Source organism: Nocardioides sp. zg-1230, assembly GCF_013155335.1.
Taxonomy (GTDB): Bacteria; Actinomycetota; Actinomycetes; order Propionibacteriales; family Nocardioidaceae; genus Nocardioides.
Map to the genome: position 1 here is coordinate 1 of NZ_JABJQZ010000003.1, position 54,887 is coordinate 54,887.

Below are 54,887 nucleotides of genomic sequence, written 5' to 3' on the forward strand. Positions count from 1 at the left end.
CCCCCCCGCCACCCCCCCGTCCGTTGACACCGCCCCGCCCACGCCACCCTCCGGGGCCCCCGCCGCGCCCCACCACCGAGAGGAACACGACCACGTGACGACGAAGATCCGGGCGACGCTCGCCCAGCTGGTGTGGCTCGCGTGCGCGTTCGCCGCACTGCTGCTCGCGGTGGGGGCGCTGCTGATCGCGCTGGACGCCAACAAGTCCAACGAGCTGGTCCAGGCGATCCTCAGGGGCGCCTCGTGGGCCGACCTGGGGATCTTCTCCCGCCAGGACGGCATCAAGCAGTTCCGCGGCGACGGTGCCGAGGTCAAGAACGCCCTCTTCAACTGGGGCCTCGCGGCGATCGCGTGGCTGGTGGTGGGACGGGTCCTCGAGCGCATCATCAAGCCCTGACGGCGCCCGGAGCGGGCGGGGTCGCGGACCGACCGTGACAGTGTCACTGTGAGCGACTGCACCCCGATCGCCATTCCGGTCGTCGTTGACCGACCAGTAACCTCATAGCCACATCCGAGTGCACAGGAGGGGCCGCGAGGCCACACCACCATGAACATTGTTGTCTGTGTGAAGTACGTGCCGGACGCCACGGCCGACCGCAAGTTCGAGGACGACAACACCGTCGACCGCGTTGGCGTCGACGGCCTGCTGTCCGAGCTCGATGAGTACGCCGTGGAGCAGGCGCTGCAGTTCCGGGAGAAGCGCGAGGGTGAGGAGATCACCGTCACCGCGCTGACCGTCGGCCCCGAGAAGGCCGTCGACGCGGTGCGCAAGGCGCTCCAGATGGGTGCCGACTCCGGCGTCCACGTCGTCGACGACGCCATCGCCGGCTCCGACTACCTCGGCACCTCCCTGGTGCTCGCCAAGGCGATCGAGAAGGTCAAGGCCGACTCCGGCGCCGACCTCGTGGTCTGCGGCATGGCCTCCACCGACGCCTCCGGCTCGGTCGTCCCGGCGATGCTCGCCGAGCGCCTCGGCATGCCGCAGGTGACGCTCGCGTCGGTCGTGGAGTCGCAGGGCGACCAGGTCCGCATCAAGCGCGACAACGAGGGCTCGACCGAGGTCATCGGCGCGACCCTCCCGATCGTGCTGAGCGTGACCGACCAGTCGGGCGAGGCCCGCTACCCGTCGTTCAAGGGCATCATGGCGGCGAAGAAGAAGCCGCTCGAGACGTGGTCGCTGACCGACCTCGGCCTCGACGCCGACCAGGTCGGCCTGTCCGTGGCCTACACGCAGGTCGAGGACACCACCGCCCGCCCGCCGCGCACCGCCGGCGAGATCGTCACCGACGAGGACGGCTCGGGCGCCGGCGCGCTGGTCGACTTCCTCGCGTCCAAGAAGTTCATCTGAGGAGCAGCCAGAGATGTCTGAGGTTCTTGTTGTCATCGACCACGCCGACGGCGAGGTCAAGAAGCCGACCTACGAGCTGCTCACCATCGCGCGTCGCCTCGGCGAGCCCGTCGCGGTGTTCTTCGGCTCGCCCGACCAGGGCGACGCCGTGGCCGAGAAGGTGAAGAAGTACGGCGCCGCGAAGGTGTACGTCGTCGACGACGCGCAGATCAAGGGCTACCTCGTCGCGCCGAAGGCCGAGGCCCTGCAGCAGCTGGCGGAGAAGACCAGCCCGGCCGCGATCCTGCTGCCCTCGACGTTCGAGAACAAGGAGGTCGCCGGTCGCCTGGCGATCAAGCTGGGCTCGGGCCTGATCACCGACGCCGTCGACGTCGCCGACGACGGCACGACGACCCAGTCGGTGTTCGCCGGCAACTACACGGTCCAGGCGAAGGTCACCACCGGCACGCCGATCATCACGGTCAAGCCCAACTCCGCTGCCCCCGAGGAGGCGGAAGGTGCCGCCGCGGTCGAGGCGTTCGCCGCGACCATCAGCGACGTCGCGAAGACCGCCCAGGTGGTCGCCACCCAGCCGCGCCAGTCCACCGGTCGCCCGGAGCTGACCGAGGCCGCGATCGTGGTCTCCGGCGGTCGTGGCACCGGCGGCAACTTCGAGCCGGTCGAGGGCTTCGCCGACAGCCTCGGTGCGGCCGTGGGTGCCTCGCGCGCCGCGGTCGACTCGGGCTGGATGCCGCACGCCTTCCAGGTCGGCCAGACCGGCAAGACGGTCTCGCCGCAGCTCTACGTCGCCAACGGCATCTCGGGCGCGATCCAGCACCGCGCCGGCATGCAGACCTCGAAGACCATCGTCGCGGTCAACAAGGACCCCGAGGCGCCGATCTTCGAGCTCGTCGACTTCGGCGTCGTGGGCGACCTCCACACCGTCCTGCCCGCCGCCACGGAGAAGATCACCGCGCGCAAGGGCTGACCCGCAACGCATCACGCGCACGACCCGGCAGGGTGACCCTGCCGGGTCGTCGTGCGTCCGGGCTCAACGCCGGGTGCGCCGGACCGCCCACTCGCCGTCGTCCTCCACGAGCCGCACGGTGTAGCCCGTCCACCTCGCGAAGAGGTCGAAGCGGTAGGGCAGCTCGAAGTTGGACGAGCGGGCCCCGAGGCAGTCCGTCGGGAAGGTCGGCAGCCGGGTGCGCGACAGCGTCCGCCACCCGTCCGCCGTGGACGCCTTCAGCACGGTGGGCCACCCCCGGTGCCGGCCGGCCGAGGTGAGCAGGACCGCGGCCTCCGGGCCGTCGGGCACCACCACGTCGCACCGACCACCCACCCCGCCCGGCAGGGTCACCACACCGCGCTCGGGGGAGATGACGTGGGTCCGGGTGCGACCGGGGACGGCGACGTAGCGGCCGTCGGGCGACAGGCCGTAGGGGTGCCGGCCCATGCGCAGCGCCTGCCACGGGGTGCCGTCGCGGACGGTGAGGACGACATGGCGACCGCCGCACTTCAGGGCGGCCATCAGGACGCCCGGCGGCTCGGCCCACCAGTTGTCGCCCCACGCGCAGCGCCTGCGGCCGGCGTCGTACGCGATCGTCGGGGCGCCCCAGGTCTGGCTGGCACGGTCGTAGGCCTGGGCCCGCACCACGCGACGCCCCGCCGAGCCGACGGCGTACAGGCCCTGCCCCGGGGCCGTGAAGAAGCGCGTGGAGAGCCGGCCGTCGGCAGCGTCGAGCCCCGGAGCAGCGGCCGGAGCGATCGCGGTGACGGCCCAGGGCGAGACCGCGTCGGCTCGTGAGATGACGGTCACCCGGCCGGGGTCGCTGAAGTCGCCGAACCAGGCGGTGTCGGAGTCGACGTTGGCGAAGCTGGCGTCCTGGCAGGCATCGTCGAGCGAAACCTCCTGCCGAGCGGGCGCCACGTCCCCGGTGCGGGTGAGCACGAGCAGGCGGCAGCGGCGCGGGGCGACGTCGGCCCCGTAGAGGTAGGAGACCTGGGCGGCGTCGGTGATGGTGGCGGTCGCGGTGTACTCCCGGCCCGGAGTCCTGAGCGCGTGGCGGGTGAAGCCCTCCGGTCCCCAGGTGACGTAGCCGCGGAGCTCCGGCCACACCGCTCTGCTCCCGTCGGGGGAGATGCCGGGCTCGTCGTAGGCCTCGCCCTCGAGCTCGTACGACGACCAGGTGACCGTGTCGGCCGACCACAGGGCGTGGGAGCCGGTCGGGGCCTGGTCCTCGGCGTAGGTCCTCGCGGAGCTGCACGCCGCCATGACCGCCACGGCGCCGTTGCTCGTGCGGGCCTCGACGCTGCCGCAGGCGAGATCCTTCTCCCGCAGCACCACCCGGCGCCCGCTCCAGACACCCGTCGTGGCGTCGAGGCGCTTGCTCCACACCGCGCGCTGGCCCCGGCCCACCCACACGCGGAAGAGGTCGCCGTCGGCCAGCGTCAGCTCGACCCCGCCCTCGATCTCCCGCGGCAGGTCGTCCACCCCCGGGACGTCAGCCGGCGCGGGTGGCGAGGCGCCCACGGTCGAGCCGGTCAGGACAGCCGCTGCGGTCGCCAGCGCGACCATCACCCCCGTGATGCGAGACATGGCGCCACCCTAGGCCCGCCGGGCCTACGCTGGAGAGCATGAGCAGCGAGGCGGCAGTGCACGAGGTGGCGCGAAGGGCCCGGACCGCCAGCCATGAGCTCGCCACGGCGACGAGGGCGACCAAGGACGCCGCCCTGCACGCCATGGCCGACGCCCTCGTCGGGTCCTCCGCGGACATCCTGGCCGCCAACGCCGAGGACGTCGCGCGCGCCGAGGTGGGCGGCACGCCCGCCAACATCGTCGACCGGCTCCGCCTCGACGACTCCCGGCTCGAGGCGATGGCGCAGGGCCTGCGCGACGTCGCCGCCCTGCCCGACCCCGTCGGCGAGGTGCTGCGCGGCAGCACGCTGGCCAACGGGCTCGAGCTGCGCCAGGTGCGGGTGCCGTTCGGCGTGGTCGGGATGATCTACGAGGCCCGCCCCAACGTCACCGCCGACGCTGCCGGGATCTGCCTCAAGGCCGGCAACGCGGTGCTCCTGCGCGGCTCGTCGAGCGCCCGGTCGAGCAACGCTGCGATCGTCGCCGCGATGCGCGGCGCGCTGGCGGGCAGCGGCCTGCCGGAGGACGTCGTACAGCTGGTGCCGGGGGAGACCCACGACAGCGTCAAGGCGCTCATGCGGGCCCGCGGGCTCGTCGACGTGCTCATCCCGCGCGGCGGGGCCGGCCTGATCCGCAGCGTGGTGGAGGAGTCGACGGTGCCGGTCATCGAGACCGGGGTCGGCAACTGCCACGTCTACGTCGACGCCTCGGCCGACCTCGAGCAGGCCCTCGCGATCGTGCTCAACTCCAAGACCCACCGCACCAGCGTCTGCAACGCCGCCGAGTCGCTGCTCGTGCACGAGGACGTCGCTGACGAGTTCCTGCCGCTCGTCGTGGAGGCGCTCCAGGACGCCGGGGTGCTGATCCACGGCGACCCCGCCTTCGCGGAGTACGACGACGTGGTGCCCGTGACCGACGAGGACCACGCGGCGGAGTTCCTGGCGCTGGAGATCTCCGCGGCCGTCGTGGCTGACGTGGAGGGAGCCATCGAGCACATCCGCCGCTGGTCGTCGGGTCACACCGAGGCGATCCTCGCCCGCGACCAGGCCACGATCCGGCGCTTCGTCGCCGCGGTCGACTCGGCCGCGGTGATGGTCAACGCCTCCACCCGCTTCACCGACGGCGGGGAGTTCGGCTTCGGCGCCGAGATCGGCATCTCCACGCAGAAGCTGCATGCCCGCGGCCCGATGGGGCTGCCGGAGATGACGTCGAGCAAGTACGTCGTGGTCGGCGAGGGCCACGTCAGGTGACGCACCGGTGGTGCCGGTAGGGTGACGCCATGCTGAGCACCGTCATCACGCTGGCCGCCGAGGCCGAGAGCGAGCCTGCCGTCCACCCCTACGTCGTGGGTGCCATCGCCCTGGCGCTGCTGCTCGTCCTGCTGCTGGCCGTGGTCTCCTTCGGTGGCGGTCGCGAGCACAGCTGATCCGGTGACCGGTCCCGTGGGGCAGCGCCGCGTCGGGGTGATGGGCGGCACCTTCGACCCCATCCACCACGGCCACCTCGTGGCCGCGTCCGAGGTGCAGGCGTGGTTCGACCTCGACGAGGTCGTCTTCGTGCCCACCGGCGACCCGTGGCAGAAGAGCGACCGCGTCGTCACCGGCGCCGAGGACCGCTACCTGATGACGGTGGTCGCCACCGCCGCCAACCCGCGCTTCTACGTCTCGCGCGTCGACATCGACCGGGCCGGGAAGACCTACACGATCGACACGCTGCGCGACCTCAAGGCCGAGATGCCCGACGCGGAGCTGTTCTTCATCACCGGCGCCGACGCCCTCGCCGACATCTTCACCTGGCGCGACGTCGAGGAGCTCTTCGAGCTCGCCAACTTCGTCGGCTGCACGCGCCCCGGCTACGAGATGGACCCCCAGGCGCTCGCCAAGATCCCCGCCGATCGCGTCACCATGGTCGAGATCCCCGCCCTGGCGATCTCCTCGACCGACTGCCGCGAGCGCAAGCGGCGCGGCGAGCCCGTCTGGTACCTCGTCCCCGACGGCGTCGTCCAGTACATCGCCAAGCACCACCTCTACACCGCCAGCACGACCACGAGCACCACCACGAGCACGAAGACCAGCAAGGACACTGCATGACTGCCACCGACCACGCCATCGAGCTCGTCGAGATCGCGGCCCAGGCCGCGCACGACAAGAAGGCCGAGCAGGTGCTCGCCTTCGACGTGAGTGAGCAGCTCGCGATCACCGACGCCTTCGTGCTGGCCAGCGCGACCAACGAGCCGGCCGTCAAGGCCATCGTTGACGAGGTCGAGGACAAGCTGCGCGAGGCCGGCGCCAAGCCGATCCGCCGCGAGGGCCACAAGGAGGGGCGCTGGGTGCTCCTCGACTACGGCGAGATCGTGGTCCACGTGCAGCACGAGGAGGAGCGGTCCTTCTACGCCCTCGAGCGACTCTGGAGCGACTGCCCGCTCATCCCGCTGACCCTCGCGTGAGGCGCCTGGTCCTGCTCCGCCACGGCCGTACGGCGTGGAACGACACGGGTCGCGCGCAGGGCCACGCCGACGTACCCCTCGACGAGGTCGGTGAGGCGCAGGCCAAGGCCGTCGCGCCCGTCCTGGCGGCCCTGTCCCCGGTCGCGGTGTGGTCCTCCGACCTCGCCCGCGCCGCCGGCACCGCCGCCGTCGTCGCGGCCGAGGCGGGGCTCGAGCCGGTGCTCGACGCCCGGCTGCGCGAGTTCGACATCGGCCCGCACCGCGTCGGGCTGACCGACGAGCAGTACGCCGCCGCCCACCCCGAGGAGCACGCCGCCCTGGTGGCCGGCGACGTCGAGGCGATCCCCGGGCGGGAGACCCCCGACGACGTGCTGGCGCGCTTCCTGCCGGCCCTGGCGTCGTACGCCGACGCGCTCGGCGACGGCGAGACCGGCCTCGTCGTGTCCCACGGCGCAGCCCTGCGGGTCGCGGTGCCCGCCTTCCTCGAGTGGCACGACGAGGTGGGTGAGTCCCTCGGGGTGCTCGCCAACTGCGGCTGGATCGTGCTCGAGCACTCCGCCTCGACCTGGACCGGAGGGGTCGTGCGGTGGCGCCTGACCGCCTGGAACCGGGTCGCGGGTGAGTGACCGCGCCCGCGAGGTCGACCTCGCCCTGAGCCGGCAGCTCGCCAAGGTCATGGACGACGCCGTGACGGTGCCCGGCACCCGGATCGGGCTGGGCCTCGATGCGGTGATCGGGCTGGTGCCCGGCATCGGCGACGTCGTCGGAAGCGCCCTGTCCGGGATGATCGTCCGCGACGCGATCCGGGCGCGCGTGCCCATGCCGGTGCTGGCGTGGATGGGGCTCAACCTCGTCGTCGACGCGCTGCTGGGCCTGGTCCCGGGCGTCGGCGACCTCCTCGACGTCGCCCACCGGGCCAACCGCAAGAACCTCCGCCTGCTGCTCCGCGAGGTCGAGCGCCAGCCGCTCCGCGAGCCGCCGAGCACGGCGTACGTCGTCGGTGCGGTGGCGCTGATGCTGGTCCCGGTGCTCGCCGGCCTGGCCGTCACGGTGCTCGGGATCTGGCTGCTCTGGCGCCTCGTCACGGGGTAGGGGACCCCGATTTCACCTGCCGGTCGGGTGTCGGCTAATGTTCTGCGCTGTTGGGGCTGTGGCGCAGCTGGTAGCGCATCTGCATGGCATGCAGAGGGTCAGGGGTTCGAGTCCCCTCAGCTCCACAAGAAGGAATCGGCGGTCTACCTGCAGAAACGCGGGGAGGCCGCCGATTCTCATTTGGTCGAGATGAGCGGGAGACCACGGCGCAGACCACGGGTCGGGCTTGGTCGGCCGCTTCACATGCCCGTGACCCGCCCCAACCTCATGTCATGCCGCTGGTGTTGCCGCGAGCCGATGTCCGGTGGCGTTGGGGAGCTGCCCGAACGCCCGCGTGTCGGTAGTGGTGGGCACGCCACCCGTCGGCGTTCTGGTGACGGGAGGGGGCCGGAGTCGGAGTCGGGAGTCGGAGTCGGGAGTCGGGTGCGGGTGATGACGGCGACGAGTCCACGAGAAATCTTCTGAGGGAGTTTCCGCAGGTGGTCGCCGAAGTCGTGCCCTGATCGCCTCTGCCCCCTCCCGAGGGCGTCTGAACTTCTCGTGCGATCTTCTGCAGCCTGCTCTCACCGGAGGCCCAGAGCGGGTCTCCACGAGAGGCCAGGAGGCCACCATGAGCGCCACGACCACCCGCAAGTCCGCGACCCGCAAGCCCGCCGCGAAGGCTGCTCCGAAAGAGCAGAAGCCCGAGCCGGTCGAGATCAAGGCGACCGCGAAGAAGGAGTCCGAGCCGCAGCCTGAGCCCAAGACCCTGATCGAAGCGCTCACGACTGGGCAGGCCGCGCTGATCAAGGTCCGCGCCAACAAGACGACCCGCTCGCTTCCCTACCTCGCCGTGGGGACGGAGGAGCGGAAGCAGGCCGAGGCTGTCGCGAAGATGCGGGAGGGTGGCGCGACCGTGGACAGCATTGCCGAGTCGTTGAAGGTGTCCACTGCGACCGCCCGACGTTTCCTGACGAACCTCGCCCTCGCCCACGCGGTGGAGGCTGGTGACCACGACAAGGCGTGGACTAAGGGCGCCCGCGAGGTCATCGTCCACACCGTGGAGGCGAAGAAGGCGTGAGCCGCCGTCACAACTGAAAGCACGACTCCGAGAGGGGCTGGCCTACGGGCTGGCCTCTCTTTGACGACGTAATTCCCTGCACTCAGGAATGATGGACGGATGACTGATCTCAAGGTGTCGCTAGACGAGGTTGTCCTCATCACGGCGCGCAACAACAAAGAAATCCGGGTCACGCAGAACATGTACGACGCGCTAGCAAAGTTGCGCCCAGTCCTCGTCGATGCCGCTCGCCGAGGAACAACGGTCACGTATAAGGATGCAGCGGTCGCGACCGACAACGCATACCTGCCGCAGGGGCTCGGCCCGGCGCTGGACGTGCTCAGCGAGGACTGCTTCCGACGCGATGAGCCGTCGCTCGCGTCGCTGGTCGTTCGCAGTGATGTTGGGGAGGTCGGCGACGCGTTCGTCGGAGACGCCGAAGATGAGCGCGAGGCCTGCTGGCAGCACTGGCAGCGATAGCCGCTGCGCCGACTCTGGCGCGTGAAGAGCGGTGTGTCGGCCCCTCGGGCCACCCGACCCCTGCTCCTCGGTCTAGTGGCCGAAAGGGGCCGTGTCGGCTGACGTGGCGCAGTTAGCCCACCGGCAAGATGCCCAAAACGTCCCAGCGATCCTTCCATTTGGTCAATCGCTTGCTCGTGATCGCGTGGTGTTGACTGGTGCCACCGCGTGCTCGCTGACCGCCGTGGCGAGCGAGATAGGCCGCGTGGTGCTCGTGAATGTCGTTCTCCACCCACCAAGCGGGCGCGATGTAGAAGTCGGGATGCTCCGGACCGAGGTCGACGAAGATCCAGAACTTCTCTTCTGTCGGGTCCTCTTGCCGGGGATGCGCGTCGCGCGCCACGTTGGCGTGCCAACTGCCCGCCGTCTTGGTCTTTACCTGAATCGCGATCTTGCGGAGATGCTCCGCATCGCTGGCGAGCAGGTCGATCCCTTTCATGTTGCCGCTGAAGGTGACGGCATAGCCGCCGCGCCGGTGAATCTCTGCCGCGACGAAGTGTTCGCCTGCCGGACCGACCTGACCCGTGTGGAGCTTCATGCTTGGCATTGAACACGAGGCTCGGGGCCTTGGGTCAGGTCACCCGGCCAGCGGGTGCGGGTGGGCCCGATAGAAGTCGCGGAGCGACTTGATGGTGATGCAGCCGCGCTCGTCGGTCGCGAGCTTGCCGTCCGCGATCTGGCTGCGGACGAAGTCGGGCGAGCGTTCCCACTCGCGGGCGAGCTGTCCGATGGTCAGGCCGTCTCGGTAGGCGGCGGTCGGTGCCTTGGGCATGGCGGTCTCCTTCGTTGGTCCTGCGGACCAGTACACAGATGATTGGCGCGGTTCTGGGCTCACGAACGATGTCGGAGCTGGCAACTACCTTGCTCCTCATGGATGTGACGAAGTGGGGCGCAGCAGAGTGGGCTGCATTCGGCGCGGTCGGAGCGGTCGTTGTCTACATTGTTCTCGGGGTGATCGCGCTCCGGCAGTTGGGCGAATCTCGTCGGCTCCGAGAGTTGGAGCACCGGCCCTACGTGCTAGTGGATTGGTACTTCAAGGGCTTCTTCGTTGCGCTGGAGGTCCGCAACATTGGTCGGACCCCGGCTCGTGACGTTCGGGTGACCTTTGACAAGCCCCTGCAAGCCACCGTCAAAGCGCGCGTGCCGGACTTCAGCATCTTCGAATCTCCGATTCCCCTGATGGCTCCTGGCCGAGTCATCAGGCTCCCTATGGGCACAGGGCCAGAGTTCTTCAAGGACGGCGCTGACGTCCCGCTCTCATATTCGGCTCACGTCAAGTACACCGACATGACCGGGAAGCAGGAGTACGACGACCCGCCGTTGCTCCTTGACCTTGAGCCCTACAAGCACACGACTGCACCAAGGGACAACGCTGCCGAACTAGTGGATGCCGTCCGCAACGTGCGGGACACGCTCAACAAGTGGAACTCGCACAACGGCCTGAAGGTCGTCTCGACGGACCGGCTGAGGTATGACCGCCGTGAGGAGCGGTGGGATCACTTCTACGAGGCCCGACGGATGATCCGCGAGGGTGGCGTCAAGCGACTCTGGCAGTTCGAGACAGAGCGGTTGAAGCGGCGCTTTGGCTAGCCGCCGTGGTCGCAGCCGTGGTCGACGCTGGGTCCGTCACGCTCGGGTCGAGCGTGGCGACCCTCGGCTGGCGTAGGCGATGTGCCTAGAATCCGCGGATGGCTTTGAACTTCGGTGGGCAGCGAATTCGGATTACTGGCGTCGGTCCGTGGTCGATCCAGTGGGAATATCTGCCCACGAATCGCGAGATCGTTCGTCGGGTGCTAGCCGACATAGAGATCCGTGAGGTGTTCTACGGAGCGGTGGCGCAGGAAGACCCGGAGTTCTGTCGCGTCTCGATGATGGAAGTGCGCGACATCATGACTGGAGAGTTGGCACGTGTAGAGCAGGGTGATGCCCTCGATTACGACCTGCGCATCATTCGAAACGCCGCCAAGGAGTTCAACACCGAGGCGGGCGGGAGTGCTCGGAACTTTCTCCGTGATCCAGAGCTCTTTGCACGGGCGCTCGACACCATGCGCAACGCGGTCGCACCACCGATCCGCCGTATGGCCGTTGCGTACAACGTGTTGATTGATCACCGCCTCGACGCCGGACTACCTCCCAGCGTTTACAAGGTCGTCCCCTGAGGCCGTCCATTGTCCGGTAGGGGCGCGATGCTGACCACGTCGTCTCTACCCCCGCCGTAAAGCCGCTCAACGATTGCGTCCATGCTCGGGTCGTCCTGATAGACCTTCGTGTAGACGTCCATCGTGGTCTTGATCGACGTGTGGCCCATCCAGTCCTTCAAGACGTGGGGAGGGACGCCCTCTTGGGCTCGCAGGCTCGCGAAGGAGTGCCGGAGGTCATACACACGAGGCGCGTTCTCGTCGGTGAAGCCAGCGGCCTTGACTGCCCGCTTCCACTGCCTGCGGGCGAACATCTTGTAGACGAAGAACTCGCCCTGATCCGCGAACACGAAGTCGTCAGCGCCAAGCCGGCGATCCTCGACGTAGGACCAGAACTCAGTCATGACTGCCTTAGGCACCGGCACGACCCGACCCTTGGACTTGACCGTCTTCGTTCGCCCCACGCTGAGCACGCCGTTGAGGTCCTGGATGGTGTCCTCGACCTGCACGCGGCACCGCAACTGGTCGACGTTGCGGACTCGGAGACCCGCCAGTTCGCCCGGTCGAAAGCCCGTCCAGAACGCCAGTAGCGCGAAGAGCCGGTAGCGACCCTCCGGCAGGTGGCCGATGATCGCCTCGGCTTGGTGCCTCGTCAGCGGGCGAGCTTCGAAGTCCTTCCCACTGATCTTGCGTAGCCGCTTCTGGAAGTGCTCCGTCGGAGCCTCGTTGATGTACCGCTCCTCCACTGCGTAGGCGAATACTGACCGCGCGACGCTGAAGATCTTGTGCTCAGTCTCCTGGCTCAATCCGTTGGGCTTGCCCTTCGCGAGCACCTTGCCCGTGGGGGAGAGGCGGGCGGGGCGAGGCTTGCGGATGTTCTCGATCAGCCGGCGAACGTCCTCGCGGCTGATGTCGGAGATGGCGACGTTGTCCCATTGGCTGAGGTGGCGACTCAGAAGGTGGCGATAGCCCGAGACGGTCCGCGGTCGGAGAGTTTCGCCGAACGCGTCGAGCCACTCGTTGCTCACCGTCGCCCACGTGACCGCGCCTCGATCCGGACTGATGTAGGTCCGATTGCTGATCGCCTGCGCCGTGCTGATCTGGAATGCCTTCGCTTCCTTCAAGGTGCGGAAGGTCCTACCTCGGACCATCGCCTCGCCGTTGCTGGAGATGGTGTTCGGATCGCGGTATCGCACTTCATATCCGCGCAGCGTGAACGGGTCGTCCTTCCTGTGCCGGTAGCGGATGCCCTTCTCTCCCGGGACTGGGCCGACGTACTGCTTCTTAGGTGCCATGTGAATCTCCTATCGGTGAATGACCCTCTGCTGTCGAGGGCCGACAAGGCGTACAGAACGAAGGGCAGGGATCGAAAGGACCTCTGCTGCTCCATCTCCGTGTGGAGTGAGGGGAGGGCGACCCTCTGCTGCGCTGGCAGAACCGCACTCGTCGTCTGACCAGCGGAGTCCGCGCTTCAGCGCGTCAGGAGACCAACGAGGAGACCACGGGAGCAGTCGGGAAGCGGCGTTCGCCAGCGGGAGGCCGAGGTATCGGCAAAGATCGTTGTCATGCGTTCCTTGACTGCGACGGTGCTGGTTGTCTGTCTGTCTGCCCTATCGGCATGCGGTGGCGAGGGGGACTCAAAGGAGGCGAATGCAGACACAAGCGCCACCACTACCCCGTCTGCCGAGCCCTCCGACACCGAGACGACGGAGCCAGCCCCGCCACCTCCGGACAAGGACGGTGACGGCGTGCCAGACGATCAGGACGTCTACCCGAACAACCCGCTGGCCGACGTTCCGGAGTCGATCGAGGTTGTCTGCGACGTCAAGGGCGGCAGGACTCGGTTTCTCATCGACCGGGTCAAGCCGAACTGGAAGGAAGTTTGGAACACGCCTCTACCGCAGAAGCGGGGAGCGTTCGGGCCGACGGTGTACTGCGAGTCGTACGGAGGTCGCCTGGAGCCCGTGTCTGGAATCGAGCAGGCGCTCAACGACGCCGACAAGAAGCCAGACAAGTACACACTCCGAATTCCGTACGAGCAGTGTGTGGAGCACGGCACCAACTGGACGATGAACGAGTGGCCCGTGGGAGATGGACAGGTCAAGGAAGCGCAGCAAGCCCTTTTGCTCTGCCCCAACCATCCCGATGCTGCCGCGATCAGGTCACGTATCGCTGACGTCGGTGTTCTACAGACGGCGATCAAGGAAGGCCGCGCCTTCGGCGACGGCAATTATCGCGTCGGAACGGGTGTCCAGCCCGGAACATACTTCACCGAGAACGTCGAGAATTGCTATTGGGAGCGTCTTGACTCCGCAGGCAACATCATCGACAACAACTTCATCTCCAGCGGCCTTCGGGTAGAGGCCACCATCTCGGCGTCGGACTTCTCGTTCCATGCCGAGGGCTGTGGGATGTGGCGGCAGGTCGCATAGCGACAGCCGATCTGCGGGGTGAGCGAATGCGGGTCGGCCTCGGTGCCCACATCGGGGCTGGTCCCACGTTCTAAGGCCGAATGCGCCGATGCTCGTCGGTGACTAGCGCAGCCGTGGGCCGGGTAGCGGGTGCGGTGGCCGGTCGTGGAGCAGGGAAGGCAGCCGCTCGACGTTGGATGGCGGAATAGCGCGGGTCTCCTCAACAATCTCGGCGTCCACGATGTCGTCACCGACGTCGACCAGGATTCCGTCGAGGGCCTCCTGCCACGGCTCGATCATGACCTTGACCTCGTTGCGGTTCTCATAGGTCAGCAGGAACTCAGCGACCTTGCGGCGCTCGGAGAACGGGATGCGCTTGTCGCCCATCGCCTTGACGAGCATCGATGCCGCGTCGTCCTGTGCCATGAGGATGCGCTCTTGAGCCTTGCGCCTGACCTGAGGTGCTGCTCCGCCGTGCTTGTTGCACACGACGCTGCCCTTCATCGCCCACTTGGCACACTGCTCGCCCCAGCGGTTCGTCGCCTTACATCGGACCTTCTGCGGATACGCCCCGCCACGTCGTCTCGGCTTGCTCATAGGTTCCTCTCTTCATGGGTTGAGTCGAGGCCGATCACCTCGATGCGAAGTCCTGGTCTGCCGTACCTTCCGACGTTCGCCGGCGCGAGTGAGACGAGCCCTTCGGCCTCAAGCTCGTGCAGCGCGTCTCGTAGTGCTTGCCGTGGGGAGGAGGAGAGTCGACTGATGACGCGACCCTTACCGCAGAGCCCCTTGCTCAGATCGCTGAACAGGAGCGTCGGCCGCCCGTCTGATTCGAACCAGCCCCAGACGAGGTCTCGGATCGACGCGTGCCTACTGGTGGTCATGACTACTGACTCCTGCGGTCGAGGGAAGTAAGAAGCCGATATGTGGCTGTGCGCTGGGAGGTAGCCCCTTGTTCCCTCCCCCTAAGGGGCGGAGGGGAGGGAATCAAGGGCTTCCCTCCAGCAGCCACGGAGGGGAAGGGAGGGAAGGCGGAGGGAAGGCGGGAAGGCGTCACGACTCCTCCTTCGGAGCGTGCTCTTTGAGCCACTGCCTCGTGGAAGGACCGATCTTCTTTCGAACGATGAGCCCCTCGGATTCCAAGCTCGACAGCGCTCCGCTGAGTCCGCCCTTCTTCGTGACGTTGAGTCGCTTCTCCAGATCGCCGACGATCGCGCCCTTGCCTTCGACCGTTGCTAGGGCGTTGAGAATCTCGGGCTTCCACTTGTCGATCCCGTTGGTTCGGCGGTTGCCGTCAGCCCCCGTGAGTCGACGCGTGCTGCGGTCGTACTCCAGCTTGAACTCGGGCACGTAGCCGGAGCCCGTGCGGCCTTCCATGTAGAGGAAGCGATCCTGATGTTCGTCCTTGGCAAGGATCATGCGATTGTCGGCCCAGTCATCGAGGGCTGTTGCGCCACGCGACCTCTCCTCACCGAAGCCCTGCTCGCTTCGCCCGGTGTGTACGTAGAGAAACAAGTCCTTGACTCCTGACTCCTCCTTGATCACGTCGAGCACGTCGGTGAAGGCGTTCACGTCGTCGTTGCTGTTCTCGCTACCGAAGCCCTTGAACGCTCGACGGTGCGGGTCGAGATGAAGGACCTCAACGTCCATCTCCGAGCACCACTTGATGAGCTCTTCTTGATTGCGCGTGCCGACGAGGCTGAACGGCACTCCGCGCAGGTTCAGCAGCGCGATGCGCTTGCGCTTCCGGATGCCTTGATCCTCTAGCCAGTCGAGCATGTCCGAGTCGGTCAGCTCGTAGTTGAGCAACCCGATCCGGCCGCTGGGTTTGATCACCGAGTAGCGACCGAGGAAGTCGTCCCCGTCCGCGAGGCTGCGGAGCATGTTTCCGCCGAGGGTGGTCTTTCCCGTCTTGAAACGAGCCGTGATCGTGGTGCTGTGGCCCACTTCGTGGAAGCCCTCGATGCGATGGGGCGTCTCGTCTGGTCGCGGGCGGGCAAGCGCCTCAGCCAACGTCAGCCTCGGAAGCACGATCTGGCGCTTCTCGGCTTCCTCTTCAGCCAGGATGCGCGCCGCTTCCTGCCTCACGCGAAGTCGACCCAGCTCCTTGCTGAGGAGCGTCGCGTGGGCGCTCTGAGAGTTGCCCTTATTGCTCACGACGCGACCTGTCCCGAGCCCGCTTCTCCCTGCGGCCCCCTCCTGTGCGACGGCCTCACCAGAGCCCGTAGATCGCCGACGGTGTGCCCAGCAACGAAGTAGTCATCTAGCCCCGTCTTGGCCCCGTTCTGTCCGGCAGGCAGGTCGGCCCAGAACACCCGGGCACCCAAGCGCAGCAAGAAGCCGGTGAGGCGTTGCCGAGCTTCCTGCACCTTCTGGTTAGTGACCTGATCGCTGTCGAACACGATGGTGAACGCGCGCTCCGTAGGGAAGTGACCCCACTCGTCGCACGGCACCGAGTACGAGTACGGACGGCCGCTCTCGCTACGCGGCCGATACACGAAGTTGTCCACGCCCGAGAGTCCGAGACAGACGAGCCCGCGAGACGTCGCAGCGTCAGCCTTCTTGTGGCCCTCGGTGATTAGCACTCCAACGCCCGGGTCTTTAAGCCGCTCAAGCATCGACGGGTGGACGTCGATGTAGTTCCGGGCCCGTCTCGGAGCGAGGTACTTCAACTGGCGCTGCGACTCCGGATCAACGATTGGCACGTCGGGCCGGTAGATCGCGGGTGACGGAGTCAGGGAGGGGGCAGGAGTCGGGGGATGCAGAGGGATCAGTAGACCCCTCTCGCTGCCTCGCCAGTGAACGCGAGGGCGGAACCCGTACTCGCGAAGTTCCTCCGGGTCGCGGATCGTGCGATAGCCCCGCTGCTTCACTACCTCGGGTGATATCCCGCTCTCGTCAACCAGCATTCGATAATGCCGTCGGGCGAGCTTCTTCACGTCGATTCCTTTCGCGTTATTGCCGCTAATCACGTCGGCTGGCACCAGCCTACGGAATGTGAGCCCCTTATCCGGGCTCAAAATTCATTGCCCTGCTCCAACCAATTTCAGGCGAGAGGTTTTCTCGCTGACAGACCGTGGAACAATGGGCCGTGGCGCTTCTTCCTTTCACGCCTGCGGCCTAATCAACCGCGAACTTCCGGCCTCACCGTTCTGACCCGTCCGGTGGGGCCGGATCTTCTTTATGCTGAGGGCGTCCCCTGAATGCGCGGCTGAGCCGCACCCCTGATAGGACCGAGCGGGCGGGGCTGGCGCGTTACGAAAACACCCCACCCGCTCGGAGACTCAGGCCGCGGAGCGGCGGAAGGGTCGCGGCTCGATGGTGAGGCCGCTGCGGGGGTCGTTGAGCGCGTCGAGGATCAGCGCTCGGAGGGCGAGTCGGTCGACCATCCGGCCTCGTGCTCGCAGGTGCTGGCGAGTCCGACCGCTCAGCAGATGGACGGGCATCAGGTATCCGCGACCCGAGCGAAGCCCTTGCTCTTCCTCCCACGCGGTGTAGACCTCGTGCAGCAGGCGGACCGACTTCCGTGGCTTGACCCCGGTCGGTCGGACACCGTGACTGTCCTGGATGTGGTTCAGGTCGTCCCACGTGAGTGGGGGCTCTTGGGCGTTACGCTGGCTAGGCACGCTAACCACACACCTTCCCGTGTGTTTGATGGTGCCCCGCGAGATTCGTTGGCGCGTCCTCGCGGGGTCACCGGGTTCAGTTCGGATGAGTGGCGCTCCGCCTAGCCCCGGAGCGTCCGGATGTCACATGAGGGCCGCCGCACCTCGCTTCCGCTGGTCCTCGGCGAGGTCAACGGCGAGGCTCGGCCTGCGGTCGTTGAGCGTGGGGAAGCGGGAGTAGAACTCCGTCAGGTAACCGACCGGGTCCTCGTCCATCGCCTGTCGCTTGGCCTCGACGGACTGGAGAGACTCGAGCACCTTCTCCAAGGTGATGCGCTCGTTGATCAGCCGCTTCTGGAGCTTCGCCAAGTCCTTCCACGGCACCTCGTTGCGCTCGGCCTGTTTGCGGACAGCGACCAGTCGTTCCTGTAGGCCGTCAAGGCGAGCAAGGACGTCCTTGGCCTTCTGCTGGTCGCGTGCTCGGCTGTCGCGAATCTCGCTCCGAACCCGCTGCTCGTCTGCCGCCCGAGCCCTCGCCTCCCACGTTGCGATGAAGTTGTTGTCAGCGATGCTGAGGCCGGGCACGTTCCTCATCTGGAACGCCTGTTGTGCGTAGTAGTCCATCGGTCAGCCCCTCAGGTGTGGCGGGAGCGACTGGTTGCCAGCCCGCTCCTCTGCGTAGATGTCCTCAAGTTCCTTGGTGCGTCGACGCTGAGCGAGTACCGCGTCCTCGGCCTTGAGCTGGTAGTCATACGTCCGGTCGAGCTCTTCGCGGATCTGTTCGAGTTCACGCATCGGGGACCCCTTCCATCGCTTCGTGAATGACCTCCTGGGCGCGGGCGACCGCCGTAGCGTCGTCCGCCCCCCGAGCGCCGATGGTGGACTTCGCCTCCGCGACAAGAGCTGCATCGAGCAGCGCCCGCAAGTAGTCGCTCGAAGTGATCCCGTGCATGGCCGCAACTTCGTTCAGATAGTCGCGTTGCTTGATCGACACCCGAAATGTCAGATTGATCGGAAAGTCGCTGTGACTCTTTGGCATATCTCGCATTCCTCCTTTGCCTAGTGCCTTGCGGCTTGCTGGTTACCGCATGGCATAAACCTAGGGAATACGGGCATCCATTTGGGGCTCGGAAATAAATTGCTTCATATGGCCGAGGTCAATGTTTAGTTGTCAAGAAGCAGCGCATCTGAGGGTGCTCGGAACCCCGTCTGCATCGTGGGGAGACGAGGAACCGGGCAGCCCTCAGGCGTCGCCGCCTTGGGCGAGGTAGGCCTCGACGCTCTCGGGCAGGACGAGGCGACGAGCGCCGACCTTGACGGACTGCACCTTCCCGTCGCGCACAATCCGCCACGCCGTCTTCGAACTGACGTGCAGCAGCTCGGCCAGCGACAGCGGGTGGTCGCCGTCCTTCGGTGTCGTCCTTGCGTCGACGCGAATGAGCGGTTTGGTCAGATCCATGGGGCTTCCTCTCGGAAGGCTCGCGCCAGAAAGCAAGACGCCGGACACGAGCCGGTTGGCTCTGCCCGGCGTCCGTTCTGGAGAACTCAGGACCCACACAGTCGAACAGTCACAAGGGTTCCGACTGACCTATCGCCCGTGTCGCTCCGGACTTGATCAACCAGCGCCGCACTACCTCCCAGTTATCTTCCTCGGACGTGCGACCGACCGACTGGGATACGCCGTTCTGTTCTGACAGCAGGCCGACATCGAGGCAGGCTCCGACCCGCGCGCCAAGGCTTCCGAGGCCTCCGGATCGCAGTTGGAAGCAATCTGTCCGACGCTGACCCCGGTTGACCCAACTCGACCACTTCTAGACCACGGGCCACCCCTCGTCGGCGCTCGTCTGCCGTGGTCTGCGGCTCACCTCGGACTCAGCGTTCCGAGCGTGGAATCGGCCCTGACCTGCACGAACACCAAGCGGCTCTGTCGCAATGGCATGCAGAGGGTCAGGGGTTCGAGTCCCCTCAGCTCCACCAACACAGAAGGCCCGCGGACACCCGCGGGCCTTCTGGCATTTCGGTGATCGGGGAACGTTGGCTCGCCCAGGGCGAGCCGGAAGTCCCCGATCCGCCGGCGAGGCGTGGACTCGGCGTTCGGACGGGCTCGGTGGCACCATGTGCCCATGACCGCGACCGACGTCTCCACGGGCACCACCCCCGCCCAGATCTCCGAGCGCACCGCCTCCCACATCGAGGCGACCGAGCGCTACGCAGCGCACAACTACCACCCGCTCCCCGTGGTGCTCGCCGAGGGCGACGGCGCGTGGGTCATCGACGTCGACGGCAAGCGCTACCTCGACTGCCTGGCCGGCTACTCGGCGCTCAACTTCGGCCACTCCAACGAGCGTCTCGTCGCGGTCGCGCGCGAGCAGCTGGGCCGCCTCACGCTGACCAGCCGGGCGTTCTTCAACGACAAGCTCAGCGGCTTCGCCGAGGCCCTGTGCCGGCTGACCGGCAAGGACATGATCCTGCCGATGAACTCCGGCGCCGAGGCTGTCGAGACCGCGATCAAGGTCAGCCGCAAGTGGGGTTACGAGGTCAAGGGCGTGCCCGCCGGCCAGGCCACGATCATCACGATGGAGGGCAACTTCCACGGCCGCACCACCACCATCGTCAGCTTCTCCGACGACGACGTGGCGACCTCTGGCTACGCCCCGTTCACCACCGGCTTCCGCGGCGTGAAGTACGGCGACATCGAGGCGATCGCCTCGGCCATCGACGACACCACGGTGGCCGTCCTCTTCGAGCCCATCCAGGGCGAGGGCGGCGTGGTCATGCCGCCCGAGGGCTTCCTGCGCGACCTGCGCGCGCTGTGCACCGAGCGCAACGTCCTGATGGTGGCCGACGAGATCCAGTCCGGCCTGGCCCGCTCCGGCAAGACGTTCGCGTGCGACCACGAGGACGTGGTCCCCGACATCTACATCATGGGCAAGGCGCTCGGCGGCGGCATCTACCCGGTCTCCGCGATCGCGGCCGACCGCGAGGTCATGGACGTCATCACCCCCGGCTCCCACGGCTCGACCTTCGGCGGCAACCCGCTCGCCGCGGCCATCGGCACCGAGGTCGTCGCCATGCTCGAGGAGGGCACCTTCCAGGCGCGCTCGGCCGAGATCGGCGAGCAGCTCCGGGCCGGCTTCGGCCCGCTCGTCGGCCAGGGTCTGTCCGACGTCCGCGTCCGCGGCGCCTGGGCCGGCATCGACATCGACCCGACCCTCATGTCCGGTCGCCAGATGTCGGAGGCGCTGATGGCGCGCGGCATCCTCGCCAAGGACACCCACGGCTCGACCGTCCGCTTCGCCCCGCCGCTGGTCGCCAGCGACGAGGACATCGCCGGGCTGATCGCCGCCGTCGCCGAGATCCTCGCCGCCGCCCGTTCCTGACCCGTTCCGAGGAGATGGCCGCCCGCTTCGACCACCTCGTCGTCGCCGTCGAGGACCTCGACGACGCGGCCGCCCGCTGGCGCGCGGCCGGGCTGTCCGCGGAGCGCGGGGGAGCGCACCCGGTCGGCACGGAGAACGTGCTCGTGCGCGGTCCCGGCGCGGCGTACGTCGAGCTGATCGCGGCCGGCCGCGACGAGTCGAACCCGTGGCTCGACCGCATCCGCTCGGCGCGCGGGCCGATCTCGTGGGCCGTGGCGGTCGACGACCTCGACGAGGCCCGTACGTCGCTGCTGGCAGCCGGCTTCGAGCCCGGCCCGCCGGTGCCCGGCTCGCGCCGCACGCCCGACGGCGAGCTGCTCGAGTGGCGGGTCTGCGACGTCGGCCCGGGGCCGTACGACGGCTCGCTGCCGTTCCTGATCGAGTGGATGACCCCGATGGGTGCGGGTCCGCCCGACGGTCCGGTCGTGGAGTCGCTGGTGCTGACGCCTCCCGACCCCGGTCGCGTCAGCGACCTGCTGGTCGCCCTCGGGCTCGACCCGGTCCGGCACGGTGAGGGCCTGGGTCTCCAGGTCGGCGAGCCTCGTGACGACGGCTCGGCGCGCTGGTCGATGGTGTGGGACGACGACGGCTCCGTGCCGGCAGTGACGCTGGAGCTCACGGTTGCGGGGACGGACGGCGGACCGGCCGTGGTCCTCGACGGGGTCGCCCTCGTCAGGTGGCCGGCGCGGCGCGGCTGAGCCGGGCGACGACTCTCTCGAGCCCGGCGGTCCGGGCCGCCTCCAGTGGCGTCATCGCCTCGAGCGGGGAGACCAGCGTCGGGGAGGCGCCGTGGTCGAGGAGCAGCAGCGCCACCTCGGCACGACCCTCCTCGATGGCGGCGACGAGCGCGGTTGACTGGAGCTCCGGATGGACGAAGTCGACGTCCACCCCGGCGTCGAGGTGGTGGCGGACGAGCTCGACGTCGCCGGCGCAGGCCGCCGCGAAGAACGCCTTGTAGTCCCCGTGGGACATCAGCCCCCCCTTCAGGCGATCGTGAGCCCGCCGTCGACCGGGATCGTCTGCCCGGTGACGTAGCCCGCGGCGTCGGAGGCCAGCCACACTGCGGTTGCGGCCAGCTCGTGCGGGTCGCCCTTGCGGCCGGCCGGCACGCGGGTCATCACGCTGTCGAGGTAGCCCTCGGGGTAGGTGTCGGTCATCTCGGAGGAGAAGAAGCCCGGCGCGAGAGCGTTGACCCGGATGCCCTTGCGGCCCATCCACTGCTGGGCCAGGTCGCGGGTGAGGCCGCCGAGGCCCGCCTTCGAGGCGGAGTACGCCGCCTGCGGCAGGCCGCCGGTGGTGAGGCCGAGGATCGAGGAGATGTTGACGATGCTCGACCCGGGTTGCATGACGCGGCCACACGCCTGGGCCATCCAGTAGCAGCCGTTGAGGTTGACGTCGATGACGGAGCGGAACTCCTCGGGCGTCTCGCGGGTGGCAGGAACGGCCGTGCCGACGCCGGCGTTGTTGACGAGCACGTCCACCCGGCCGAACTTCGCCATCGCCTCGTCCACGAGCCGCTGGCACTGCTCGGGGTCAGCCACGTCGGTCGCAACCGTGAGCACCCGCCGGCCGGTCGAGCGGACGGAGTCCGCGACCCGCTCGAGCTTGTCGACGCGGCGGGCTCCGAGCACGACGTCGGCGCCTGCCTCGGCGAAGCAGTGCGCGAACGCGACACCCAGCCCGCTCGATGCGCCGGTGACGATGACGACCTTGCCGTCGAGGCGGAAGAGATCCATGACGCTCATGCCCCCGGACCTTAGGACGTGCCGCTCGTCACCCTCGTCACGGGGGTCATCGGCGCCCGCGGGAGGTCGCGCACGGAGCGGGAGCAGAGCACGAGGGCGACCACGGCGACGTACGCGACCGCCGAGGCGACCAGGACCGGCGTGAAGCCGAAGGCGAGTGCGAGCGGGCCGTAGGCGAGCTGGCCGACCGGTATCGCCACGAACGAGCCGAGGGCGTCGTAGGAGTAGGCGCGCGAGAGCATGCCGTCCTCGATGTTCTCCTGCATCGCCAGGTTCCAGCCCATGCCGAAGACCTCGATCCCGGCCCCGGCCAGGAAGGCCGTGGTGACGAGGCCGACAAGGGTGGGGGAGACGCCGAGCAGGAGCATCGGCGGCGCCATCATCGCCACGCCGAGCATGCCGAGCAGCAGCGGTCGCTCGAGGCGTACGCGCAGCAGGACGATCGTGGTGAGGAGCAGGCCGACGGCCTCAGCCGACAGCACGATGCCCCAGGCCTGGCGACCGATGGTGTCGTCGGCGACCGCCGGCCCCAACGTGGACCAGGCGCCCGCGTGGATCGCGTTGAGCACGCTGAAGCCGACGACCACGATCCACAGCCAAGGGGTCGCCCAGAAGAAGGACCAGCCCTCCCGCAGCTCGCGCAGCGTGTCGGGCACCTCGGCCCGGGGCGGCCTGGCGGGCAGGCGCACCGGCATGAGGAGCAGTGCGGCGAGCAACCAGGTGGTGGCATCGACGGCGAGGGCCCAGCCCGAGCCGACCGTGACGACCAGCAGGGCGCCGATCGTGGGTCCGAGCACCATCATGCCGTTGCGCGTCAGGGAGACCAGGGCGTTGGCCGGCTGGAGCTCCGAGCGCTCGACCAGCTGTGGCAGCACGCTGGCCATCGCGGGGAACCCGATGCCGGACACGATCCCGTGGACGATGGAGAGCGCGACCAGCATCCAGATGTCGGCCTCACCCGCCAGCACGAGCAGGGCTATGGCGCCCTGGCTGAACGCGGAGGCGAGGTTGGAGAACTGCAGCACCAGGGTCCGCGGGAACCGGTCCGCGATCACGCCGCCGTAGAGCAGCAGCGCGATCATCGGGATCGTGTGGGCGGCCAGCACCTGGCCGAGGGCAGCAGGGGAGTCGGTGATGTCCAGCACGGCGAACGCGAGCGCGATGCTGGCCATCATGTTGCCGAGCGTGTTGACGAGGCGTGAGGCGAAGTACCACGCGAAGTTGCGGTTGCGCAGGGGCGCGATCGCGGAGGCCCAGGTCATCGGTCGGTCTCCCGTCCCGGCGCCCAGCGGGCCTCGTCGCCCTCGAGGCCGCCGGACATCGTGAAGGCGTTGGTGGTGAGGCTGATGTGCACGGTGTCGGGGGTACCGGCCGGCCGGGCCTCGGCGTGGAGCAGGTGGGACGCCTCGTGGAGTAGGTCGAGGGCGCGCCGCCATGCCTCGAGCGGCACCCAGGCCTCGAGGTCGCTCGACGAGCCCGACCCGCGCCCTGCGTCCCGCAGCCGCCGCTCGACCTCGACGCTGCTGGCGCGCGCGTAGGCGATCCGGTCGTCGATCGCGCTCGAGCGGTCCGCGACCTCCCGCGCGGCGTCGTACCGGTAGCGCTTGGCGACGCCGCCGCGGATCTTCTCCTCGCTCTCCACCACGAGCTCGCCGACGTCGTGCAGCTGGCGCAGGTGGTAGGACGCGTTGGCGTGGGTCAGGTCGAGCGCGCGGGCGACCTCGGCGGCGCTCATCGCCTCGGCCGTGAGCAGCGACATGATGCGCAGCCGCACCGGGTGCGCCGTCGCGCGCAGCCGCGCCACTGCCTCGGAGTCGGCCTCGTCCATCTCACCCTCCACGAGTCGTTGGGGAGCGAGTGTGGGCGACGGAGTGGCCGACTGTCAAACACTTCTTGGACGGTTGGGGCGGGCGGGCCGCGCAGCGCGGGGTAGTCCAGTGGGCTGTGGTCGGTCTTGGAGGCGTACGACGACCATCCCTCGCTGGACTACCCCGGCCCGGCAGCCAGTCCTCACTGGACTACCCCGGGCCGCCGCGGGTCTGTCCGAGGAGGGTCCCGCGGTCGCCCCTGAGGCCACCCTGACTCGACCCCGGAAGGGGATGATTCCGGCCCACCGGCGTGCTTGGCTTGTCATCGACAAGGGAGCGGGCACCCGGCCCGCCCGAGGAGTGAGTGAGATGTCCGACCAGTACCCCACCGACCCGCAGGCGGGCGACCCGACGCGTGCCTACGGCCAGCAGCCGGAGAGCGCATACCGCGCCGTCCCGACGACGATGTCCCCGCAGGACGAGCGCACCTGGGGCGCGATCAGCCACGCCGGCGCCGTGGTCGCGATGATCTGCTCCGCCGGCTTCCTCGGGTTCCTGGCCTCGATCGCGGTCTACGTCATCTACAAGGACCGTGGCCCCTTCGTCCGCGCGCACGCGGCGAACTCGATCAACGTCCAGATCTCCATGTTCATCTGGCTCGTCGTCGCCACGGTGCTCTACGTCGTCCTCGGCCTCGTCACCCTCGGCATCGGCTTCGTCGTCTTCCTGCCGGTCTTCCTCGTGCCCCCGGTCGTGGCCGGCATCATGCACGTCATCGGTGCGGTGAAGGCCTACAACGGCGAGTGGTGGAACCCGCCGTTCACCCCGCAGTTCGTCCGCTGACCTCACTGGTCAGCTCGCGCAGCAGCTCGTCCTGCCAGGCGAACGCCGCCCGGGCCCGGTCCGACAGACCGGGTCCGGGCAGCAGCGCCTCCACCTGCTCGGCCGTGCCTGCGGGCAGGTCGGTGCGCAGGTAGCGCAGCCCGAAGTCGTGGCGTGCCGGGCAGTGCCGGACCCGCAGCAGCCGCACCAGGGGCTCGACGGCGAAGCGCAGGTGGAGGCCCGTCGCCTCGGCCAGGTCGCCCCGCGCGATCGCCCGCTCCACCAGCCACGCCCCGGTCTGCCGGCGTGCGGTCGCCTGGTCGACGACCTGCGCACGCTGCGCCTGCATCTCCGCCTCGTCGTCGTCCTCGAGCAGCAGGAGACCGTCGGGGTCGTGCAGGACCATCGGTACGCCGTGTCGGCGGGTGTCCATCGTGAGCCGCTCCGGCGTGGTCTGGATGACGACGTCGAGCAGGCGCGTCGGGCGGGACAGGTCGGCGGCGTCGGGCTGGAGGTGGATGAAGCACTGCCGGCCGGTGGGCCACGTGGCCTCTGGCAGCTCCCACACGTGGTCGACGTCGAGCTCGCGCCGCACAAGGGCGAGCACGGCGTCGTACGTCGTCGCGGCGTCGCCGCTGCACCAGGCCTCGACGTCGAGGTCGGAGTGCTCGTCCCAGCCGCCGGTCACCGCGGATCCGTTGACCACGACCACCTGCAGGGCGGGCACGTGGCGGGGGAGCTCGGTGAGGAGCCGCAGGCAGTCGTCGTACCTGCTCAGGTCAGCGCTCATGCCGTGCAGTATCCCGGGGAGGTATGCTGGTGCCGTGCACGAGCAGCTCCTTCTTCGACAGCCGCGCTGATCGGGATCTCCCACCCGCGGAGACCGACGCGCGGCCACCCCTCCATGTGAGGGGTTTTTTCATGCCCGACCCAGCCTGACTTCCAGCACCACCCGCACCTGCAGAGGACACGCCATGAGCAGCCCAGACACCGGAGCCCACGACGCCGAGCGCGCGACGTACGACATCGCCGCCACCGAGACGAAGTGGCAGCGGGTCTGGGAGGAGCTCCAGCCCTTCCGGGCCGACGACGACAGCCCGCGCGAGAAGCGCTACGCGCTGACGATGTTCCCCTACCCGAGCGGCGACCTGCACATGGGCCACGCCGAGGTGTTCGCGCTGCACGACGTGGTGGCGCGCTACTGGTGGCAGCGCGGCTACGAGGTGCTGAACCCGATGGGCTTCGACTCCTTCGGCCTGCCCGCGGAGAACGCCGCGATCCGCAACGACGAGCACCCTGACACCTACACGCGCGCCAACATCGCGCGCTCGATCGAGTCGTGCAAACGGTACGCCGCGTCGTTCGACTGGACGCGCACCTTCAACACCTCCGACCCCGGCTACTACCGCTGGACGCAGTGGTTGTTCCTGGAGCTCTACGAGCGCGGCCTGGCCTACCGCAAGAACAGCCCGGTCAACTGGTGCCCGCAGGACCAGACGGTCCTGGCCAACGAGCAGGTCGTCGGCGGCATGTGCGAGCGCTGCGGGGCGGAGGTGACGAAGAAGGAGCTGACCCAGTGGTACTTCAAGATCACCGACTACGCCCAGGAGCTGCTGGACGGCCTGGACGAGCTGGAGAAGACCTGGCCCGACCGCGTCGTCACGGCCCAGCGCAACTGGATCGGTCGCTCCGAGGGTGCCCACGTCGACTTCGTCGTGGAGGGTCGTGACGAGCCGGTCACCGTCTACACGACGCGGCCCGACACGCTGTTCGGCGCGACCTTCATGGTGGTGGCGGCCGACGCTGCCCTGGCCTCCGAGCTGGTCACCGACGAGCAGCGCCCGGCGCTCGACGCCTACCTGGTCGAGGTCCGCAAGGAGACCGAGATCAACCGGCTGGCCACCGACCGCGCCAAGACCGGTGTCTTCCTGGGCGTCCACGCGACCAACCCGCTGACCGGCACCCGGATCCCGGTGTACGCCGCCGACTACGTGCTGGCCGACTACGGCACCGGCGCGATCATGGCGGTCCCCGGCCAGGACCAGCGCGACTGGGAGTTCGCCGAGGCGTTCGACCTGCCGGTCGTCCGCACGGTCCAGCCGCCCGAGGGCTGGGAGGGCGAGGCCTTCACCGGCGACGGTCCGGCGATCAACTCCGCCAACGACGAGATCGACCTGTCCGGGATGGGCGTCGCGGAGGCCAAGACCACGACGATCGCCTACCTGGAGCGCCAGGGGCTGGGTCGCGGCACGGTCAACTTCCGACTGCGCGACTGGCTGGTGAGCCGCCAGCGCTTCTGGGGCCCGCCGATCCCGATCATCCACTGCCCCGTCGACGGCGAGGTCCCGGTCCCCGCGGACCAGCTGCCCGTCACCCTGCCCGACCTGCGCGGCGCCGACCTGAAGCCCAAGGGCACCTCGCCCCTGGGCGGGGCGACCGACTGGGTCCAGGTCGAGTGCCCGACCTGCGGCGGCCCCGCGACGCGCGACACCGACACCATGGACACCTTCGTCGACTCGTCCTGGTACATGTTCCGCTACTGCTCGCCGCACGACGACACCCAGGCGTTCGACAGCGCGAAGGTCAACGCGTGGATGCCGTGCAATCTCTACGTCGGTGGCGTCGAGCACGCCGTGCTGCACCTGCTCTACGGCCGCTTCATGACCAAGGTCCTGAACGACATGGGCCTGGTCGACTTCCGCGAGCCGTGGGCGGCCCAGCTCAACCAGGGCTTCGTGATCAACCAGGGCAAGAAGATGAGCAAGTCCCTGGGCAACGGCGTCAACCTGGGCGAGCAGCTGGCGGCGTTCGGCGTGGACTCGGTGCGCCTCACGCTGGTCTTCGCCGGCCCGCCCGAGGACGACATCGACTGGGCCAACATGTCGCCGGACGGGTCGCTGCGCTTCCTGCAGCGGGCCTGGCGGCTGTCGGGCGACGTCACCTCGGCCCCGGGCGTCGACGTCACGACCGGCGACATCGCGCTGCGGCGTACGACCGCGCGCACCGTGCACGACGCGGCCGAGCTGGTCGAGACCTACCGCTTCAACGTGATGGTCGCCCGGGTGATGGAGCTGGTCAACGCGACCCGCAAGGCCATCGACTCCGGCTGCGGGCCGGCCGACCCGGCGGTGCGCGAGGCGACCGAGGCGGTGGCCATCCTGCTGTCCCTGGTCGCGCCCTACACGGCCGAGGAGATGTGGGAGCGGCTGGGCCACCAGCCCACCGTCGTCCGGGTCGGGTGGCCCGAGGTCGACGAGGCGCTGCTGGTGGAGGACACCGTCACCGCCGTCGTGCAGGTCAAGGGCAAGGTCAAGGCGCGCCTGGAGGTCGCCCCGGACGTGTCCGACGCCGACCTGGAGGCGGCTGCGCTGGCCGACGCCGGCGTGCAGCGGGCCATCGACGGCGCGACGGTGCGCAAGGTGATCGTGCGCGCGCCCAAGCTGGTCAACATCGTCGTCTGACCCGACCCGCCCTGCTCCGTCCAGCGAACGACGAACCGGCCCCGCGGCGATGCCGCGGGGCCGGTGTCGTGCTCAGGCGTGCGTCACGGTCGGTCGAGGCCGAAGGTGTAGCTGCCCGAACCGGAGTACGACTCCACGCGCCACGAGTAGTAGCCCGAGGTGCCGGTGTAGGTGATCGTCTCCTGCGAGGTGCTGCTGATGCCCTGGGCGACGACGACCCAGGTGGAGCCGTTCCACTTCTCGAGGTAGAGGTCGAAGTCGGTGCCCGAGGGGCCGGAGATGCAGCCCACGTGGGTGCCGGCGCCCGAGTTGTAGTAGTCGCTCGTGCCGGGGTGGTAGGACACGCCACCGGAGGTCAGCGAGCCGGTCTCGGTCTCGGGCATGGAGCTGCAGGTGGTCGGGGTCGGGTCCGGCGGCGGGGTGGTGCCGCCGGTGCCGACGTACAGCAGGCGGTTCGGCGAGCCGGTCCCGGCGTTGGTGACCTTGTTGGGCGTCGCGTTGGTGATCAGCGCGCTGCCCACCGTCGCCGGGGAGGCCGACGGGTTGCCCTGGAGGTAGAGCGCCGCGGCGCCGGCGACGTGCGGGGTCGCCATCGACGTACCGCTGATGGTGTTGGTCGCCGAGGTGCCGGTGTGCCAGGCAGAGGTGATGTTGGAGCCGGGGGCGAACATGTCGAGGCACGAGCCGATGTTGCTGAAGCTCGACCGGGCGTCGGTGTTGGTCGTCGACCCGATGGTCAGGCCTGCCGCGACGCGGGCCGGCGAGCTGTTGCACGCGTTGGCGCCGGAGTCGTTGCCCGCGGCCAGGGCGTAGGTGACGCCGTCGGCGATCGAGTTGCTGACCGCCGTGTCGAGGGCCGAGGAGATGCCTCCGCCGAGGCTCATGTTGGCCACGGCGGGGGACCCCGCGGTGTGGTTCTGGGTGACCCAGTCGACGCCGGCGATGACGCCGGAGTTGGACCCGCTGCCGTTGCAGTCGAGCACCCGCACCGCCACCAGGCGCACGCCCTTGGCGACGCCGTACGTCGACCCGCCGACGGTGCCGGCGACGTGCGTGCCGTGGCCGTTGCAGTCGCTGGTGCCGCGCCCGTCGTTGATCGCGGTGTAGCCCGTGACCGCGCGGCCACCGAACTCGGAGTGCGAGCTGAGCACGCCGGTGTCGATGATGTAGGCGGTCACGCCCGCGCCGGTGGCGTTGTAGGTGTAGGCGTTGTTGAGCGGCAGGTCGCGCTGGTCGATCCGGTCCAGGCCCCACGTGGCGGGGGACTGGGTCGCGTCGAGCTGCACCGGCTTGTCGGCCTCGATGTAGGCGACGTTGGGGTTCTTGCGCAGCGCGGTGAGCGCCTTGGCGTTGAGCCGGGCGGCGAAGCCGTCGAGCACCGCGGTGTAGGTGTGGCTGATGGTCGCGCCCTCGGCGCGCACCTCGGCCTTGGCGGCGCCGAGGCTCTTGCCGGGCGCCTCCTTGTCGAGGACCACGATGTAGCGGTCGTCGGCGGCGGTGCCGAGGACCGGCGCGAGGCCGTCGTCGGAAACGGAGGCCTGCGGGGCCTCCTGGGGCTCCTCCGTGCCGGCCGCGTGGGTGGCGGTCGGGGTGAGGGCGAGTGCGGCACCGGCGAGCGAGGCGATCAGGCCTGCTGCCAGTCGAGGGCGTGCATGGTTCATCGTGGATCCTTCCCGAGACAGATGGACGAGGCCGACCCTGACGGCCGGCGCGGTCCCGGGCAAGGGGCAGGCCTCGCTTAACACTTAACTCCCGCCCGGTCCTCGCCCCGGGTCCCGGCCTCAGCTGCTCGGCCAGCTCCAGCGGATCCCGGTCGTGCCGGGGGCGGTGTCGGTGTGCACCAGGTGGGCCCGTCGGTCCTCGTCCAGGGCGATCGGCTGCTCGCGGCCCTCGGTGATGGCCGCCACGCGTTCGGGGAGTGCCCGCGCGTCGAACGCGACCTCGAGCAGGTACTCGCGCATCGGCAGGCGCAGCCGGCGGGTGTACTCGCGCTCGCACGGGCCGGGGGCGGGGGAGACGACGTCGTACTTCACGATCACGGTCTCGCCGCGGCGCAGCGGCCGGAAGAAGAGCAGCTCCGCGCCGACGACGCCCGCCTCGGGGTCGCGCTCGACCCGCCCCAACGCGCAGCCGCGCAGCGGCCGGATCTCCGGCAGGCCGGAGCCCAGGTCGTCCTGGGAGTGCATCACGACGCGGCGGTCGGGTCCGTCCGCGCGCGCCCGCATCGCCTGCCGCACGGTGAGGCGCACCTGCCGACGGTCCGGCCCGAGGCGCAGGATGTCGTGCACCGAGACCCGCGCCAGCTCGGTGTCCCAGCTGGTGTCCAGCCGGCCCAGGACGGCCGAGTGCGCCTCCTCGGGCCACAGGACGTCGAGGCCCCGCACGGCCCGGCGCGGGGTGCGCTCCCGGGTGCTGGGGAGGGTGGCGGTGAGGCTGCCCGACGGCAGGCCCAGGACGTCCTCGAGGTGCGGCAGGGCCGCCAGCGACGACCGGCGCCCGGGCTCGCTGCGCCCGGACCGCCAGTAGCTCAGCGTGGCCGCGCTCACCGACACCCCGCGCTGGGCGAGGTGCTCGGTGATCCGGTCCAGGCCCAGGCCGCGGGCGTCGATGGCGGCCCGGAGTGCGTCGGCGAAGCGCTCGGGCCGGTCGGGCATCCGGACATCCAACCTGAGGCCACCACGCCCCGCAAGGACGGGGCCGCCCGCGAGCGAGGCTCCGGGCGCGGGTCCGGAGCCACTAGCCTTCGGGATGTGTCCGGCACCGTCATCGTCACCGACTCGACCGCGAGCCTGCCCGCCGAGCTGGCGCAGGAGCGCGGCATCCGGGTCGTGCCGCTTCAGGTGGTGATCGGCGCCCGGGTGCTCGACGAGGGACCCGACGGTGCCACGCCCGAGGTGGTCGCCGAGGCGCTGCGCGACTTCGTCCCGGTCAGCACCTCCCGGCCGGCGCCGGCGCTGTTCGCCGAGCTCTACCGCTCGCTGGCGGCCGAGGGTGCCGAGGAGATCGTGTCGGTGCACCTCTCCGGCGAGATGAGCGGCACCTTCGAGTCCGCCCAGCTCGCCGCCCTGGAGGTCGAGCTGCCCGTGCACGTCGTCGACTCCGGCCAGGTCGGCATCGCGACCGGTTACGCCGCGCTCACGGCGGCCGACGTGCTGGACTCCGGCGGGACCGCGGAGGAGGCTGCCCGGGCGGCTCTCGCCCGCGGGCAGGCGGCGACCTCGTTGTTCTACGTCGACACCCTGGAGTACCTGCGACGGGGCGGGCGCATCGGCGCCGCCGCGGCGATCTTCGGCAGCGCGCTGTCGGTCAAGCCCCTGCTCGAGATCGCCGAGGGCCGGGTCGCACCGCGTGAGCGCGTGCGTACGGCGTCGCGCGCCCTCGCGCGCCTCGCCGAGCTGGCGGTCGAGGCGGCCGGCGACCAGCCGGTCGACGTGTGCGTGTCTCACCTCGCCAACGCCGGCCGCGCCGAGGAGCTCGCCGCCGCGCTGACCGACCGGCTCGCTGACGGGCTGGAGGGGCGCGAGGTGATGTGCGGCGAGCTCGGGGCCGTGCTCGGCGCGCACGTCGGGCCCGGCATGGTCGCGGTCTGCGTCGCCCCGCGGCCCTGAGCGAGACACGGGACCGCTGTCCACAGATTGCCGATCGCCCCTGTCGACGCGGCGCGAGCGTTCCTAGCGTGGAGGCATGCGCCGATCCCAGTCGTCCTCCGAGCACGCCGAGGCGGTGTCGCGGCGGCTGGCGACGCTGAGCGCCGAGCTCGCCGCTGTGCGCGACGAGCCTGCCGACCCGGCTGGCCCGGCCGACCCGGCGTGGGGGCACACGCGGGTCCGTGAGCGTCCCGACGCGGTTCCCGTACCTGCGGCGGTCCCCGTCGTCCCGCCGCTGCCCGGGCGTCACGCCTCGCGTCGGCTGCGGGTCGGCGGCCTGCAGCTCGGTCCGGTGCACGTCGCCGTCGTCGCCGTGGTCGCGGCCCTGGCCGTCGGGATCGCCGCGTGGTGGGCGGTGCGCGACCAGGCCCGCGCCGTTCCGGTCGCACCCTCGGCCTCCGGGTCCGCATCCGAGTCCGGGTCGCCCGAGCAGCTCGCCCCCGTGGTGTCGTCGGACGCTGCGGCACCGGGCGACCAGGGTCCGGGGGTGACCGACGCCGGTGAGGAGCTGGTGGTCGACGTAGCCGGCAAGGTACGTCGCCCCGGCATCGCGGTGCTGCCTGCCGGTTCGCGCGTCGTCGACGCGCTCGACGCGGCGGGCGGTGCCAGGCGCGGCGTCGACCTGACCTCGCTCAACCTCGCCCGCCCGGTCGTCGACGGCGAGCAGATCCTCGTGGGCGTCGCCCCCGCGGCAGGCGTCGCCGGCACGGTCGACGCCCCGGCCCCCGACGGTGCGACGCTCGTCAACCTCAACACCGCCGACCAGGCCGCGCTCGACACCCTGCCCGGCGTCGGGCCCGTGACGGCCGACGCGATCCTCGCCTGGCGCGACGCCAACGGCGCGTTCACCTCCGTCGACGAGCTCCTGGAGGTCGACGGCATCGGGGAGGCCACCCTCGCCGACCTCGCCCCGCTCGTCACGCTCTGACCGGCGGTCGTGCCCGACCTGCGCGCGGTCGCCCTCGGGCTCGGCGCGTGGGCGGGTGCGCTCGTCGTGCTGCTCGCGCCGGGGTGGGTGGCCCTCGGGGCGGTCGTCTCGACCGTCGCGGTCGTCGGGACGGGAGTGGTCCGCCGCTGGTGGTCCCTCGCGTGGCTCGGCCCGCTCGGAGCGCTCGTGGCGGTCGCGGGCGTCGCCGCACTCCAGCACACCCTGCTCACGACGTCACCCCTCGCCGCGCTGGCCGACGACGGCGCGGTCGTGGACCTCGAGCTCGAGCTGACCTCGGACGTGCGGATGGCGAGCGGGCGGTTCGGCGACCTCCAGGTCGTCCGGGCCGAGGTGACGCGGGTCGAGGGCCGGGGGAGCGCCTGGTCGCTCGCCGCACCGGTGGTGGTGATGGCCGACGCCGGCTGGCCCCGGCTGCCACTCGGCACGAGGCTGGAGACGACGGCGCGGCTGGTGCCCGGGGACGGTGACGTCGCCGCCCTCGTACGTCCCACCGGGGAGCCGCGGGTGGTGGGGGAGCCGGACGTCTGGTGGGACGCCGCCGCGGGCGTACGACGATCGGTGCGCGCCGCGGTCGCCGGACGCGACGCCGACGCGCGCGAGCTGGTGCCGGCGCTCGTGGTCGGGGACGACGGCGGGCTCGACCCCGACCTCGCCGACGACTTCCGCACCACCGGGCTGACCCACCTGCTGGCGGTGAGCGGCACCAACCTGACGCTGGTGGTGGGGTTCTTGCTCGTCCTCGGTCGCTGGGTCGGGGTGCGCGGCCCCTGGCTCTACGCCCTGGGCGTGCTCGGCATCGTCGGCTTCGTGCTGACGGCGCGCGCCGAGCCCAGCGTCGTACGCGCTGCCGCCATGGGCTCCGTGGCGCTGGTCGGCATGGGTCGCAACGGCCGGTCGCGGGGTGTGCGTGGCCTCGGGGTCGCCGTGCTCGGGCTGCTGCTGGTCTGGCCGCGGCTGGCCGTGACGGCGGGGTTCGCGCTGTCGGCGCTGGCGACGGCGGGGATCCTGCTGCTGGCCCCGGTCTGGCGCGACGCACTGATGTGGTGGACGCCGCGCTGGGTCGCCGAGGCGGTGTCGGTGCCGCTGGCGGCCCAGGTCGCCTGCACGCCGGTGGTGGCGGCCCTCTCGGGGCAGGTCAGCCTGGTCGCGGTGGGCGCCAACCTGTTGGCCGCACCTGCGGTCGCGCCGGCGACCGTGCTCGGGCTGTCCGGCGGCCTGCTCGGGCTGGTCTGGGACCCCCTCGGTGTCGCAGTCGCGGCCCCGGCGGCGTGGTCGGCAGGCTGGATCATCGCGGTCGCCCGGTGGGGAGCGGGCATCCCGACGGCGGCCGTCGACTGGGGCACGGGCCCCGTCGCTCTCGGTCTGCTCACGGCGCTCTGCCTGCTGACGGTGCCGCTCGCGCCGCGGGTGCTCGGCCGACCGGGGTCGACGCTGGCCTGCACCGGGCTGCTGGTGGTGGTCATGCTGGTCCGGCCGCCCAGCCCCGGTTGGCCGCCCGACGGCTGGGTGCTCGCGATGTGCGACGTCGGGCAGGGGGACGCCCTCGTCCTGCGCTCCGGACCCGCGTCCGCGGTGGTCGTCGACGCAGGCCCCGAGCCGGAGGCGACCGACGCCTGCCTCGACCGGCTCGCGGTCGCCTCGGTGCCCCTCCTCGTGCTCACGCACTTCCATGCCGACCACGTGGGCGGGGCGGCCGGCGTGCTGGACGGCCGCGACGTGGACGACGTCGAGGGCACCGCGCTGCACGAGCCGGGCGAGGGCGTCACCGAGGTCGGGCGTGCGGTCGGTCGCGAACCGGTGCCCGCGGCGTACGGGCTCACCCGCCGGATCGGGGAGGTGACGCTCCAGACCGTGTGGCCCCGGCCGGGAGCGAGGCCCACCGACCCCGCGGAGAGCGCGCCCAACAACGCCAGCGTCGTCCTCGTCGCCGAGGTCGCCGGGGTGCGGGTCCTGCTGACCGGCGACGTCGAGCCGTCGGCGCAGGCGGCGCTGGCCCGCGACCTCGCCGGGCTGCGGGTCGACGTGCTCAAGGTGCCCCACCACGGCAGCCGGCACCAGGACCTCGACTGGCTGACCTCGCTCGGCGCGCGGCTCGCGCTGGTGTCGGTGGGGGAGGACAACGACTACGGGCACCCCGCTCCCGACCTGCTGTCCGCGCTGTCCGCGGCGGGCGCGGAGGTGTGGCGCACGGACGTCTCGGGCGACGTGGTCGTGGTGGTCCGGGACGGTGAGCTCGGTGTCGTCGCCGGTGGATAGTCTGGGCGCACCATGGCTCGCACTCCCTCCGCCGCGCAGGTCCTCGGCCACGTCGTCCTCGTGACGGGCAAGGAGGAGTACCTCTCGTCGCGCACCGTCGCCTCGGTGCGCGACGCCGTCCGGGCCCACGACGCCGAGGCCGAGATGGCCGAGTCGACGGCCTCCGACCTGACGCTGGCGTCCCTGGGTGAGATGTCCGCGCCGTCGCTGTTCTCCTCGATCCGGTGCGTCATCGTCCGGGGCCTGGAGGACCTGCCCGACGAGTCCGTCGACGGGCTCCTCGACTACTGCGGCGCCCCGGCCGACGACGTGGCCCTCGTGCTCGTGCACTCCGGCGGGCAGAAGGGCAGCGGCGTGCTGACCAAGCTCCGCAAGCTGTCGCCGGTGACCGAAGTGAAGTCGGAGGAGGTCAGGCCGAGCGAGATGGTCGGCTTCGTGACCTCCGAGGTCGCCTCGCACGGCGCGCGGATCGACTCCGATGCGGCCGCGTTCCTGGTGCAGGCTGTCGGCACCGACCTGCGCTCGCTGGCCGCCGCGGCCGACCAGCTGACCAACGACTTCCACGGAGAGCCGCTCACCGTCGACAAGGTCCAGCGCTACTTCGGCGGCCGCGCCGAGGCCAAGTCGTTCACCGTCGCCGATGCCGCCTTCGCCGGCCGTCGCGCCGCGGCCCTGGAGGAGCTGCGCTGGGCGCTCGACTCCGGGACCTCCCCGGTGCTGGTCACCTCGGCGATGGCGGCGTCCGCCCGCAGCCTCGCGCGCTACCTCGGCGCCCCGCGCGGCGCCCGCGACGCCGACCTCGCCCGCGACCTCGGCGTACCTCCCTGGAAGGTGCGCACCGTCCGCGACCAGTCACGCTCGTGGAGTCCCGAGGGCATTGCCGCCGCCGTCCGTGCCGTCGCCCACGCCGACGCCGACATCAAGGGCCAGGCCCACGACGCGTCCTACACCCTCGAGCGACTGGTGCTCACCGTCGCCGGGCTGCGCGACGGGCGCTGAGCGCCCCGGAAAGGCAGAACACCCGCCACGAGGGCGGGTGTCGCAGGTGAAGGTCCGCGTCAGAGCGAGGCGGTCTTCTTGGCGATCGACGACTTGCGGTTGGCGGCCTGGTTGGCGTGGATGACGCCCTTCGAGGCGGCCTTGTCGAGGGCCTTCATCGCGTCGCGACCGGCAGCCGCGGCGGCGTCCTTGTCGCCGGCCTCGGACAGCTCGCGGAACTTGCGCACGGCGGTCTTCAGGCGCGACTTCACCGCCTGGTTGCGCTGACGGCGCAGCTCGTTCTGCTTGTTGCGCTTGATCTGGGACTTGATGTTCGCCACGTGTGGATCCTCGGAGCTAGAACTGGTCTGGAATGGAAGTCTGGTGCCTGTCGGCTGCCTGGCAATCCCCCGCTCTCAGACGGAGTGAGGGTCGGGTGCCGGACATGCAGGGAGAAACACTACCGGCACGCGTCGCGGGCGCCCAAATCGCCTGAGCACTCGGAAACGGATCAACGTCCGCTGCGTCGGGCGACGGCCTCCAGCATCCTGCGCGACTCGCGGATGCGGAAATCATTGAGCGTGGGCAGGTTGACGTCGACCGCGACCACCGAGCGCACCGCGAGGTGTGCGCCGAAGCCGGCGAGGAAGGCGGTCACGGCCTCCTCGCCGGCCGCCGCGAGCGCGGGGGAGGACGCCGCCGAGGTGTCGAACCACGGGTCGTCGACCCGCTCGAGCCGCGCCAGCAGCGGGTCGGCCCAGGAGGGACCCCGCGCGGCCGTGCCCCAGTCGACAAAGACGACCTCGCCGCCGGGGCGCCGCATCAGGTTGTCGACGCGGATGTCCCAGTGGGCCACGTGCGGCATCGGCAGGGCGGCGTGGTGGTGCAGCACCTCGGCCCAGCCCTCGGGGTCGGAGCGCAGCCAGTCCGGCACGGGGGTCGCGGCGGGGGCGTCGGCCAGCGTCGCGAGGCAGTGGGCCCACTTGCCGAAGACGTGCGCGACGTCGACGAGGTCCACCGACGCCGGGACGTCACGGCGCTGCAGCACCTCAGCAAGCCGCTCGACCCCGGTGAGGACCGACTCGAGCTCCGCGGCGTCCGCGAAGTCGGGGTGGCGTCCCTCGACGTCCTCGATCAGCAGCGCCACCCACGCTCCGTCGTCGTACGACGCCAGCAGCCGCGCCCACAGTTCGTGCTCGCCGAGGTGGTGGAGCACGCCGATCTCGCGACGGAAGAGGACCGGGGTGTCGGGGTTGAGCTCGGCGCCGACCGCCTTGACGAAGGCGCGGGTGCCGTCGGCGCACGTCAGGCGCGTCGCGCACCCCGGTGACATCCCGCCGACCTGCTCGGCCGTCGCGACGACGGGTGAGCCGAGCTGCTCGTCGACCCAGGAGCGGACCGCGGCCGGCACGGCGTCGTAGGTGAGGCGTACGCCGACCGCGCGCGGGGCGGTCACACCCAGCCCCGCCGCTCCGCCAGCCAGTCCCAGCAGACCTCGCCCTGCCACCGCTGGTGGTCGCGGATGTGCGGCGACGACGGTGGCACAGGCAGCTCGCACTGGGTGAAGAAGTAGCCGACGTAGAGCGCGAGGTTGACGTCGAAGGCCTCCGGGTCGACGTCCCGGAGGAGGCGGCGCCGGGCGATCACCGCGTCGACGTCGACACCCTCGCCCCGCGGCCCGATGAGCGCGGCGAACGAGTCGAACCACGCGGCGCCGCGCACCGGCCAGTTCCAGTCGCAGACCAGTGCCCGGCCGTCCGGGTCGATGAGCACGTTGTCGGAGCGGATGTCGGTGTGGACCAGCGTGTCGCCGCCGACGACCTCCGCGTAGCGCCGCGCCAGCGTCTCGGCCTCCGCGAGCCGCTCCGCGTCGAGGTCCGTACGCCGCTCGCGCAGGTCCGGCCAGCCCTCGAGGAGCGGGGCGAAGTCGTCGGCCGCCGTGTCGAGCCGCAGCTCCGGTGGGGACGGCGTCATCACGTCGGCGACGACCTCGAGGGAGTCGAGCAGGGCGTCGAGGTCGTCGGCCTGCCACGGCCGGTGCGGCGCGCGGGCGGCGACGTACTCGATGCCGAGCACCACCCAGTCGTCGTCGAGGTGCCACAGCAGGCGCGGGGCGGGCACGCCCTCCGGCAGGGCGGTGAGCTTGCGCGCCTCCTCGCGGTAGGAGTCGGCGAACATCCGCTGTGCCTTGACCGAGGCCGCCTTCACGAAGTGGCGCGACCCGTCCTCGCACGCCAGCACGGACGCGAAGCCCGGGGTGAACCCGCTGGTCTGGGAGACCGCCGAGACGACGGGGGACCCGCACTTCCGCTCGATCCAGGCCCGCAGGTTGGGCGGGAGGAAGGACCACTCGAGCCGCCGCGCGGTCTTCCCGTGCGGGGCGGGGTAGGGGGCGATCGAGGAGGAGCGGGCCATGGCGGCATCCTTCCCCACGACTCGGGAGCGCCACGACCGGATATCGGGTGGAGGTCCCGGCGGGCGCCCAGCGAGACTGGCGCCATGCCTGAGCTCGTGCTGCCGACCACCACTGTCCGCGAGTCGTTCCTGGAGGCGATGGACGAGTTCGTCGCCGAGGGCGCCGAGTTCAGCCAGACGGCCGCGTGGATCGAGCACAACGCGCCCGGCTGGAAGGACCCCGACGCCTTCGCGGCCTTCGTCGCGGCCGTGCGGGCCGACGCCGCCGAGGACACCCCGCGCCCGGAGTGGCACGTGCCGTGCACGACCCTGTGGTGGATCGACGGCGCGGACTACCTCGGCCGGATCGCGATCCGGCACCGGCTCAACGACTTCCTCCTCGACGTGGGTGGGCACATCGGGTACGACGTGCGCCCGACGCGGCGGCGCGAGGGCCACGCGACCGCGATGCTGCAGCACGCCCTGCCGTGGGCGCTCGGGCTCGGGATCGACCCGGCCCTGGTCACCTGCGACACCGACAACTTCGGCTCGATCCGCGTCATCGAGGCGGCGGGCGGCGTGCTGGAGGACGTGCGCGGGGTGAAGCGGCGCTACTGGGTGCCGACGTCCTGAGGGTCGGGGTCCGGAACCGGAGCCGGCGTACGACGGGTGCGCGTCGCCGCGCCCACCCCGACCACCGCGACCACCAGGCCGACGAGCTGGGTGGGCGACATGGTCTCGCCGAGCACCAGCCAGGCGAGCACGGCGGTGACCGGGGGACTCAGGAAGAAGAGGCTGGCCGCCGCCCCCGACCCGCCGCGCAGCACCAGCAGGGCCAGCAGCACGAGGCCGACGATCGAGTTCACGACCGCGAGGAACACCACGGACACGACCGCCTGCCGGGCGTCGGTGACCGGCCAGACGCCCTCGGTGAGCCACCCGAGCACGAGCAGCGGCGGTGCGGAGACGGCGAACTGTGCCGCGGCCGACCACAGCAGGTCGGGCTGTGCACCGATCCAGCGTTGGCCGAGGGTGCCGAGGCTGAGGGTCAGCATGCTGAGGCACCCGACGAGCACCGCGACCGGACCGCCGGCGTGGCCGAGGTCCGCGCCGAGCACGAGGAGCACCCCCACGACCCCGGTGGCGAAACCGGCGACCTGGAGCATCGAGACCCGCTCGCCCAGGACGGCAGCCGCCAGCAGGGCGGTCAGGACGGGGCTGAGGGCGTGCAGGAGCGAGGCGAGCGTCGCACCGAGGCCCAGGTCGAAGGCGACGTACATCAGCCCGAACTGGACGGCGTTCATCACGAAGCCAACGACCGCGACCCGGCGGAAGGTGTGCCGGTCCATCCGGGTCGGCCGCCGGAGCGCCACGGCCAGTCCCGCGGCGAGGAGTGCCGCCAGGACGAACCGCCAGCCGAGCACCGAGAACGGCCCTGCCGCCTCGACCGCCGCGGGACCCGAGATGTAGCCGGACGACCACACGAGCACGAAGGCTGCTGCCGGGACCAGGGGCAGCGTCGTTCCGGTCCGAGAGGTCACCCCTGCACGCTAGCGTCCGGCTGCACCTGCTCCCACGTCGCCGGTTCGGCAGGCCACGGCCCGCGTGGGAGAATGCTCCGACCCCGCCGTCGTACTCCTGAAAGCAGTCCGTGAGCCTCAAGAACGCGCCGCAGCCTGGCTCGACCGACCCGTCGATCATCCGCAACTTCTGCATCATCGCGCACATCGACCACGGCAAGTCGACGCTCGCCGACCGGATGCTGCAGCTGACCGGCGTCGTCGACGAGCGGGCCTCGCGCGCGCAGTACCTCGACCGGATGGACATCGAGCGCGAGCGCGGCATCACGATCAAGTCGCAGGCCGTGCGGATGCCGTGGACGGTCCCGACGGACAACTCCGAGGACGCCGAGCCCGGCACCTACGTCCTCAACATGATCGACACCCCGGGCCACGTCGACTTCACCTACGAGGTCTCCCGCAGCCTCGAGGCGTGCGAGGCCGCCGTCCTGCTCGTCGACGCGGCGCAGGGCATCGAGGCGCAGACGCTGGCCAACCTCTACCTGGCGATGGCCGCCGACCTCCACATCATCCCGGTGCTGAACAAGATCGACCTGCCGAGCGCCAACGTGGAGAAGTACGCCGCCGAGCTCGCCGGCCTGGTCGGCTGCGAGCCCGAGGAGGTGCTGCTCACCAGCGCCAAGACCGGCGTCGGCGTCGAGGCGCTGCTCAACGAGATCGTGAAGCAGACCCCGCCGCCGGTGGGTGACGCGGACGCGCCGGCACGCGCCCTGATCTTCGACTCCGTGTACGACACCTACCGCGGCGTGGTCACCTACGTCCGGGTCGTCGACGGGAAGCTCAGCCACCGCGACCGGATCAAGATGATGTCGACCAACGCCGTCCACGAGATGCTCGAGGTCGGCGTGATCAGCCCCGAGCCGGTGAAGGCGGGCGAGATCGGCGTCGGCGAGGTCGGCTACCTGATCACCGGCGTGAAGGACGTGCGCCAGTCGCGCGTCGGTGACACGGTCACCTCCCAGCACCACGGGGCCACCGAGTCGCTCGGCGGCTACAAGCACCCCAACCCGATGGTCTACGCGGGGCTCTACCCGATCGACGGCGACGACTACCCGGGCCTGCGTGACGCCCTGGAGAAGCTGCAGCTGAACGACGCGGCGCTGACCTACGAGCCGGAGACCTCCGGCGCGCTGGGCTTCGGCTTCCGCTGCGGGTTCCTCGGCCTGCTCCACATGGAGATCACCCGCGACCGGCTCGAGCGCGAGTTCGACCTCGACCTCATCTCGACCGCGCCCAACGTGGTCTACGAGGTCGCCCTCGACGACGGCACCGAGGTCGAGGTCACCAACCCGAGCGAGTACCCCGACGGCAAGGTCGCCGAGGTCCGCGAGCCCGTCGTGAAGGCGACCATCCTCGCGCCGTCCGACTACATCGGCACGATCATGGAGCTCTGCCAGCTCAAGCGCGGCAACCTGCAGGGGATGGACTACCTCTCCGAGGACCGCGTCGAGATGCGCTACACGCTGCCGATGGGCGAGATCGTCTTCGACTTCTTCGACCAGCTGAAGTCGCGCACCAAGGGTTACGCCTCCCTCGACTACGAGCGTTCCGGCGAGCAGGCCGCGGACCTGGTGAAGGTCGACATCCTGCTGCAGGGCGAGCCGGTCGACGCGTTCAGCGCGATCGTGCACCGCGACGCCGCCTACTCCTACGGCGTGATGATGGCCGGCAAGCTCAAGGACCTCATCCCGCGCCAGCAGTTCGAGGTGCCGATCCAGGCCGCCATCGGCGCGCGCGTCATCGCTCGCGAGACCATCCGCGCCATCCGCAAGGACGTGCTGGCCAAGTGCTACGGCGGCGACATCAGCCGCAAGCGCAAGCTGCTGGAGAAGCAGAAGGCCGGCAAGAAGCGGATGAAGAACATCGGCTCCGTGGAGGTGCCGCCGGAGGCCTTCGTCGCGGCGCTGTCCACCACGCAGCCGGCGGAGAAGTCCGGCAAGAAGTGACGCGCGAGCTCGCGCGGGCCGACGACGGGTCCTGGCGGATCAGCCTGGCCGACGTCGACCGCGACGGCCCCTTCCCGGCTGCTCCCGGTCGCCATCGCCTGCTGACCGTCGTCGACGGGCCGGTCCTCGACCTCGAGGTCGACGGAGAGGCGCACGTCGTCGAGCCGCACCGACCGTTCGCCCTCCCCGGCGACGCGACCGCCGCCGCGTCGGTGCCGGAGGGCCCCGTCCGGGTGCTCGACGTGGTCGTCGACCCGCTGCTCGTCCGGGCCTTCGTCACGGTGCTCGAGCTGGGGCGTTCCTCGACCCTGCCGGTGGCCGCGGACCAGGCGGCGTACGTCGTCTCGGGTCACCGCGACGGGCCGGCGGCGGGCACGCTGGTGCGAGGTCCCGGTGAGGTCACCGGCCGGTGCACCGTGGCGGTCGCGACGCTCGAGCAGGTCAGCTGATCGACGGCTGCCAGCCGGGGTCGCGACCGAGCCGGGCCAGCAGCCGGTCGGTCACCGAGGCGTCCGGGCCGACCTCCACGGCGTCGGCACACACGCCCTCGGAGTGCAGCGCGGGGCCCCAGCCGTCGGCCGTGGCGTGCAGGTCGGCTGCCTCGGCGTCGCTGACCGACCACTCCTGCCCGGTGGCGCGGGCGACGTCGGAGCCGTGCACGACGAGGTCCCAGCCGTAGAAGTCGGCGATCGTGGCGGCGATCGTCGTCGGGCCGAAGTAGCCGTCGTACTCCCGGGCGGCCACGCCGTCGGCCGCGAGCACCGACGTGACGTGGGCGCGCTGGGCCCGCCACGCGGCGGCCGGGTCGGTGAGGTCGGGCTGGGGGCCGGCGGCCAGGCCCTGCCGTTCGAGGAAGTCACGCTGTGTCTCGAGCACATGGCCGACGACGTCGCGGGCGCTCCAGCCCTCGCACGGTGAGGGGACGTCCCACCGGCCCGTGGAGGCGTCGACCGCCTCCACGACCCGGGTGAACCGGTCGGCGCGCTGCTGGAACAGTGAGAGGAGGTCGTCGGTGGTCGGGGTCGTGGTCTGCGTCATGTCCCCACTGTGGCTGCGCAGGCGTCGGGGGCGATTGTGATAATCCGACACATGACCAACCGCACGGGGGCGGACGGCCCGCAGCGGGTGGACCCGATCGACCGGGCCCACCTGACGGGCGTGAGCCGGCCGTCGCCGCCGATCCACCGCTATGCGCCGAGCGAGCGCCTCGCCGACCTGGTGGAGCGCTACTGGGTCCCCGTCTGGTCGCTGGCCGAGCCGTCGACGCAGAGCACGCTCCAACACCCGGTCTGCCTGGTGGTCGTCAGCGACACCTATGCCCGCTTCTACGGTGTCACCCGCGGCCGGTCGAGCGTGACGCTGGAGGGCGACGGCTGGGCCGTGGGCACGATGCTCACCCCCGCCGCCGGCCGGCTGGTCCTCGGCCGGTCCGTCGCCGAGGTCGCCGACACCTGGGTCGACCTGCGCGACCTGCAGGTCGACACCACCCTCCCCGACGACGTGCGCGCGGAGATGCAGGGTGACCCGCACGACCCCGCCGCCCACCTCGCCGCGATCGCGCACGTCGAGTCCTGGTTGGCCGGCCACCTGCCTGTCGACACGGCCGGCCACCTGGTCAACCGGCTGGTGGCCCGGCTCGGCGAGCAGCCCGAGATCACCCGGGTCGACGAGCTCGCCCGCGAGGCCGGGTTGTCCGAGCGCAGCCTGCAGCGGCTGGTGGAGCAGCGCATCGGACTCAGCCCGAAGTGGCTGCTGCAGCGACGTCGGTTGCACGACGCGGTGGAGGCGCTCAAGGCGGGACGCGGCAGCCTCGCCGAGATGGCGGCCGACCTGGGCTACGCCGACCAGGCCCACTTCACCCACGACTTCCGCACCGTCACCGGCATGACGCCGGGGGACTACCTCAAGGACCAGCCCCTCAGACCGCCTCACGGGTGAGGGTCACCTCGGTGACCGTGATGCCCAGGGCCGACTCGAGGGCGGCCACGGGCCGGTCGAGCTCGGCCCGGCGCGGCCGCCTCGTCCGCGCGAACCACGTCACCTCGAGCGGACGACGGCGCGTCGTTCCGGCCGCCCGCCAGCGGCCGGTGATCCGTCCGTCGACGAGCAGCGGCGGGAGCAGCATCCCGTTGGACTCGTTCCACAGCCGTCGGTGGTGCTCGGGGTCCACGAACCGGTCGCGAGCCTTCGAGTCGTAGCCGCACAGCAGGGCGTCGAACTCCGGGAGCAGCCGCACGCCCGGCAGGTCCCGCGGCGCGGGGGCGTCCGGCAGGTCGAGGTACACCCGCCCGCCGGGCCCCTCCTGCTCGACCACCTCCAGGCCGGCGAGCCCGTCCGCCACCGCCGCGAGCGGGATGCCGGCCCACCAGGCGACGTCCTGCCGCGACGACGGACCGTGGGCCCGGAGGTGGTGTCGGACGACGTCGGTCAGCGTGGCCGGCCCGGTGCGGTCGAAGGTGCCGTAGACCGGCTTGCCCTGCCCCTCCCAGCGGTCACCCGAGGCCGGACGCCGCACGAGGCCGCCGTGGGCGAAGCCGAGGTAGCGGCCCGGACCCGCCGCGGCCGCGTCGAGCGCGGCGGGGGCGTGGCGGCCCAGCCACGCGTCGACGTGGGCGCGGAGCTGGTCCGGGGTGCGCCACTCGCGGGCGTGGCCCTCGAGGGAGGTCCACAGGTCGGCGAGCTGCACGTCGCTGAGGCCGAGCAGGCGCGCCCAGCGCGGGTGCTGCCCGACGCGGGTCGCCTCTGCGAGCACGGTGTAGCCCTCGGGCGTGGCCGTGTGGACGGTGCCGCGGATCGTGCTCCCGCGAACGATCTCCCCGGCGTCGTACGCCGCGGTGATCTCGGCATGGGTGACCCCGGGGAACCGCGCGCCGAGGCCGATGAAGGCCGAGCGCGCCGTCTGCGTCTGCAGGTCGCCGATGGCCCCCACCCGGCCGGCCACCGTGCCGGGGTCGTCGGGGAACTGGCGGGACAGAGACGCAGCTGCCAGGTCGTCCCAGCTGAGCATGCCGTCACCCTAGTGCGGCGCCGGGACCTGCTACTGCGATTCCGACGGGAACCCGCCGGCCCGGAGCAGCGCCCCGGGCAGGCGCTTGCCGAGCCGCTGCTCCAGCCAGGCGGTCGTCACCGTGGTGGTGGCGAGGTCCAGGCCGGTGTCCACGCCCATCCGGTCGAAGAGGTAGACGAGGTCCTCCGTGGCCACGTTGCCCGTCGCGTTGGGGGCGAACGGGCAGCCGCCCGTCCCGCCGATGCTGGCGTCGAGCGTGCGGACCCCCGCGGCATGGGCGGCCACGGCGTTGGCCACGCCGGTGTGCCGGGTGTCGTGGAGGTGGAGGCGGAGGGGTACGTCGACCCCGGAGCCGGCGGCCACCTCGCGCGCCAGGGCGAGCCGGGACGTGACCTGGGTCGGCACGGCCACCCCGATGGTGTCGGCCAGCGCCAGCTCGTCGGGCCCCCCGTCGACCACACGGCCGAGCACCTCGCGCAACCGCTCCTCGGGGACCTCGCCCTCGAACGGGCAGCCGAAGGCGGCACCGATGGTGACGGTCGTGAAGAGCCCCGCCTCGCGGGCCCTGCCGACGAGCGCGGCGGCCTGCCGGCAGGCCTCCTCGGTGGTGACGCCCTGGTTGCGCAGGCAGAAGGTGTCGGTCGCCACGACGACGACGTCGACCTCGTCCACCCCGGCCCCCAGGGCGCGGTCGAGGCCGCGGTCGTTCATGACCAGGCCGGCATAGGAGACCCCGTCGGGACGGGGGAGAGCAGCCATCACCTCGTCGGCGTCGGCCATCTGCGGCACCCGGGCAGGGTTGACGAAGCTGGTCACCTCGATGCGGCGGGCGCCGGCGCGCACCGCCCGCTCCACGAGCTCGACCTTGTCCGCGGTCGAGAGGATCGTGCTCTCGTTCTGCAGGCCGTCGCGAGGAGCCACCTCGACGATGCCCATCCGGCCGAGGCGGTCCGTCGCGTCCGGCGCTGTCACCGGTCACCGCCTCGTGCGTCGGCGAGGTAGTCGAGGGCCGTCGCCTCGTCGACCACCTCGGCGTACTTGGCCGCCAGGTCGCGCAGGTTGGACGCGTGGGGCTCGGGGGCGCGGTCGCCGACCGCGTCCGCGACCACCAGCGGCACGAAGCCGTGCTGGATCGCGTCGACGGCCGTGGCGCGGATGCACCCGCTGGTGCTGACGCCGATCACGACCACGGTGTCGATGCCGCGCGCGTGCAGGGTGGAGGCCAGGGAGGTGCCGAAGAACGCACTTGCGTACTGCTTGACGACCACCAGCTCGTCGTCCGTCGGCGCGACGGGTGCCATCAGCTCGCCCATCGGCCCGTCGCCGACGAGGTCCCGCAGCGCGGGGACCTTGCGGAAGAACACCCCACCGTCCGCCCCGCCGGCGGCGTAGCGCACGCGGGTGTGCACCACCGGGACCTCGTGCTGCCGGGCCGCCGCCAGCACCCGGGCGGCGGAGTGCAGGCAGGCGTCGTCGGGCAGGCACAGTGCGCTGGCGGGGTCGAAGTAGGCCCGCATCATGTCGACGGCGAGGACGACCGGGGACGCGCCCGGCCGGAGCGAGCCCCCGAAGGGGTCGCCCGGTGGCAGCGTGGACTCGTCAGTCACGTGGGGTCACCGGGGGATCGGGGGCCGCGGAGCGGGCAGGCCGGTCTCCTCGAGGGCGCGCTCGAGGATCGTCTCCAGCGGCGGACCCATGTCGAAGGTGGGCAGCGGGTCGGGCCGTCCGGCGCCCAGCTCGCTGCGCAGCGACTCGGTCGCGGCGACGTCGACCGTGCCGGCCTCGTCGCACACGACGCCGTACCTGCGGGCGCCGTCGGCCGAGACGAGGCCGCGCCTGACCTCGAGCCCGACCAGGTCGGGGTCACGGGCGAGCGGGTCGCCCCAGCCGCCGCCGCCCCAGGTCACGAAGTGCAGCAGGTCGCCACGCGCCACGGGTACGTCGTGCACCTTGCTGCCGAGGACCTCGGTCGTGCCGTCTGCCCGCTCGAGCCACTTGCGGCCGCGAGCGCCGGGCTCGCCGCCGTTGACGCCCCAGGGATAGGTGAGCCAGCGGTCGTCGTGGATCGCGATGGTGCCGGCCTCGAGGAAGCGGTAGGCCACGTCGACGCCGTTGCCGCCGCGGTGCACGCCCGCGCCTCCGGTGTCGGCCACGGTCTCCCAGCGCTCGATGCGGAGCGGGTAGTAGGACTCGAGGTACTCGCAGGGGATGTTGACGAACGACGGCCACAGCGAGTGGCCGTCGGGGCCGTCGCCGATCGGGCGGCCGGGGATGCCGCCGAAGCCGATGGAGTAGAGCTGGAACCACTCGCCCTTCCGGTCGCCCTCTCCGTAGGTGCCGGAGTACATGAAGTGCGGTGAGGACGAGAAGCCGGCGGCGTTGAGCAGGTCGGGGTTGGTCTGGCCGAGCAGACCGCCGAAGAGGTCGAACACGCGACCGATGCCGTGGTTGCGGGCGTTGAGCGCGGCCGGGTACTGGGGCTTCCAGAACGAGTCGTCCGGGATCTCGACGTCGACGAGGGGGTAGAAGCCGTCGTTCCAGAGGATCTGCGGGTCGGCCACGGTGATCATGTAGATCCCGAAGAACATCCGGACGAGGTTCTCGTTGATGTAGTAGTTGATCGGTCCCTGGGCCTGCGGGCTGCTGCCGGTGAAGTCGAGCAGCACCTTGTCGCCGGTGCGGGTGAGGCTCAGCTTGAGCTCGTAGGGCCCGTAGCCGAGACCGTCGTCGCAGATGTAGTCGGTGAAGGACAGGGTCTTGCCCTCCTCGAACACCATCGCCAGGAGCGTCTTCATCGCGCGGTAGTTGCGGTCGAGCAGCGCGTCGAGCGCCGAGTTGTAGGTGTCCACGCCGAAGCGGGCGCACAGCTCCTGCACGCGGCGGGCGGCCGTGCGGCAGGCGGCGACGATGCCGTTGAGGTCGGCGCGGTTCCAGTCGGGCTTGCGGACCTGGTTGAGGATGATCCGCAGCGCGTCGTCGTCGAGCACTCCCTTCTTGTAGAGCCGGAAGGGCGGGATGACGACGCCCTCCTCGTAGATGGTGCGCGCGTCCGTCGGCATGGACGCCGGGGTCTTGCCGCCGACGTCGGACATGTGGCCGAACATCGACGACCAGCCCACGATGCGGCCGTCGAAGAAGATCGGCATCACCACCAGCCAGTCGTTCGCGTGGCTGATCGCCGCGCCGCACGAGTAGGGGTCCGACGTCAGCAGGACGTCGCCCTCCTCGATCGTGCCGTCGAAGTTGTCGAGGAAGTCGGGGATGGACAGCCCGAACTGGCCGACCATCATCTTGCCGTCGCGGTTCGCGATGAGCGGGAACTCGTCGTGCTGCTCGCGGATGCCGGGGGAGAGGGCGGTGCGGAACAGCACCTCGTCCATCTCGTAGCGGGCGTTGCGCAGGGCGTTCTCGACGAGGTCGAGGGTCACCAGGTCCACCTCCACCTGCTGCATCGGGGAGGTGTTGGTCTCGATCAGGCGTGCCATGGCTCAGCCCTCCTGGCTCTGGTCGACGGGTCGGATGAGGAGGCTGCCGCTCGGATGGACGGTGGCGGCGTGGTCCCGCAGGACGAGGGTGGTGGAGTCCATCTCGGTGATCACGGCGGGCCCGGTGACGACGTTTCCGGCCAGGAGCAGCGAACGGTCGTAGACGTCGGCGTCCACCATCGCGCCGTCGGACCAGATCCGGTGCTGCTCCACCCGAGCGGCCGAGGGGTCGGCGCCGCCGTCCTCCAGCTGGACGGACCCGACCTCGGGCCGGGGAGCGTCGGCGGTGGCGCGCAGCGTCACGAGCTCGTGCTCGGCGTCGAGCACGAAGGAGAACAACCGGTCGTGCTCGGTGTCGAACGCCTTGCCGAGCGCCGCGAGTCCTCCGCCGCTGCCGTCGAAGGCGTCGATGTCGACCGGCACCGGGATCTCGAACCCCTGGCCGTGGTAGCGCAGGTCCGCGGAGTAGGTCACCCGGAGGTCGTCCTCGGGCACGCCCTCGGCCGTCAGCGTCCCGCGCGCCGACGCGGCGAGGTCGTCGAGGATGGCGCGCAGGTCGTCGTCGGTGAGCTCGGAGAAGCGGCGTACGAGGGTGCGGACCGCCTCGTCGCGCAGGCTGGTCGTCGCATCCCCGTAGGCGCAGAGCACCCCGGGCGAGGGCGGGATGATGACCGGCCACGAGCCCGTGAGCCGGCCGAGTGCGTTGGCGTGCAGCGGTCCGGCCCCGCCGAAGGCGACGAGCGCGAAGTCGCGGGGGTCGAAGCCCTGCTGCACCGAGACCAGGCGCAGGGCGCCGAACATGTTCTCGTTGACGATGTCGATGATGCCGGCCGCCGCGGCCTCGACGGAGTCGAGCCCGGTGGCGTCGGCGATGGTCTGCACGGCGGCGCGGGCCGCGTCAGGGTCGAGGGCGACCTCGCCACCGGCGAGCGCGCTCGGGAGGTGGCCGAGCACCACGTTGGCGTCGGTGACGGTCGGCTCGGTCCCACCGGCTGCGTACGCCGCCGGGCCGGGCGCCGCACCGGCTGACTGGGGGCCGACCCGCAGTGCCTGGGTCAGCGGCGGGACGTGGGCGATGGACCCGCCGCCGGCACCCACCGTGCGGACGTCGACCGACGTCGCGCGCACCTTGAGGTCACCCACGGTGGTCTCGCGGCCGATGCGGGGTGCGAGGTCCTCGACGAGCGCGACGTCGGTCGACGTGCCGCCCATGTCGAAGGTGAGGAAGTTGCGGTGGCCGGTCTGGGCGGCCACCCACGCGGCACCCGTCACGCCTCCTGCGGGTCCCGAGAGCAGGAGGTTCACCGGGTTGTCCGATGCCACGCCCGCCGAGACGAGCCCGCCGTCGCTGCGCAGGATCGACAGCGAGCCGCTGACGCCCGAGTCGCGCAGCTGGTCCTCGAGGTTGGCGACGTAGCGCCTCACCTGCGGCTGGACCGCGGCGTTGGCCACCGTGGTGATCGTGCGCTCGTACTCCCGCAGCTCGGGCAGCACCGACGACGACAGCGACACCGCGATGCCGGGCAGCTCCTCCGCGGCGATCTCGCCGACCCGTTGCTCGTGGGCGGCGTTGGCGTAGGAGTTGATCAGGCTGATGCTGAGGGCCTCGATGCCGCGGCCGGCCAGCGCTCGCAGCTGGGTGCGTACGTCGTCCTCGTCGAGCTCGGTGACCACCGTGCCGTCGCTGGCGATGCGCCCGCGCACCTCGACGGTGTCCTCCAGCGCGGCCAGGGGCTCGGGCTTGGGCCAGATGATCCAGCCGGCCAGGCCCCCGGGGACGAAGGACCGGGCGATCTGCAGCACCTGGCGGAACCCGTGGGTCGTCACGAGCCCGACCCGGGCGCCCTTGCCCTCGAGGATGGCGTTGGTCGCGACCGTCGTGCCGTGGAAGACGTCGCCGACCGACGTCCGCTCGATGCCGGCGGCCGCGCAGGCCTGGTCGATGCCGCGCAGCACGCCCACGGACTGGTCCTCGGGGGTGGAGGAGGTCTTGGCGCGGAACGTCGCGCCCGAGTCCTCGTCGATCAACAGGATGTCGGTGAACGTGCCACCCACGTCGACGCCGAGCCGGTAGGTCATGCTGCTCTCCCTTGGTGGTCGTGTGGTGCGGTTCAGATGACGCCGTCGGCGCGCAGGGACGACAGCTCGTCGTCCCCGAGTCCGAGCAGGCCCCGGTAGACCGCGTCGTTGTGCTCGCCGAGGGCCGGTCCGACGTGGCGGACCGACCCGGGGCTCTCCGAGAGCTTGGGGGCGACGTTGTGCATCGCGAACTCACCCAGGTCCGGGTGGGCCAGGCGGACGATCGCCTCACGGGCGGCGAAGTGCTCGTCGGCCAGCATGTCCTTGGCGCGGAAGATGCGCCCCGCCGGTACGCCGCCGGCGTGCAGGCGCTCGAGGAGGTCGTCGGCCGCCACCGTCGTGCTCCACTCGGCGATCAGGCCGTCGAGCTCCTCCATGTGCTTCCCCCGGGCGCCGTGGGTGGCGTAGTGCTCGTGGGTCGCCAGCTCCGGGCGGCCCATCACGTCGGCGAGCCGGCGGAACACGGTGTCCTGGTTGGCAGCGATGAGGACCATCTCGCCGTCGGCGGTGGGGTAGACGTTGCTCGGCGAGACGTTGGGCAGCGTGGTGCCGGTCCGCTCGCGCTGGTAGCCGGCCACCTGCCACTCGGGCACGAGCGACTCCATCAGGGCCAGCACGGCCTCGTAGATGGCGGAGTCGACCACCTGGCCGCGACCGGTGCGGCCGCGCTGGTGCAGGGCGACGAGGGTGCCCAGGCAGGCGAAGGTGGCCGCGAGGGAGTCGCCGAGGGAGACGCCCGAGCGAGCGGGCGGGCGGTCCGGGTCGCCGGTCACGTAGCGGATCCCGCCCATCGCCTCGCCGATCGAGCCGTAGCCCGCGCGGGCGGCGTACGGACCGGTCTGGCCGAAGCCCGTGACCCGGGTGACGACCAGGCCGGGGTTGGTCTCCCACAGCGTCTCGGGAGCCAGGCCCCAGCGCTCGAGGGTGCCGGGTCGGAAGTTCTCGATGAGCACGTCGGCGTCGGCGAGGAGGCGCCGGACCAGGTCCTGACCGCGCTCGGTGCGCAGGTCCGCGGTGACCGACTTCTTGTTGCGCGCCACCACGGGCCACCACAGCGACTGCCCGTAGGGCTTCTCGCGGCCCCACTGGCGCATCGGGTCACCGTGGGCCGGGTCCTCGACCTTGATGACCTCCGCCCCGAAGTCACCGAGGAGCTGGCCGCAGAACGGGCCGGCCAGGAGCTGGCCGAGCTCGACGACGCGGAGGTCGTCGAGAGGGAGGGCGGACGAGGGGGGCACGCACGGCCTTTCGTATGCAACCTGGACCCACTGTGTGAGGCAGGTCATAGTGGACGACGCCGACGCTAGCGAGGTACAGCCGCAGGCGTCAACGGTCGATCCATGAATTGCATACAATTGCGGTACGCCGACAGCTGGCCTAGGGTTCGCGACCATGACGCAGGACGCAGGCCCGGACGTCGCCGACGCAGGCAAGGCGGCCGAGGTCACCTACGCCACCATCCGCCGGCAGATCCTCAGCGGCGAGCGCGCGAGTGGCGAGTGGCTGCGCGAGGGCGACCTGGCCGCGGCGATCGGGGTGAGCCGTACGCCGGTGCGCGAGGCCCTGCGCCGGCTCGCGGCAGAGGGGCTGGTGCGGCACGAGCCCAACCGCGGCGTCCAGGTCGAGGACTGGGGCGTCGGGGACCTCGACGAGATCTTCAGCCTGCGCTCGCAGCTCGAGCCGTGGGGGTGCGGGCTCGCCGCGGCCACCGGCCTGGCCGACCTCGACGCGCTCGGGGCGCTCGCCGACCGGATGGACGAGGAGGCGCGACGCCGGCCGCCCGACCTCGACGCCATCACCGAGCTCAACAACGAGTTCCACCGCGCCGTGCTCGAGGCGTCCGGCAACGGCCGCCTGGTCGGCCTGGTGTCCTCGGTGGTGGAGGTGCCCCTGGTCTGGCGCACGTTCTCGCACTACTCACCTGAGGCCATGCGGCGCAGCCTCGCGCACCACCACGAGATCGTGCAGGCGCTCGCAGCGCGCGACGCCGAGTGGGCCGAGTCCGTCATGCGATCCCACGTGCGGGCCGCTTGGGCGAGCCTCCGTGAGGAGCACCAGGGCGCGGTTCAGCCGCGCATCGGGCCGCCGGGGCGGTTGTAGGACTCGGCGACGACCTCCGCCACCACGGACAGCGCGATCTCGCCCGGCCCCTTGCCGCCGAGGTCGTGGCCCGCCGGGACGTGGAGGGTCGACACGTCCACGCCCTCCGCCGTCAGGTCCTCGAGCAGGCCGGCCGCCCGGCCCCGGCTGGCCATCATCGCGACGTACGACGCCTCCGAGGCCAGCGCGGCTCGCAGCACCGCCGGTGCGTCCGGGGCGTCGTGGTCGCACAGCACCACCGCGTCACCGGCCCGCGGGTCCAGACCCGGGCCTCCGTCGTCGGCGGCCTCCACCACCACGGTGCGCCCGACCGTGGACGCGATGGCGGCGATCGACCGCGCGATCGGGTTGTCGCTCAGGACCAGGATGCGCCCGTGCCGGACCTCATCGTCCGACCACGGCTGCTCGCGTCCACCCATGCCCCTCACCCTAGGCTCGCGGCATGCCCGTCACCATCCCTGCGGGGCTGCTCGCCCAGCGGGCGCTCGGCGACGACTGGGGACGTTGGCTGGACCGGCTGCCGCGGCTGGCCGCAGAGCTGCTCAGCGAGTGGGGGCTGCGGCAGGTCGCCACCTCGCTCCACGGCTTCTGCTCGCTGGTGCTGCCGGTCGTCGACGCCCACGGCGCGCCCGGTGCCCTCAAGGTCGGCTTCGACGGCGACGACGAGTCCCTGCACGAGGGACTCGCCCTGCAGCACTGGGGCGGGAGGGGCGCCGTACGACTGCAACGGGCCGACCCGCGCCGCCGGGCGCTCCTCCTGGACTGGCTCCCCGGGCCCGACCTCGGCGACTCCTGGGAGGTCGAGGCCTGTGAGGTGGTCGGCGCGCTCTACGGCCGGCTCCACATCCCGGCGATGCCGCAGCTGGCCACCGTTGCGTCGTACGTCGAGCGGTGGCTGCACGACCTCGACGCGCTCGGCCGCGACGTCCCCGTCCCGCGACGCTACGTCGAGCAGGCACTGTCGCTCGGGCCCGACCTGCTCGCCGACGAGGTCGCGCCGGTGGTCGTGCACGGTGACCTCCACTACGCCAACGTCCTGGCCGACGACGCAGGGGAGTGGCTGGCCATCGACCCCAAGCCGATGGCGGGCGACCCGCACTACGAGCCCGCGCCGATGCTCTGGAACCGGATGGAGGAGCTCAGTGGCGCGAGCGCGGTGGGTTCGGTGCGCGACGGCCTGCGCCGCCGCTTCCACGCGCTGGTCGACGCAGGCGGCCTCGACGAGGCGCGCGCCCGGGACTGGGTGGTGGTCCGGATGGTGCTCAACGCCGGCTGGGCCGTGCAGGACGCGCGCCGGGCCGGACGTGACCTGCTGCCCGCGGAGCAGGAGTGGATCACCCGCTGCATCGCCGTCACCAAGGCCGTCCAGGACTGACCAAAGTCGAAATGTCGCCCGTCTGACGGGACATTCGCCGCGTTTGCTACCGCTGGGTAAACCCAGTGATCTAGGTTACAGCCCAAGTCTTCCAGCTTGCCCCGCTGTGTGGTGCTGCCGCGCCACGCTCCGACGAATGAGTAGGTAACAGATGCCGACCACCATCGACACGGCCTTCCTCGACACGATGCCGCCCAACGTCGCCGTCCAGTTCTTCGACCGCGTCACCGCGACCCCCGACGCCGAGGCCTTCCGCTTCCCGCGGGGTGAGGCGTGGGAGTCCGTCACCTGGAAGCAGGCCGGCGACAAGGTCGAGGCGCTGGCCGCGGGCCTGATCGCGCTGGGCGTCGAGCCCGAGCAGCGCGTCGGCATCGCGTCCGGCACACGTTACGAGTGGATCCTCGCGGACCTCGCGATCATGTGTGCCGCCGGTGCCACCACCACGGTCTACCCGACCACCAACGCCGAGGACACCGTCTACATCCTGGGCGACTCCGAGAGCCGTGTGGTCTTCGCCGAGGACGACGAGCAGGTCGCCAAGCTCACCGCGCACCGTTCCGAGCTGCCCCACGTGAGCAAGGTCGTCACCTTCGATGGGAAGACCGACGGAGACTGGATCAT

59 protein-coding genes and 1 tRNA gene (1 of these 60 running past the window's edge) are annotated in these 54,887 nt (G+C 70.8%); 30 read left to right on the plus strand and 30 right to left on the minus strand.

Annotated features, from left to right (window positions below):
* Positions 1-94: 94 nt before the first annotated feature.
* From HOO61_RS11545 to HOO61_RS11555, 3 genes are all read left to right on the plus strand, one after another.
* On the plus strand, positions 95-397 hold the full coding sequence (locus HOO61_RS11545; RefSeq protein ID WP_172258879.1) for a hypothetical protein: 303 nt from the start codon (positions 95-97) through the stop codon (positions 395-397).
* A gap of 168 nt (positions 398-565) precedes the next feature.
* Complete coding sequence (locus HOO61_RS11550) at positions 566-1,348, plus strand: electron transfer flavoprotein subunit beta (RefSeq protein ID WP_367650134.1); 783 nt, start codon at positions 566-568, stop codon at positions 1,346-1,348.
* A 13-nt stretch (positions 1,349-1,361) separates the two neighbouring features.
* Positions 1,362-2,315, plus strand: coding sequence for an electron transfer flavoprotein subunit alpha/FixB family protein (locus HOO61_RS11555; RefSeq protein ID WP_172258881.1), 954 nt, complete (start codon positions 1,362-1,364; stop codon positions 2,313-2,315).
* 63 nt (positions 2,316-2,378) lie between these two features.
* On the opposite strand, the gene HOO61_RS11560 is transcribed toward HOO61_RS11555, so the two are convergent.
* Positions 2,379-3,926, minus strand: a complete 1,548-nt coding sequence (locus HOO61_RS11560) for a hypothetical protein (RefSeq protein WP_172258882.1) — start codon at positions 3,924-3,926, stop codon at positions 2,379-2,381.
* Between the two features lie 38 nt (positions 3,927-3,964).
* Here HOO61_RS11560 and HOO61_RS11565 point away from each other — a divergent pair, with 38 nt between their 5' ends.
* From HOO61_RS11565 to HOO61_RS11605, 9 genes are all read left to right on the plus strand, one after another.
* Positions 3,965-5,215, plus strand: coding sequence for a glutamate-5-semialdehyde dehydrogenase (locus HOO61_RS11565; protein WP_172258883.1), 1,251 nt, complete (start codon positions 3,965-3,967; stop codon positions 5,213-5,215).
* Between the two features lie 29 nt (positions 5,216-5,244).
* Positions 5,245-5,391, plus strand: a complete 147-nt coding sequence (locus tag HOO61_RS11570) for a hypothetical protein (protein WP_172258884.1) — start codon at positions 5,245-5,247, stop codon at positions 5,389-5,391.
* Positions 5,392-5,395: 4 nt separating this feature from the next.
* The gene (gene nadD, locus HOO61_RS11575; protein ID WP_367650135.1) at positions 5,396-6,055 is read left to right on the plus strand and encodes a nicotinate-nucleotide adenylyltransferase; all 660 of its coding nucleotides are present in this window, start codon (positions 5,396-5,398) and stop codon (positions 6,053-6,055) included.
* The gene (rsfS, locus tag HOO61_RS11580; protein WP_172258885.1) at positions 6,052-6,411 is read left to right on the plus strand and encodes a ribosome silencing factor; all 360 of its coding nucleotides are present in this window, start codon (positions 6,052-6,054) and stop codon (positions 6,409-6,411) included. The genes nadD and rsfS overlap by 4 nt, the downstream gene beginning before the upstream one ends.
* The gene (locus tag HOO61_RS11585; protein ID WP_172258886.1) at positions 6,408-7,037 is read left to right on the plus strand and encodes a histidine phosphatase family protein; all 630 of its coding nucleotides are present in this window, start codon (positions 6,408-6,410) and stop codon (positions 7,035-7,037) included. The genes rsfS and HOO61_RS11585 overlap by 4 nt, the downstream gene beginning before the upstream one ends.
* Positions 7,030-7,503, plus strand: coding sequence for a DUF4112 domain-containing protein (locus HOO61_RS11590; RefSeq protein ID WP_216658869.1), 474 nt, complete (start codon positions 7,030-7,032; stop codon positions 7,501-7,503). The genes HOO61_RS11585 and HOO61_RS11590 overlap by 8 nt, the downstream gene beginning before the upstream one ends.
* A gap of 52 nt (positions 7,504-7,555) precedes the next feature.
* Positions 7,556-7,628: transfer RNA gene (locus HOO61_RS11595), tRNA-Ala, on the plus strand.
* Positions 7,629-8,113: 485 nt separating this feature from the next.
* A complete protein-coding gene (locus HOO61_RS11600) occupies positions 8,114-8,563 on the plus strand; it encodes a hypothetical protein (RefSeq protein ID WP_172258887.1) in 450 nt (149 codons plus the stop codon).
* Positions 8,564-8,662: 99 nt separating this feature from the next.
* Positions 8,663-9,022 (plus strand): hypothetical protein, encoded by a 360-nt coding sequence (locus HOO61_RS11605; RefSeq protein WP_172258888.1) that lies wholly within the window; start codon positions 8,663-8,665, stop codon positions 9,020-9,022.
* 112 nt (positions 9,023-9,134) lie between these two features.
* On the opposite strand, the gene HOO61_RS11610 is transcribed toward HOO61_RS11605, so the two are convergent.
* Together HOO61_RS11610 and HOO61_RS11615 are read right to left on the minus strand one after the other, a co-directional pair.
* Positions 9,135-9,599 (minus strand): hypothetical protein, encoded by a 465-nt coding sequence (locus tag HOO61_RS11610; protein WP_172258889.1) that lies wholly within the window; start codon positions 9,597-9,599, stop codon positions 9,135-9,137.
* Positions 9,600-9,638: 39 nt separating this feature from the next.
* The gene (locus HOO61_RS11615) at positions 9,639-9,833 is read right to left on the minus strand and encodes a hypothetical protein (RefSeq protein WP_172258890.1); all 195 of its coding nucleotides are present in this window, start codon (positions 9,831-9,833) and stop codon (positions 9,639-9,641) included.
* Between the two features lie 98 nt (positions 9,834-9,931).
* Here HOO61_RS11615 and HOO61_RS11620 point away from each other — a divergent pair, with 98 nt between their 5' ends.
* Positions 9,932-10,651, plus strand: coding sequence for a hypothetical protein (locus tag HOO61_RS11620; protein WP_172258891.1), 720 nt, complete (start codon positions 9,932-9,934; stop codon positions 10,649-10,651).
* 98 nt (positions 10,652-10,749) lie between these two features.
* Positions 10,750-11,220, plus strand: a complete 471-nt coding sequence (locus HOO61_RS11625) for a hypothetical protein (RefSeq protein WP_172258892.1) — start codon at positions 10,750-10,752, stop codon at positions 11,218-11,220.
* Here the strand turns inward: HOO61_RS11625 and HOO61_RS11630 are convergent.
* Entirely contained in the window at positions 11,202-12,494 is a 1,293-nt protein-coding gene (locus tag HOO61_RS11630; protein WP_172258893.1) for a site-specific integrase, read from the minus strand. The genes HOO61_RS11625 and HOO61_RS11630 overlap by 19 nt on opposite strands.
* Positions 12,495-12,947: 453 nt before the next feature.
* Here HOO61_RS11630 and HOO61_RS11635 point away from each other — a divergent pair, with 453 nt between their 5' ends.
* The gene (locus HOO61_RS11635) at positions 12,948-13,631 is read left to right on the plus strand and encodes a hypothetical protein (protein ID WP_172258894.1); all 684 of its coding nucleotides are present in this window, start codon (positions 12,948-12,950) and stop codon (positions 13,629-13,631) included.
* Between the two features lie 102 nt (positions 13,632-13,733).
* Here HOO61_RS11635 and HOO61_RS11640 read toward each other — a convergent pair whose 3' ends face one another.
* The 7 genes from HOO61_RS11640 to HOO61_RS11670 all read right to left on the minus strand — a co-directional run bounded on the left by HOO61_RS11640 (position 13,734) and on the right by HOO61_RS11670 (position 18,674).
* On the minus strand, positions 13,734-14,207 hold the full coding sequence (locus tag HOO61_RS11640; RefSeq protein WP_172258895.1) for a hypothetical protein: 474 nt from the start codon (positions 14,205-14,207) through the stop codon (positions 13,734-13,736).
* Between the two features lie 456 nt (positions 14,208-14,663).
* Entirely contained in the window at positions 14,664-15,767 is a 1,104-nt protein-coding gene (locus HOO61_RS11645) for an AAA family ATPase (RefSeq protein WP_172258896.1), read from the minus strand.
* Entirely contained in the window at positions 15,764-16,549 is a 786-nt protein-coding gene (locus tag HOO61_RS24875) for a DUF3854 domain-containing protein (protein ID WP_172258897.1), read from the minus strand. The genes HOO61_RS11645 and HOO61_RS24875 overlap by 4 nt, the downstream gene beginning before the upstream one ends.
* An 810-nt stretch (positions 16,550-17,359) precedes the next feature.
* Positions 17,360-17,839, minus strand: a complete 480-nt coding sequence (locus HOO61_RS11655; protein WP_172258898.1) for a hypothetical protein — start codon at positions 17,837-17,839, stop codon at positions 17,360-17,362.
* 3 nt (positions 17,840-17,842) lie between these two features.
* Positions 17,843-18,010, minus strand: a complete 168-nt coding sequence (locus HOO61_RS11660; RefSeq protein WP_172258899.1) for a hypothetical protein — start codon at positions 18,008-18,010, stop codon at positions 17,843-17,845.
* Positions 18,003-18,254: a hypothetical protein gene (locus HOO61_RS11665; protein WP_172258900.1), complete on the minus strand. Its 252-nt coding sequence runs from the start codon at positions 18,252-18,254 to the stop codon at positions 18,003-18,005. The genes HOO61_RS11660 and HOO61_RS11665 overlap by 8 nt, the downstream gene beginning before the upstream one ends.
* 204 nt (positions 18,255-18,458) lie before the next feature.
* On the minus strand, positions 18,459-18,674 hold the full coding sequence (locus HOO61_RS11670; protein WP_172258901.1) for a helix-turn-helix domain-containing protein: 216 nt from the start codon (positions 18,672-18,674) through the stop codon (positions 18,459-18,461).
* Between the two features lie 664 nt (positions 18,675-19,338).
* Between HOO61_RS11670 and rocD the strand changes: the two genes are divergently transcribed.
* Both rocD and HOO61_RS11680 read left to right on the plus strand, forming a co-directional pair.
* Positions 19,339-20,595 (plus strand): ornithine--oxo-acid transaminase, encoded by a 1,257-nt coding sequence (rocD, locus tag HOO61_RS11675; protein WP_172258902.1) that lies wholly within the window; start codon positions 19,339-19,341, stop codon positions 20,593-20,595.
* Between the two features lie 14 nt (positions 20,596-20,609).
* Positions 20,610-21,332 carry a VOC family protein gene (locus tag HOO61_RS11680; RefSeq protein WP_172258903.1) on the plus strand — a complete coding sequence of 241 codons (723 nt, stop codon included), beginning with the start codon at positions 20,610-20,612 and terminating at the stop codon, positions 21,330-21,332.
* Here the strand turns inward: HOO61_RS11680 and HOO61_RS11685 are convergent.
* From HOO61_RS11685 to HOO61_RS11700, 4 genes are read right to left on the minus strand one after another with little or no spacing between them, the layout of a single operon-like run.
* The gene (locus HOO61_RS11685; RefSeq protein ID WP_172258904.1) at positions 21,307-21,606 is read right to left on the minus strand and encodes an ankyrin repeat domain-containing protein; all 300 of its coding nucleotides are present in this window, start codon (positions 21,604-21,606) and stop codon (positions 21,307-21,309) included. The genes HOO61_RS11680 and HOO61_RS11685 overlap by 26 nt on opposite strands.
* An 11-nt stretch (positions 21,607-21,617) precedes the next feature.
* Positions 21,618-22,379, minus strand: coding sequence for an SDR family NAD(P)-dependent oxidoreductase (locus HOO61_RS11690; protein ID WP_172258905.1), 762 nt, complete (start codon positions 22,377-22,379; stop codon positions 21,618-21,620).
* Between the two features lie 11 nt (positions 22,380-22,390).
* Positions 22,391-23,641: an MFS transporter gene (locus tag HOO61_RS11695; RefSeq protein ID WP_172258906.1), complete on the minus strand. Its 1,251-nt coding sequence runs from the start codon at positions 23,639-23,641 to the stop codon at positions 22,391-22,393.
* Positions 23,638-24,207, minus strand: coding sequence for a transcriptional regulator (locus tag HOO61_RS11700; RefSeq protein ID WP_172258907.1), 570 nt, complete (start codon positions 24,205-24,207; stop codon positions 23,638-23,640). The genes HOO61_RS11695 and HOO61_RS11700 overlap by 4 nt, the downstream gene beginning before the upstream one ends.
* 349 nt (positions 24,208-24,556) lie before the next feature.
* Here HOO61_RS11700 and HOO61_RS11705 point away from each other — a divergent pair, with 349 nt between their 5' ends.
* Positions 24,557-25,030 carry a DUF4870 domain-containing protein gene (locus tag HOO61_RS11705; protein WP_216658870.1) on the plus strand — a complete coding sequence of 158 codons (474 nt, stop codon included), beginning with the start codon at positions 24,557-24,559 and terminating at the stop codon, positions 25,028-25,030.
* Here the strand turns inward: HOO61_RS11705 and HOO61_RS11710 are convergent.
* A complete protein-coding gene (locus HOO61_RS11710; protein ID WP_172258908.1) occupies positions 25,008-25,799 on the minus strand; it encodes a hypothetical protein in 792 nt (263 codons plus the stop codon). The two genes, HOO61_RS11705 and HOO61_RS11710, sit on opposite strands and share 23 nt — an antisense overlap.
* A gap of 184 nt (positions 25,800-25,983) precedes the next feature.
* On the opposite strand from HOO61_RS11710, the gene leuS reads away from it, so the two are divergent.
* Positions 25,984-28,470 carry a leucine--tRNA ligase gene (gene leuS, locus HOO61_RS11715; protein WP_172258909.1) on the plus strand — a complete coding sequence of 829 codons (2,487 nt, stop codon included), beginning with the start codon at positions 25,984-25,986 and terminating at the stop codon, positions 28,468-28,470.
* An 83-nt stretch (positions 28,471-28,553) separates the two neighbouring features.
* Here the strand turns inward: leuS and HOO61_RS11720 are convergent, their stop codons facing one another.
* Positions 28,554-30,131, minus strand: a complete 1,578-nt coding sequence (locus tag HOO61_RS11720) for a S8 family peptidase (protein ID WP_172258910.1) — start codon at positions 30,129-30,131, stop codon at positions 28,554-28,556.
* 120 nt (positions 30,132-30,251) lie between these two features.
* Positions 30,252-31,124, minus strand: coding sequence for an XRE family transcriptional regulator (locus tag HOO61_RS11725; protein ID WP_172258911.1), 873 nt, complete (start codon positions 31,122-31,124; stop codon positions 30,252-30,254).
* Between the two features lie 96 nt (positions 31,125-31,220).
* On the opposite strand from HOO61_RS11725, the gene HOO61_RS11730 reads away from it, so the two are divergent.
* The 4 genes from HOO61_RS11730 to holA all read left to right on the plus strand — a co-directional run bounded on the left by HOO61_RS11730 (position 31,221) and on the right by holA (position 36,321).
* Positions 31,221-32,078, plus strand: coding sequence for a DegV family protein (locus tag HOO61_RS11730; protein ID WP_172258912.1), 858 nt, complete (start codon positions 31,221-31,223; stop codon positions 32,076-32,078).
* Positions 32,079-32,154: 76 nt separating this feature from the next.
* Positions 32,155-33,045, plus strand: a complete 891-nt coding sequence (locus HOO61_RS11735; RefSeq protein ID WP_172258913.1) for a ComEA family DNA-binding protein — start codon at positions 32,155-32,157, stop codon at positions 33,043-33,045.
* A gap of 9 nt (positions 33,046-33,054) precedes the next feature.
* On the plus strand, positions 33,055-35,322 hold the full coding sequence (locus HOO61_RS11740) for a ComEC/Rec2 family competence protein (RefSeq protein ID WP_172258914.1): 2,268 nt from the start codon (positions 33,055-33,057) through the stop codon (positions 35,320-35,322).
* A 12-nt stretch (positions 35,323-35,334) separates the two neighbouring features.
* Positions 35,335-36,321: a DNA polymerase III subunit delta gene (holA, locus tag HOO61_RS11745; RefSeq protein WP_172258915.1), complete on the plus strand. Its 987-nt coding sequence runs from the start codon at positions 35,335-35,337 to the stop codon at positions 36,319-36,321.
* A 59-nt stretch (positions 36,322-36,380) separates the two neighbouring features.
* Here the strand turns inward: holA and rpsT are convergent, their stop codons facing one another.
* The 3 genes from rpsT to HOO61_RS11760 form a co-directional block, all read right to left on the minus strand.
* Positions 36,381-36,641 (minus strand): 30S ribosomal protein S20, encoded by a 261-nt coding sequence (gene rpsT / locus HOO61_RS11750; RefSeq protein WP_172258916.1) that lies wholly within the window; start codon positions 36,639-36,641, stop codon positions 36,381-36,383.
* A gap of 170 nt (positions 36,642-36,811) precedes the next feature.
* The gene (locus HOO61_RS11755) at positions 36,812-37,756 is read right to left on the minus strand and encodes a hypothetical protein (protein WP_172258917.1); all 945 of its coding nucleotides are present in this window, start codon (positions 37,754-37,756) and stop codon (positions 36,812-36,814) included.
* Positions 37,753-38,715, minus strand: a complete 963-nt coding sequence (locus tag HOO61_RS11760; protein ID WP_172258918.1) for a phosphotransferase family protein — start codon at positions 38,713-38,715, stop codon at positions 37,753-37,755. Before HOO61_RS11760 ends, HOO61_RS11755 begins: the two co-directional genes overlap by 4 nt.
* Before the next feature lie 84 nt (positions 38,716-38,799).
* Between HOO61_RS11760 and HOO61_RS11765 the strand changes: the two genes are divergently transcribed.
* A complete protein-coding gene (locus tag HOO61_RS11765) occupies positions 38,800-39,327 on the plus strand; it encodes a GNAT family N-acetyltransferase (protein ID WP_172258919.1) in 528 nt (175 codons plus the stop codon).
* On the opposite strand, the gene HOO61_RS11770 is transcribed toward HOO61_RS11765, so the two are convergent.
* Complete coding sequence (locus HOO61_RS11770) at positions 39,306-40,235, minus strand: DMT family transporter (protein ID WP_172258920.1); 930 nt, start codon at positions 40,233-40,235, stop codon at positions 39,306-39,308. The genes HOO61_RS11765 and HOO61_RS11770 overlap by 22 nt on opposite strands.
* A gap of 110 nt (positions 40,236-40,345) precedes the next feature.
* Between HOO61_RS11770 and lepA the strand changes: the two genes are divergently transcribed.
* Positions 40,346-42,220, plus strand: coding sequence for a translation elongation factor 4 (lepA, locus tag HOO61_RS11775; RefSeq protein ID WP_172258921.1), 1,875 nt, complete (start codon positions 40,346-40,348; stop codon positions 42,218-42,220).
* Complete coding sequence (locus tag HOO61_RS11780) at positions 42,217-42,669, plus strand: HutD family protein (protein ID WP_172258922.1); 453 nt, start codon at positions 42,217-42,219, stop codon at positions 42,667-42,669. The genes lepA and HOO61_RS11780 overlap by 4 nt, the downstream gene beginning before the upstream one ends.
* Here the strand turns inward: HOO61_RS11780 and HOO61_RS11785 are convergent.
* A complete protein-coding gene (locus tag HOO61_RS11785; RefSeq protein WP_172258923.1) occupies positions 42,662-43,258 on the minus strand; it encodes a TIGR03086 family metal-binding protein in 597 nt (198 codons plus the stop codon). The two genes, HOO61_RS11780 and HOO61_RS11785, sit on opposite strands and share 8 nt — an antisense overlap.
* A gap of 51 nt (positions 43,259-43,309) precedes the next feature.
* Here HOO61_RS11785 and HOO61_RS11790 point away from each other — a divergent pair, with 51 nt between their 5' ends.
* On the plus strand, positions 43,310-44,158 hold the full coding sequence (locus HOO61_RS11790) for an AraC family transcriptional regulator (RefSeq protein ID WP_172258924.1): 849 nt from the start codon (positions 43,310-43,312) through the stop codon (positions 44,156-44,158).
* Here the strand turns inward: HOO61_RS11790 and HOO61_RS11795 are convergent.
* Genes HOO61_RS11795 through HOO61_RS11820 form a run of 6 tightly spaced genes read right to left on the minus strand, consistent with a single transcriptional unit; the run spans position 44,139 to position 52,029 of the window.
* The gene (locus HOO61_RS11795) at positions 44,139-45,227 is read right to left on the minus strand and encodes a winged helix DNA-binding domain-containing protein (RefSeq protein WP_172258925.1); all 1,089 of its coding nucleotides are present in this window, start codon (positions 45,225-45,227) and stop codon (positions 44,139-44,141) included. The two genes, HOO61_RS11790 and HOO61_RS11795, sit on opposite strands and share 20 nt — an antisense overlap.
* 30 nt (positions 45,228-45,257) lie before the next feature.
* Positions 45,258-46,199, minus strand: a complete 942-nt coding sequence (locus HOO61_RS11800; protein ID WP_216658871.1) for a hydroxymethylglutaryl-CoA lyase — start codon at positions 46,197-46,199, stop codon at positions 45,258-45,260.
* The gene (locus HOO61_RS11805) at positions 46,196-46,834 is read right to left on the minus strand and encodes an isochorismatase family protein (protein ID WP_216658872.1); all 639 of its coding nucleotides are present in this window, start codon (positions 46,832-46,834) and stop codon (positions 46,196-46,198) included. Before HOO61_RS11805 ends, HOO61_RS11800 begins: the two co-directional genes overlap by 4 nt.
* A 6-nt stretch (positions 46,835-46,840) precedes the next feature.
* Positions 46,841-48,712 carry a hydantoinase B/oxoprolinase family protein gene (locus tag HOO61_RS11810; RefSeq protein WP_172258926.1) on the minus strand — a complete coding sequence of 624 codons (1,872 nt, stop codon included), beginning with the start codon at positions 48,710-48,712 and terminating at the stop codon, positions 46,841-46,843.
* Between the two features lie 3 nt (positions 48,713-48,715).
* Complete coding sequence (locus tag HOO61_RS11815; protein WP_172258927.1) at positions 48,716-50,791, minus strand: hydantoinase/oxoprolinase family protein; 2,076 nt, start codon at positions 50,789-50,791, stop codon at positions 48,716-48,718.
* Between the two features lie 32 nt (positions 50,792-50,823).
* On the minus strand, positions 50,824-52,029 hold the full coding sequence (locus HOO61_RS11820; RefSeq protein ID WP_216658873.1) for a CoA transferase: 1,206 nt from the start codon (positions 52,027-52,029) through the stop codon (positions 50,824-50,826).
* 154 nt (positions 52,030-52,183) lie between these two features.
* Here HOO61_RS11820 and HOO61_RS11825 point away from each other — a divergent pair, with 154 nt between their 5' ends.
* A complete protein-coding gene (locus tag HOO61_RS11825) occupies positions 52,184-52,891 on the plus strand; it encodes a GntR family transcriptional regulator (RefSeq protein ID WP_172258929.1) in 708 nt (235 codons plus the stop codon).
* Here HOO61_RS11825 and HOO61_RS11830 read toward each other — a convergent pair.
* Positions 52,858-53,310 carry an XdhC family protein gene (locus HOO61_RS11830; RefSeq protein ID WP_172258930.1) on the minus strand — a complete coding sequence of 151 codons (453 nt, stop codon included), beginning with the start codon at positions 53,308-53,310 and terminating at the stop codon, positions 52,858-52,860. The two genes, HOO61_RS11825 and HOO61_RS11830, sit on opposite strands and share 34 nt — an antisense overlap.
* A gap of 23 nt (positions 53,311-53,333) precedes the next feature.
* On the opposite strand from HOO61_RS11830, the gene HOO61_RS11835 reads away from it, so the two are divergent.
* Positions 53,334-54,266 (plus strand): aminoglycoside phosphotransferase family protein, encoded by a 933-nt coding sequence (locus HOO61_RS11835; protein WP_172258931.1) that lies wholly within the window; start codon positions 53,334-53,336, stop codon positions 54,264-54,266.
* A gap of 151 nt (positions 54,267-54,417) precedes the next feature.
* Positions 54,418-54,887: the 5' portion of a long-chain fatty acid--CoA ligase gene (locus HOO61_RS11840; RefSeq protein WP_172258932.1), read on the plus strand. 1,351 nt of this gene lie beyond the right edge of the window; 470 of the gene's 1,821 nt are visible here — the first part of the coding sequence; the start codon lies at positions 54,418-54,420; its stop codon lies beyond the right edge, outside the window.

Bases quoted from the DNA above. Each gene is read 5' to 3' on its own strand.
- HOO61_RS11555 (WP_172258881.1), top strand. From the start codon at position 1,362: ATGTCTGAGGTTCTTGTTGTCATCGACCACGCCGACGGCGAGGTCAAG.
- HOO61_RS11560 (WP_172258882.1), bottom strand. From the start codon at position 3,926: ATGTCTCGCATCACGGGGGTGATGGTCGCGCTGGCGACCGCAGCGGCT.
- HOO61_RS11565 (WP_172258883.1), top strand. From the start codon at position 3,965: ATGAGCAGCGAGGCGGCAGTGCACGAGGTGGCGCGAAGGGCCCGGACC.
- HOO61_RS11570 (WP_172258884.1), top strand. From the start codon at position 5,245: ATGCTGAGCACCGTCATCACGCTGGCCGCCGAGGCCGAGAGCGAGCCT.
- rsfS (WP_172258885.1), top strand. From the start codon at position 6,052: ATGACTGCCACCGACCACGCCATCGAGCTCGTCGAGATCGCGGCCCAG.
- HOO61_RS11600 (WP_172258887.1), top strand. From the start codon at position 8,114: ATGAGCGCCACGACCACCCGCAAGTCCGCGACCCGCAAGCCCGCCGCG.
- HOO61_RS11605 (WP_172258888.1), top strand. From the start codon at position 8,663: ATGACTGATCTCAAGGTGTCGCTAGACGAGGTTGTCCTCATCACGGCG.
- HOO61_RS11610 (WP_172258889.1), bottom strand. From the start codon at position 9,599: ATGAAGCTCCACACGGGTCAGGTCGGTCCGGCAGGCGAACACTTCGTC.
- HOO61_RS11615 (WP_172258890.1), bottom strand. From the start codon at position 9,833: ATGCCCAAGGCACCGACCGCCGCCTACCGAGACGGCCTGACCATCGGA.
- HOO61_RS11620 (WP_172258891.1), top strand. From the start codon at position 9,932: ATGGATGTGACGAAGTGGGGCGCAGCAGAGTGGGCTGCATTCGGCGCG.
- HOO61_RS11625 (WP_172258892.1), top strand. From the start codon at position 10,750: ATGGCTTTGAACTTCGGTGGGCAGCGAATTCGGATTACTGGCGTCGGT.
- HOO61_RS11630 (WP_172258893.1), bottom strand. From the start codon at position 12,494: ATGGCACCTAAGAAGCAGTACGTCGGCCCAGTCCCGGGAGAGAAGGGC.
- HOO61_RS11640 (WP_172258895.1), bottom strand. From the start codon at position 14,207: ATGAGCAAGCCGAGACGACGTGGCGGGGCGTATCCGCAGAAGGTCCGA.
- HOO61_RS11655 (WP_172258898.1), bottom strand. From the start codon at position 17,839: ATGGACTACTACGCACAACAGGCGTTCCAGATGAGGAACGTGCCCGGC.
- HOO61_RS11660 (WP_172258899.1), bottom strand. From the start codon at position 18,010: ATGCGTGAACTCGAACAGATCCGCGAAGAGCTCGACCGGACGTATGAC.
- HOO61_RS11665 (WP_172258900.1), bottom strand. From the start codon at position 18,254: ATGCCAAAGAGTCACAGCGACTTTCCGATCAATCTGACATTTCGGGTG.
- HOO61_RS11670 (WP_172258901.1), bottom strand. From the start codon at position 18,674: ATGGATCTGACCAAACCGCTCATTCGCGTCGACGCAAGGACGACACCG.
- rocD (WP_172258902.1), top strand. From the start codon at position 19,339: ATGACCGCGACCGACGTCTCCACGGGCACCACCCCCGCCCAGATCTCC.
- HOO61_RS11680 (WP_172258903.1), top strand. From the start codon at position 20,610: ATGGCCGCCCGCTTCGACCACCTCGTCGTCGCCGTCGAGGACCTCGAC.
- HOO61_RS11685 (WP_172258904.1), bottom strand. From the start codon at position 21,606: ATGTCCCACGGGGACTACAAGGCGTTCTTCGCGGCGGCCTGCGCCGGC.
- HOO61_RS11690 (WP_172258905.1), bottom strand. From the start codon at position 22,379: ATGAGCGTCATGGATCTCTTCCGCCTCGACGGCAAGGTCGTCATCGTC.
- HOO61_RS11695 (WP_172258906.1), bottom strand. From the start codon at position 23,641: ATGACCTGGGCCTCCGCGATCGCGCCCCTGCGCAACCGCAACTTCGCG.
- HOO61_RS11700 (WP_172258907.1), bottom strand. From the start codon at position 24,207: ATGGACGAGGCCGACTCCGAGGCAGTGGCGCGGCTGCGCGCGACGGCG.
- HOO61_RS11705 (WP_216658870.1), top strand. From the start codon at position 24,557: ATGTCCGACCAGTACCCCACCGACCCGCAGGCGGGCGACCCGACGCGT.
- HOO61_RS11710 (WP_172258908.1), bottom strand. From the start codon at position 25,799: ATGAGCGCTGACCTGAGCAGGTACGACGACTGCCTGCGGCTCCTCACC.
- leuS (WP_172258909.1), top strand. From the start codon at position 25,984: ATGAGCAGCCCAGACACCGGAGCCCACGACGCCGAGCGCGCGACGTAC.
- HOO61_RS11720 (WP_172258910.1), bottom strand. From the start codon at position 30,131: ATGAACCATGCACGCCCTCGACTGGCAGCAGGCCTGATCGCCTCGCTC.
- HOO61_RS11725 (WP_172258911.1), bottom strand. From the start codon at position 31,124: ATGCCCGACCGGCCCGAGCGCTTCGCCGACGCACTCCGGGCCGCCATC.
- HOO61_RS11735 (WP_172258913.1), top strand. From the start codon at position 32,155: ATGCGCCGATCCCAGTCGTCCTCCGAGCACGCCGAGGCGGTGTCGCGG.
- holA (WP_172258915.1), top strand. From the start codon at position 35,335: ATGGCTCGCACTCCCTCCGCCGCGCAGGTCCTCGGCCACGTCGTCCTC.
- HOO61_RS11760 (WP_172258918.1), bottom strand. From the start codon at position 38,715: ATGGCCCGCTCCTCCTCGATCGCCCCCTACCCCGCCCCGCACGGGAAG.
- HOO61_RS11765 (WP_172258919.1), top strand. From the start codon at position 38,800: ATGCCTGAGCTCGTGCTGCCGACCACCACTGTCCGCGAGTCGTTCCTG.
- HOO61_RS11785 (WP_172258923.1), bottom strand. From the start codon at position 43,258: ATGACGCAGACCACGACCCCGACCACCGACGACCTCCTCTCACTGTTC.
- HOO61_RS11790 (WP_172258924.1), top strand. From the start codon at position 43,310: ATGACCAACCGCACGGGGGCGGACGGCCCGCAGCGGGTGGACCCGATC.
- HOO61_RS11795 (WP_172258925.1), bottom strand. From the start codon at position 45,227: ATGCTCAGCTGGGACGACCTGGCAGCTGCGTCTCTGTCCCGCCAGTTC.
- HOO61_RS11810 (WP_172258926.1), bottom strand. From the start codon at position 48,712: ATGGCACGCCTGATCGAGACCAACACCTCCCCGATGCAGCAGGTGGAG.
- HOO61_RS11815 (WP_172258927.1), bottom strand. From the start codon at position 50,791: ATGACCTACCGGCTCGGCGTCGACGTGGGTGGCACGTTCACCGACATC.
- HOO61_RS11825 (WP_172258929.1), top strand. From the start codon at position 52,184: ATGACGCAGGACGCAGGCCCGGACGTCGCCGACGCAGGCAAGGCGGCC.
- HOO61_RS11830 (WP_172258930.1), bottom strand. From the start codon at position 53,310: ATGGGTGGACGCGAGCAGCCGTGGTCGGACGATGAGGTCCGGCACGGG.
- HOO61_RS11835 (WP_172258931.1), top strand. From the start codon at position 53,334: ATGCCCGTCACCATCCCTGCGGGGCTGCTCGCCCAGCGGGCGCTCGGC.